The organism is Flavobacterium tructae (assembly GCF_002217475.1).
Classification (GTDB): domain Bacteria; phylum Bacteroidota; class Bacteroidia; order Flavobacteriales; family Flavobacteriaceae; genus Flavobacterium; species Flavobacterium tructae.
The window spans coordinates 36131-87352 of record NZ_MUHH01000015.1; the positions used below are offsets into that span (position 1 = coordinate 36131).

Annotated in this window: 47 protein-coding genes; 37 read left to right on the plus strand and 10 right to left on the minus strand. The window is 35.9% G+C overall.

The genetic code is table 11. The features are described from left to right. Positions 1-45: 45 nt before the first annotated feature. Positions 46-1299: an ornithine--oxo-acid transaminase gene (gene rocD / locus B0A80_RS04075; RefSeq protein WP_017496011.1), complete on the minus strand. Its 1254-nt coding sequence runs from the start codon at positions 1297-1299 to the stop codon at positions 46-48. A 284-nt stretch (positions 1300-1583) separates the two neighbouring features. On the opposite strand from rocD, the gene B0A80_RS04080 reads away from it, so the two are divergent. The 7 genes from B0A80_RS04080 (at position 1584) to B0A80_RS04110 (ending at position 9698) form a co-directional block, all read left to right on the plus strand. Then, a complete protein-coding gene (locus B0A80_RS04080; protein WP_017496012.1) occupies positions 1584-2036 on the plus strand; it encodes an Lrp/AsnC family transcriptional regulator in 453 nt (150 codons plus the stop codon). A 20-nt stretch (positions 2037-2056) separates the two neighbouring features. Next, on the plus strand, positions 2057-3550 hold the full coding sequence (locus B0A80_RS04085) for a M20/M25/M40 family metallo-hydrolase (protein ID WP_089076513.1): 1494 nt from the start codon (positions 2057-2059) through the stop codon (positions 3548-3550). Positions 3551-3564: 14 nt separating this feature from the next. Beyond that, on the plus strand, positions 3565-4428 hold the full coding sequence (locus B0A80_RS04090) for a cyanophycinase (protein ID WP_089076514.1): 864 nt from the start codon (positions 3565-3567) through the stop codon (positions 4426-4428). Between the two features lie 2 nt (positions 4429-4430). Then, positions 4431-6617, plus strand: a complete 2187-nt coding sequence (locus B0A80_RS04095) for a penicillin acylase family protein (protein ID WP_089076515.1) — start codon at positions 4431-4433, stop codon at positions 6615-6617. Positions 6618-6719: 102 nt separating this feature from the next. Beyond that, the gene (locus B0A80_RS04100) at positions 6720-7493 is read left to right on the plus strand and encodes a dienelactone hydrolase family protein (protein WP_089076516.1); all 774 of its coding nucleotides are present in this window, start codon (positions 6720-6722) and stop codon (positions 7491-7493) included. 197 nt (positions 7494-7690) lie between these two features. Beyond that, positions 7691-8668 carry a DUF3667 domain-containing protein gene (locus B0A80_RS04105; protein WP_089076545.1) on the plus strand — a complete coding sequence of 326 codons (978 nt, stop codon included), beginning with the start codon at positions 7691-7693 and terminating at the stop codon, positions 8666-8668. 7 nt (positions 8669-8675) lie between these two features. After that, complete coding sequence (locus B0A80_RS04110; RefSeq protein ID WP_070907197.1) at positions 8676-9698, plus strand: M28 family peptidase; 1023 nt, start codon at positions 8676-8678, stop codon at positions 9696-9698. Between the two features lie 261 nt (positions 9699-9959). On the opposite strand, the gene B0A80_RS04115 is transcribed toward B0A80_RS04110, so the two are convergent. The 3 genes from B0A80_RS04115 to rho form a co-directional block, all read right to left on the minus strand. After that, positions 9960-10451 carry an acyl-CoA thioesterase gene (locus tag B0A80_RS04115; RefSeq protein WP_089076517.1) on the minus strand — a complete coding sequence of 164 codons (492 nt, stop codon included), beginning with the start codon at positions 10449-10451 and terminating at the stop codon, positions 9960-9962. 53 nt (positions 10452-10504) lie between these two features. Then, positions 10505-11086, minus strand: a complete 582-nt coding sequence (locus tag B0A80_RS04120; protein WP_089076546.1) for a TetR/AcrR family transcriptional regulator — start codon at positions 11084-11086, stop codon at positions 10505-10507. Positions 11087-11309: 223 nt separating this feature from the next. After that, positions 11310-13214, minus strand: coding sequence for a transcription termination factor Rho (rho, locus tag B0A80_RS04125; RefSeq protein WP_089076518.1), 1905 nt, complete (start codon positions 13212-13214; stop codon positions 11310-11312). Between the two features lie 183 nt (positions 13215-13397). On the opposite strand from rho, the gene B0A80_RS04130 reads away from it, so the two are divergent. From B0A80_RS04130 to B0A80_RS04140, 3 genes are all read left to right on the plus strand, one after another. Continuing rightward, the gene (locus tag B0A80_RS04130; protein ID WP_070907200.1) at positions 13398-13814 is read left to right on the plus strand and encodes a DUF4293 domain-containing protein; all 417 of its coding nucleotides are present in this window, start codon (positions 13398-13400) and stop codon (positions 13812-13814) included. Positions 13815-13980: 166 nt separating this feature from the next. Beyond that, positions 13981-14643 (plus strand): response regulator transcription factor, encoded by a 663-nt coding sequence (locus B0A80_RS04135; RefSeq protein ID WP_089076519.1) that lies wholly within the window; start codon positions 13981-13983, stop codon positions 14641-14643. A 26-nt stretch (positions 14644-14669) separates the two neighbouring features. Continuing rightward, positions 14670-15581, plus strand: a complete 912-nt coding sequence (locus B0A80_RS04140) for a sensor histidine kinase (protein ID WP_089076520.1) — start codon at positions 14670-14672, stop codon at positions 15579-15581. 7 nt (positions 15582-15588) lie between these two features. Here the strand turns inward: B0A80_RS04140 and B0A80_RS04145 are convergent, their stop codons facing one another. Then, a complete protein-coding gene (locus B0A80_RS04145) occupies positions 15589-16083 on the minus strand; it encodes a metallophosphoesterase family protein (RefSeq protein WP_017496025.1) in 495 nt (164 codons plus the stop codon). 215 nt (positions 16084-16298) lie between these two features. Further along, the gene (locus B0A80_RS04150) at positions 16299-18215 is read right to left on the minus strand and encodes an SPFH domain-containing protein (RefSeq protein ID WP_089076521.1); all 1917 of its coding nucleotides are present in this window, start codon (positions 18213-18215) and stop codon (positions 16299-16301) included. Positions 18216-18721: 506 nt separating this feature from the next. Between B0A80_RS04150 and truA the strand changes: the two genes are divergently transcribed. The 15 genes from truA (at position 18722) to B0A80_RS04230 (ending at position 37806) form a co-directional block, all read left to right on the plus strand. After that, positions 18722-19456 (plus strand): tRNA pseudouridine(38-40) synthase TruA, encoded by a 735-nt coding sequence (gene truA / locus B0A80_RS04155; RefSeq protein ID WP_089076522.1) that lies wholly within the window; start codon positions 18722-18724, stop codon positions 19454-19456. A gap of 91 nt (positions 19457-19547) precedes the next feature. After that, entirely contained in the window at positions 19548-21302 is a 1755-nt protein-coding gene (locus B0A80_RS04160) for an ABC transporter ATP-binding protein (protein ID WP_089076523.1), read from the plus strand. Positions 21303-21445: 143 nt separating this feature from the next. After that, complete coding sequence (locus B0A80_RS04165; RefSeq protein ID WP_089076547.1) at positions 21446-22030, plus strand: NUMOD4 domain-containing protein; 585 nt, start codon at positions 21446-21448, stop codon at positions 22028-22030. A gap of 214 nt (positions 22031-22244) precedes the next feature. Then, the gene (locus B0A80_RS04170; protein ID WP_089076524.1) at positions 22245-28088 is read left to right on the plus strand and encodes a T9SS type A sorting domain-containing protein; all 5844 of its coding nucleotides are present in this window, start codon (positions 22245-22247) and stop codon (positions 28086-28088) included. Between the two features lie 312 nt (positions 28089-28400). Next, a complete protein-coding gene (gene lpdA / locus B0A80_RS04175) occupies positions 28401-29789 on the plus strand; it encodes a dihydrolipoyl dehydrogenase (protein ID WP_070907207.1) in 1389 nt (462 codons plus the stop codon). A gap of 357 nt (positions 29790-30146) precedes the next feature. Continuing rightward, positions 30147-31100: an SPFH domain-containing protein gene (locus tag B0A80_RS04180; RefSeq protein WP_089076525.1), complete on the plus strand. Its 954-nt coding sequence runs from the start codon at positions 30147-30149 to the stop codon at positions 31098-31100. Then, positions 31100-31342: an Rcat domain-containing protein gene (locus B0A80_RS04185; protein WP_089076526.1), complete on the plus strand. Its 243-nt coding sequence runs from the start codon at positions 31100-31102 to the stop codon at positions 31340-31342. Before B0A80_RS04180 ends, B0A80_RS04185 begins: the two co-directional genes overlap by 1 nt. Positions 31343-31354: 12 nt before the next feature. After that, positions 31355-32287: a hypothetical protein gene (locus B0A80_RS04190; RefSeq protein ID WP_070907210.1), complete on the plus strand. Its 933-nt coding sequence runs from the start codon at positions 31355-31357 to the stop codon at positions 32285-32287. 27 nt (positions 32288-32314) lie between these two features. Continuing rightward, positions 32315-33274, plus strand: coding sequence for a DUF6620 family protein (locus tag B0A80_RS04195; RefSeq protein ID WP_070907211.1), 960 nt, complete (start codon positions 32315-32317; stop codon positions 33272-33274). A 103-nt stretch (positions 33275-33377) separates the two neighbouring features. Beyond that, a complete protein-coding gene (locus B0A80_RS04200) occupies positions 33378-34124 on the plus strand; it encodes a DUF2314 domain-containing protein (RefSeq protein ID WP_089076527.1) in 747 nt (248 codons plus the stop codon). Between the two features lie 149 nt (positions 34125-34273). Continuing rightward, positions 34274-34765, plus strand: coding sequence for a TPM domain-containing protein (locus B0A80_RS04205; RefSeq protein ID WP_089076528.1), 492 nt, complete (start codon positions 34274-34276; stop codon positions 34763-34765). A 524-nt stretch (positions 34766-35289) separates the two neighbouring features. Continuing rightward, entirely contained in the window at positions 35290-36198 is a 909-nt protein-coding gene (locus B0A80_RS04215) for an arginase family protein (RefSeq protein WP_089076529.1), read from the plus strand. 65 nt (positions 36199-36263) lie between these two features. Beyond that, on the plus strand, positions 36264-36653 hold the full coding sequence (locus B0A80_RS04220) for a DUF1801 domain-containing protein (RefSeq protein WP_089076530.1): 390 nt from the start codon (positions 36264-36266) through the stop codon (positions 36651-36653). A gap of 65 nt (positions 36654-36718) precedes the next feature. Next, the gene (locus B0A80_RS04225; RefSeq protein ID WP_089076531.1) at positions 36719-37378 is read left to right on the plus strand and encodes a DUF2306 domain-containing protein; all 660 of its coding nucleotides are present in this window, start codon (positions 36719-36721) and stop codon (positions 37376-37378) included. Further along, positions 37375-37806 carry a GNAT family N-acetyltransferase gene (locus B0A80_RS04230; protein ID WP_089076532.1) on the plus strand — a complete coding sequence of 144 codons (432 nt, stop codon included), beginning with the start codon at positions 37375-37377 and terminating at the stop codon, positions 37804-37806. Before B0A80_RS04225 ends, B0A80_RS04230 begins: the two co-directional genes overlap by 4 nt. Positions 37807-37902: 96 nt before the next feature. On the opposite strand, the gene B0A80_RS04235 is transcribed toward B0A80_RS04230, so the two are convergent. Then, positions 37903-40410, minus strand: coding sequence for a M14 family zinc carboxypeptidase (locus B0A80_RS04235; protein WP_233430707.1), 2508 nt, complete (start codon positions 40408-40410; stop codon positions 37903-37905). A 240-nt stretch (positions 40411-40650) separates the two neighbouring features. Between B0A80_RS04235 and B0A80_RS04240 the strand changes: the two genes are divergently transcribed. From B0A80_RS04240 to B0A80_RS04295, 12 genes are all read left to right on the plus strand, one after another. Further along, a complete protein-coding gene (locus B0A80_RS04240; RefSeq protein WP_089076534.1) occupies positions 40651-41139 on the plus strand; it encodes an SRPBCC family protein in 489 nt (162 codons plus the stop codon). Between the two features lie 77 nt (positions 41140-41216). Beyond that, positions 41217-41639 (plus strand): hypothetical protein, encoded by a 423-nt coding sequence (locus B0A80_RS04245; protein WP_070907220.1) that lies wholly within the window; start codon positions 41217-41219, stop codon positions 41637-41639. Positions 41640-41658: 19 nt separating this feature from the next. Next, positions 41659-42339, plus strand: coding sequence for an aspartate/glutamate racemase family protein (locus tag B0A80_RS04250; protein ID WP_089076535.1), 681 nt, complete (start codon positions 41659-41661; stop codon positions 42337-42339). Between the two features lie 69 nt (positions 42340-42408). Next, positions 42409-42777 (plus strand): nuclear transport factor 2 family protein, encoded by a 369-nt coding sequence (locus B0A80_RS04255; protein ID WP_017496044.1) that lies wholly within the window; start codon positions 42409-42411, stop codon positions 42775-42777. A 70-nt stretch (positions 42778-42847) separates the two neighbouring features. Continuing rightward, the gene (locus B0A80_RS04260; protein WP_089076536.1) at positions 42848-43270 is read left to right on the plus strand and encodes a DUF1801 domain-containing protein; all 423 of its coding nucleotides are present in this window, start codon (positions 42848-42850) and stop codon (positions 43268-43270) included. A gap of 2 nt (positions 43271-43272) precedes the next feature. After that, positions 43273-44379 (plus strand): MBL fold metallo-hydrolase, encoded by a 1107-nt coding sequence (locus B0A80_RS04265; RefSeq protein WP_089076537.1) that lies wholly within the window; start codon positions 43273-43275, stop codon positions 44377-44379. A 28-nt stretch (positions 44380-44407) separates the two neighbouring features. Next, positions 44408-44938: a GNAT family N-acetyltransferase gene (locus B0A80_RS04270; RefSeq protein ID WP_089076538.1), complete on the plus strand. Its 531-nt coding sequence runs from the start codon at positions 44408-44410 to the stop codon at positions 44936-44938. A 30-nt stretch (positions 44939-44968) separates the two neighbouring features. After that, entirely contained in the window at positions 44969-45496 is a 528-nt protein-coding gene (locus B0A80_RS04275) for a GNAT family N-acetyltransferase (protein WP_089076539.1), read from the plus strand. Then, complete coding sequence (locus B0A80_RS04280) at positions 45496-46077, plus strand: LOG family protein (protein ID WP_089076540.1); 582 nt, start codon at positions 45496-45498, stop codon at positions 46075-46077. The genes B0A80_RS04275 and B0A80_RS04280 overlap by 1 nt, the downstream gene beginning before the upstream one ends. A 113-nt stretch (positions 46078-46190) precedes the next feature. Further along, positions 46191-46697, plus strand: a complete 507-nt coding sequence (locus B0A80_RS04285; protein WP_089076541.1) for an anthrone oxygenase family protein — start codon at positions 46191-46193, stop codon at positions 46695-46697. 92 nt (positions 46698-46789) lie between these two features. Further along, positions 46790-47257: an SRPBCC family protein gene (locus B0A80_RS04290; RefSeq protein WP_089076542.1), complete on the plus strand. Its 468-nt coding sequence runs from the start codon at positions 46790-46792 to the stop codon at positions 47255-47257. A 49-nt stretch (positions 47258-47306) separates the two neighbouring features. Then, a complete protein-coding gene (locus B0A80_RS04295) occupies positions 47307-47675 on the plus strand; it encodes an iron chaperone (protein ID WP_089076543.1) in 369 nt (122 codons plus the stop codon). A gap of 186 nt (positions 47676-47861) precedes the next feature. Here B0A80_RS04295 and B0A80_RS04300 read toward each other — a convergent pair whose 3' ends face one another. The 3 genes from B0A80_RS04300 to B0A80_RS04310 are packed head-to-tail and all read right to left on the minus strand — an operon-like array spanning position 47862 to position 51175. Then, entirely contained in the window at positions 47862-48224 is a 363-nt protein-coding gene (locus B0A80_RS04300; RefSeq protein ID WP_017496053.1) for a VOC family protein, read from the minus strand. Between the two features lie 34 nt (positions 48225-48258). Further along, positions 48259-49002, minus strand: coding sequence for a DUF2625 domain-containing protein (locus B0A80_RS04305; RefSeq protein WP_208861478.1), 744 nt, complete (start codon positions 49000-49002; stop codon positions 48259-48261). Positions 49003-49027: 25 nt separating this feature from the next. After that, entirely contained in the window at positions 49028-51175 is a 2148-nt protein-coding gene (locus B0A80_RS04310) for a cation:proton antiporter (protein ID WP_017496055.1), read from the minus strand. Between the last annotated feature and the right edge of the window lie 47 nt (positions 51176-51222).

Genomic DNA, 51222 nt, shown 5'->3' on the forward strand with positions numbered 1-51222 from the left:
AATCTTAGTATCTCAGCACCTTAGTACCTCAGAACTTAAAAAAAACTAATTCTTGAAAGCATCCAGTGATTTCTCGATAATTTCAAGACACTCCTGAATTTGAGATTCGGTCATCACTAAAGGCGGTGCCAGTCTAATTTTATTTCCATGAGTTGGCTTAGCCAATAATCCGTTATCTCTGAATTTCAAACAAATTTCCCACGCCAAATCTGAATCTTCACCACAATTAATCACAATTGCATTTAATAATCCTTTACCACGAACCAGTGTGATCAGGTTATTGCGTTCTGCAATTTCATTTAGTCCTTTTCTTAAAATAATTCCCAGACGTTCTGCATTTTCGGCAAGATTTTCTTCTTTGATTACTTCAAGAGCAGCTATCGCAACCGCAGCTGCAACCGGATTTCCTCCAAAAGTTGATCCATGTTGTCCCGGTTTGATTACATTCATAATTTCATCATTACACAAAACTGCTGATACCGGATACACCCCGCCAGAAATTGCTTTTCCTAAAATTAAAATATCAGGTTGTACATTTTCATGCTGTACGGCCAATAATTTTCCAGTACGTGCGATTCCTGTCTGAACCTCATCTGCGATGAACAAAACATTATGTTTTTCACACAATGCTTTGGCTTTCGCTAAATATCCTTCAGAAGGAACATAAACTCCTGCTTCTCCCTGAATTGGTTCTACTAAAAACCCTGCAATATTTTTTGACGACTCCAATGCTTTTTCAAGAGCAGCCAGATTATCGTATTCTATTTTTATAAATCCTTCTGTAAAAGGTCCGAAATTTTTGCGTGCTACTTCATCATTTGAAAACGAAATGATGGTAGTCGTTCTTCCGTGAAAGTTGTTCTCGCACACGATTACCTGTGCCTGATTTTCCGGAATTCCTTTTACTTCATAAGCCCATTTTCTACACACTTTAAGAGCCGTTTCAACTGCTTCGGCACCGGTATTCATAGGCAATACTTTATCGAAACCAAAATACTTTGTTACAAATTCCTCATAATTACCTAATTTATCATTGTAAAAAGCACGCGAAGTCAGCGTAAGTTTTTGAGCCTGATCGACCATAGCCTTCACAATCTTTGGATGACAGTGTCCTTGATTTACGGCAGAATAAGCAGATAAAAAATCAAAGTATTTTTTTCCGTCTACATCCCATACATAAACCCCTTCTCCTCTTTCTAAAACAACAGGAAGTGGATGGTAATTATGTGCTCCGTATTTATTTTCTTTTTCAATCAAAACCTCTGATTTTGACGACAGGGCATTTTCAGTATGAATCATGATCTTATTTATTTAAAAATTTCTAAAACCCAAAAGTATTAAAAATTTCTCATTAAACTCTCTAAAAACACCAATTTTGACTTTAAAAGTCTTTTTAAAAGTCAAAAATAAAGATTTAAAAGGTTAAAAAAATCAATTTTAGTTGCTTTATAATCCCTTTCAGCCCCTTGTTAATTAAAAAAAATAGTTACTTTTATGAATGCGAAATTATTGTCGCCTATTTAGAGTTTTTTTTAGAACAGCTGCAATAACAGAAGCATTAAGATTAAACACAATTTATAAGAATGGATATATTAGACGAATTTGATATTAGCATCATTAAAGAATTAGAAAAAGACGGAAGAATGGCTTTTTCTGCAATCGCTGCTAATTTGAAAATTTCAAACACCATGGTGCATCAGCGTATTAACCGAATGATCGAACAAGGTGTAATTGGTGGAATCAAACCTATCATCCAGGAAAAAAACATAGGTTATGACTGGGCGTCTTTTACAGGAATAACCTTGAATAAAGATTCTGATTCAGATCGGATTATTGAAGAATTAAAAAAAATTCCGGAAATTACAGAGTGCTATTACGTGACAGGATCCTTTACGCTTTACATTAAAATCATAGCCAAAAATCACGAACACATGCGCCGAATCCTTTATGAAAAAATCGATGGTATTCCGGGTATTGCCAAAACCGATTCGATTATTGAACTGGGCTGCGCGTTCAAACGAAATATCTCTTTATAATTACTTTTAAATTTTAAACCATGATGTTACGAAAACTGCTTTTACTTACTTTGTTTTGCTGTAAGTCCATGCTGTTTTCGCAAATCGTTGTTCCCAGTCCGTCAAAAAGTGATTTCTCCCCGACACTTTCTTTCTTAGCTTCCGATTGGATGGAGGGGCGCGGAACTACACAAAAAGGAGCTTTACTGGCCTCTGAATATATTGCTTCAATGATGGAGCTTTACCAACTAGTTCCTTACAACACAAAATCAGGATACTATCAGAATTTCAAAATTGAAGAACACACCATAAAAAAGGCTGCACTTGAAATAAAAAAAAACAGTAAAGAAACTTTTCCCCTTTCTCCACATACCGATTTTCAGGTTACCCCTATCGCACAATCATTACAAAAAGAAACCGAAGTCGTTTTTGCCGGTTACGGATTAAATCTACCGAAAGAAAACTATGATGACTATAAAAACCTGAATACAAAAGATAAAATTGTTGTCGTTCTAAAAGGCTTCCCGGGACATTTGGACAGCACCTCGGTATCGCATCAAAAATTCAAAAAGTACTATCCCGAAGAAAACAACCTGGAAGAAATCAAACTTCAAACCGCTATCAGTAAAGGAGCCATTGCATTGATTATTATTGATTGTAAAAAATGGGGCAAATTTAAAAAAGAAACCGCCTTCCATTCCCTCGAAAATTCAGCCATCACTTCGATTCCCGTTTTTGAACTAAGTAAATTCGCTGCCGAAAAACTTTTTGCCGGAAGTAACATATCGTTAGAACATTTTGAAGAAAAAGCGGCGCAAAAACCATCCTTTGCTTCTGCTCTCTTGAAAAAAACAAAGATTAGTTTCGCTATAGAATTGCAATCCCAAACCTTTCCGGTTCGCAATGTTTTAGGAATGATTCCTGGAAAAGACACTACTAAAACTATTATTGTTGGTGCTCATTACGACCATTTAGGCATCCTAAACGATTCTGTTTACAATGGAGCCGACGACAATGCATCTGGAGTTTCCGGAATGTTGGCATTGGCCAAAAAATGGTCCGAAGCCAAAACAAAACCTCCCTGCACTATTTTATTCGCTTCGTGGACTGCCGAAGAAATGGGACTTTTGGGAAGTGACTATTTTGTTCAGCATTTGGATTCCGAAAAGCAAAAAATACTGCTCGCTATTAATATGGACATGATTTCGAGAAGTGCTCCCGAGGACAAAACGCATCGAATGCTAAGCATTGGGACTCAAAAGGAAAACGATTATCTAAAAGAAATTGCGAATCTCAGCAATACAAAACTTTCAAAACCTTTTACACTCGATCTCTGGGAAACTAACGGTCATACCGGAAGTGATTATGCGTCTTTTACTGCTAAAGGGATTCCTATTATGACATTCTTCAGTGGTTTTCACGACGATTATCATTCGACGCGTGATATCGCTTCAAAAGTAGATTTAGATAAAGTAAAAGATGTTCTCTTTATCATCAATACCTCTCTTTTAAATTTTATAAACCAGCTGCATTAACTCCATTCAAAACGATGAAAAACCGACTTCCTTCCCATTTTTCGTATCAAAAAACCCTGATCGTTATACTGCTTTTTACAGTGAGTCTGCTTCAGGCACAAAGTCCCAAAGGCAAACTTTTCATCATAGGTGGTGGCGATCGGTCTGATGCTTTGATGAAACAAGTTTTAAATGTTTCTGAATTGACCAAAAAAGATTTCATCGTCGTTTTGCCCATGTCAAGTGAAGAACCGGACAGTTCCTTTATTTTTTTCAAAACACAAATGGCAAAATTAACTCCGAATCCAATTGTGATGCTTAATTTCAATAAAGAAACAGCTCAAAACAAAAAACTAACGGATTCACTTCAAAAAGCAAAACTGATTTTTATAAGCGGTGGAGACCAGACCCGTTTTATGAATGTAGTACAAAATACTCCAATTCAAACGGCGATTCAAAAAGCCTATCAAAACGGAAGCACCATTTCCGGAACTAGTGCCGGTGCCGCTGTAATGTCTGAAAAAATGATTACCGGAAATCAGAAACTGCAAAAAGAATACTCCGGAACCTTTGATAACATCCGTTATGACAATCTTGAAACTGCTGAAGGTCTTGGACTACTCAAAACCGCTATCATCGATCAGCATTTTTTAAAGAGAAATCGTTATAACCGATTGCTTTCCGCATTAGTCGAGTTCCCTACTTTAACCGGAATCGGAATTGACGAAAGCACTGCCATCATTGTACGAAACAATCAGATTGAAGTTGCGGGTGAAAGTGAAGTGATCGTAGTGAAAAACCCAAAAGGAATTCTGAAATCTAAAAAGAATAATCTCATTTCGATTGAAAATCTACGCATGAGCATTTATACTGCCGGACAAAAATTTAATATCCAATAAACATGTTTACCACCAAAACTATAAAATTAGCCTTTGTACTTTGTTGCGCAAGTCTTCCTCTTTCTGCACAAAAAATCAATTCAAAAGAAGCCGCTCGTCTCGAAAATTTAGCCCAACAGGTTAGTATTATCAGAGACAACTGGGGTATTCCGCATGTTTATGGAAAAACCGATGCTGATGCTGTTTTTGGACTATTATACGCCCAATGCGAAGATGATTTTAAACGCATTGAAATGAACTATATTGAAAAATTGGGACGCCTTTCAGAAATAAAAGGACAAGCCGTTTTATACAATGATTTAGAAATTAAATTATTAATTGACACCGAAGAAGCCAAAGCCGATTATAAAAAAGCTCCCTTATGGCTCAAAAAATTATTAAACAGTTATGCCGATGCTATTAACTTTTACCTCTACAAACATCCCGAAGTAAAACCGGCACTTTTAACACATTTTGAACCCTGGTTTCCTTTGCTTTGGACTGATGGAAGTATTGGAGCCATCAGTACCGCCGATTTAACAACGGGAGAATTAAAAGCTTTCTATTCCGGTAATGGTGATAAAGTGGCGTATGTTGAAAGAGAAAAAAATGTACAGACAGGTTCTAATGGTTTTGCATTTGCACCCTCAAAAACGGCTGCCGGCAATGCTATTTTGTACATCAATCCACATACCACCTTTTATTTCAGACCCGAAGTGCAAGTCACCAGCGAAGAAGGTTTAAATGTTTATGGAGCGGTAACCTGGGGGCAATTTTTCGTCTATCAGGGTTTCAATGAGCATTGCGGATGGATGCACACCTCTTCCAACGTTGATGTTGCCGATATGTATGCCGAAAAAATTGTCGATAAAAAAGGTAAATTATTTTATGAATTCGACAAAAAACTAATCCCGGTTATCGAAAAAGAAATTGTAATACATTACACGGAAAACGGGAAATTAATCCCTAAAAAATTCAAAACCTACTTCACCAATAATGGTCCGATTATGGCCAAACGTGACGGAAAATGGATCAGTTTAAAATCAAATAACCGCTCGATGACCAGTTTAATTCAGAGTTGGGTCAGAACCAAATCAACCAGTTTTGAAGATTACAAAAAAGCGATGGACTTAAAAGCCAATACTTCAAACAATACCGTTTACGCAGACAACCAAGGAAATATCGCTTATTGGCATGGAAATTTTATCCCAATCAGAGATAAAAACCTTAATTGGTCTAAAGTCATTGACGGATCGATCTCTTCTACGCAATGGAAAGGTCTGCATAATGTAAACGAAACCGTTCATCTGTATAATCCAACAAACGGATGGCTCCAAAACTGTAACTCAACACCTTACACTGTTGCGGGAGAAAACAGTCCGAAAAGAGAAAACTACCTGCCTTATATGGCGCCTGACGGAGAAAATTTTAGAGGAGTAAATGCCGTTCGAATTTTCAGCAAAGGCAATCAGTATACTTTAGACAAAGTAATTGCTGACGGATATGATACTAAATTATCGATTTTTGAAATTTTAATCCCAAGCCTGATTACGGTTTACGAAAAAAACAAAACAACATATCCCGAATTAAACGAAGTCATTTCGACACTCAAAAACTGGGATTATTATGCCAAAGAAAATTCAGTAGCGACCACTCTGGCAGTCGAATGGGCGTACAAATTAGATCCGATTATACTGAAAGCATACGTCGATGAAGGAGAACCGGATCAGGTAGAGAATACCCGAAAATTTGCAACGAATGCGACCGCGGTTCAAATGCTTCCGCAATTACAGTTCGTTTTAAAAGAACTGAACTCAAAATGGGGAACCTGGAAAGTAGCCTGGGGAGAAATAAATCGTTTTCAACGTTCAAACGGCGACATCGATTTAAAATATGACGATGCTCAGCCGAGTTTACCCATCGCTTTTGGACCGGGCTCCTGGGGAAGTTTACCTTCCTTTAAAAGCAGTTATCAGAAAGACTCCAAAAAACGATACGGTTACAATGGCAACAGCTTTGTATGTGCTGTAGAATTTGGTCCAAAAATAAAAGCAAAATCATTGTTAGCCGGAGGTAATAGCGGAAATCCTGACTCCAAACATTTTAACGATCAAAGTGAAATGTATCGAAAAGGAAGTTTTAAAGAAGCCTTGTTTTACAAAGATGATGTGATCAAAAATGCCGAGAAAACCTATCATCCCGGTGAATGATTTTCATTGTAAGAAAATAACGTTTAAAAACCTCGGAAGAAAAACAATCCGAGGTTTTTTTGTATCGTAATATTTCTGATATTTGTTAAAAATTGAACTCTTATGAAAAATTCGGCCTTTCTCTTATTTGCTACCATATTGTTTTCCAACGCTATAAATGCGCAACTAAAAGCTGTAAAATACACTGACGGTTCTCAGGCTCTAAGTGGATTATTTGCAAAATCTGCTAAAAAAAACACTCAAAATCCGGGAATTTTATTGATTCCGGCCTGGCTTGGCATCGACAAAGCTTCTAAAGATATTGCAGAAAACTTATCCAAATTAGGTTATAATGTTTTCATTGCTGATATCTATGGCGAAGGAAACAAACCTGCAAATACCGCCGAAGCGGCAAAGCAATCCAGTTACTACAAAAATAACTTTGAAATATATCAAAAACGCATCAATGCCGCATTACAGGAATTGATCAAATCAGGAGCCAACGCCGACAATATTGTAGCCATTGGGTACTGCTTTGGAGGAACCGGCGTTCTTGAAGCTGCACGCGGACATTTAAACCTAAAGGGAGTCGTTTCTTTTCACGGAAGTTTAGCCAGAGATGCCGCCCGCAAAATCGAACCCATTACAACTAAAGTATTAATTTGTCACGGAGCCGACGATCCCTATGAATCAAAAGAAGAAATCACAGCTTTCCAACAGGAAATGAGGGATTCAAAAGCCGATTGGCAAATGATTTATTACGCTAATGCTGTACATTCTTTCACCAATCCTGAAGCAGGAAACGACAACTCAAAAGGAGCAGCCTATAATGCCGTCGCAGCAAAAAGATCTTTTGAGCATTTACAACTTTTCCTGAACGAAGTATTGAAAAAATAAGTTTTAAAACTGCGATTTCCAAAGAATAAAACGGACTTCAACTATATGGTTTTAAAATTTGACTGATACATGAAATTCGCGGCAAAAAAAACACCTGTATTAACCCGAATAATTATTTTTAAAATTTACGGAAATTCGCGTTATTCGTGGCAAGAAAAAACAAACCAAAAAAACCAAACCAATACCATTTACAATCAATGTCACACAGTCCGATTAGAAAAGACAAAACCTGCTTAAACTGCAGACATGTTGTTGAACAAAAATACTGTCCCAATTGTGGACAGGAAAACACCGAATCCCGAAAAACATTTCATTATCTGTTCGTTCACTTTTTTGAAGATTTGACACATTATGAAAATACTTTCTGGCGTACTATCAGATACCTTTTGTTTAAACCCTCTGCATTAACCTCAGAATATTTAGCCGGAAAACGTTTATCCTATTTGGCACCTGTACGCTTATACATCTTTATCAGTTTTGTCACTTTTTTAATGATTGCTTTATTTCCCGGCCATTCAAAAGAAACCTCAACTGATTTTAATCTCGACGTGAGCCGCAAGAAAGAAGTTCCAAAAAATATTTTCACAGGAGATCTTAATGATTTAAAACCCGGAGATGGTTTTGACAAATTTACAAAAGAAGTCGATTCCGTTCAAAAATATGCTCCGGAGGAAAAAAAATTAGATTCGTTTAGTTACTGGATGATTCAAAAAGTAAAATATGTAAAAGAGCACAATACCAAAAAAGAACTCATTAGCAAGTTTACAGAGTCTTTTGTACACAACATTCCAAAAGTACTTTTCATTATAATGCCACTATTTGCCTTCATTTTATGGCTCTTTCACGGTAAAAAAAGATGGTATTATTTTGATCATGGAATATTCACCTTACATTATTTTTCTTTTTTACTTCTCGTAACCTCCATCTTATTTATTATCCGGAGATTGGTTGGGTTATTTGGAGAAGAAAGCCCACTATCTTTTATTTCAAGTATAACTGACTTTTTTGGAGGCCTCTGGATGTTTTACTATTTTTTTCCGGCACACCACCGTTTTTATGGCGAAACAAGATGGATTTCCTTCTTTAAAAGCATCATATTGATGTTTATAAACTTTACTGTCATCTTATTTTTATTAGTTTTCTACATTTTCTATACCTTTATCAATTTACACTAAACAACATATGAAAAAAATCATAATCCTGTTATTAATTGGTACTGCATTTTCGTGTAAAAACACACAATCAGTTACCTTAAAAGACAATTCAGATCCGTCTAAATACATCGACTTTATTTCTGAAAAAGACCTAAAAACAATGCTTTATGTTGTAGCCTCTGACGAAATGGAAGGTCGGGAAACCGGATCGAAAGGACAAAAGAAAGCAGGCCTTTACATGATCGGGCAATACAAAAAACATGGAATTTCGTTTCCTAAAGGCGCAACCGATTATTACCAGCATATTCCTGCCTCATTTTTAAATGCCAGACGAAATGAAAACTTACCCGATTCAGAAAACATCTGGGCCTATATTGAAGGATCTGAAAAACCGGATGAAGTTTTGGTTATTTCAGCACACTACGATCACGTAGGAGTAAAAAATGGAGACGTTTATAATGGTGCTGATGATGATGGTTCCGGAACTGTTGCTGTAATGGAAATGGCAAAAGCATTTGCAAAAGCCAAAAAAGACGGGCACGGTCCAAAACGTTCTATCCTGTTCCTGCACGTTACCGGAGAAGAACACGGTCTGCATGGTTCTCGCTATTATTCTGAAAATCCTTTATTCCCAATCGCTAATACCATTGCCGACATTAATATCGATATGATTGGCCGTCGTGATGTAGAACACGAAAAAACAAACAATTATGTGTATGTAATTGGAGCCGACAGACTCTCTACTGATTTACACAATATTGTTGTGGCACAAAACGAAAAATACACTAAAATTGATTTAGATTTTAAATTCAACGACCCGAAAGATCCAAATCATTTTTACGAGCGTTCTGATCATTATAACTTTGCAAAATTCGGAATTCCATCCGTTTTCTTCTTTAACGGAGTTCACGAAGACTACCACAGAAAAGGCGATGAACCTCAGAAAATCGAATACGATGCTTTGACTAAAAGAACAAAATTAGCTTTCTCCATTGCCTGGGAATTAGCGAATAGGTCTGATCGTCCGGTAGTTGATAAACCGATTAAATAAAGATACTAAGATGCTAAGATTCTAAGTTGCTAAGATTCTTAGGTTCTTAGGAGTACTTAATTATAAAGCTTTTTATTTGTCTAATGGACTGAAATAAAACATGAAACACATACAAAACCTAAATCGGTTTATTTTATAGCAGAAGGCTGTCTTTTTTTAGACAGCCTTCCTTATATTATGGCACTTCTTTTTTGTATTGCTTAAAGATTATTCTTGCATCTTAGACCAACTTTTACATAAGCCATCGCAATGATTTCTTATTTAAGCGGGTACTCCTGATTTTAATTTCTGCACAATTTCCAAACATCTATTTTCAAAAATTGACTGCTCAACTGGCACAACAACCGAGTCGAATAATTTCATCAAATCATCAGAATGTGAGGCACGTTTTATGCTCTGAATATTGTAATGAAAGAACTTAATCCACAAAATTGCTTTCAATTCTGTTTCATTCTCATTCCACATTTTCATTTCAACCAGCAGAAAATTATCGCTGTACTGAACCAATTGCGACTCAATCAGTACCGTTTCCATTGTAAAAGCAGGCCGCATATAACTAATCTGGTTAGTTGCTACTACCCAGCTAAGCCCTGTTTCCTTAAGATATTTAAAGATATCCAAATCGTAATGTTCTGCAATCTGATCTTCTCTTGTATTAATAAAATACTCCAGATACTTTGCGTTGTTTAAATGATTAAAAGGATCACAATCCTGAAATCTGATTTTCTTTTTTGTTTTTAATACTTTTTCCATTCTTTGAATCTATTTTATCAAATACCAATCGGTATCTGAAGGGTTAAAAAATTTTATTTCCTTATTTTATCAATTATTGTACTATCTATAAAGTCCATTACTGTAGTTATGTAACTCTCATCATTATGCGTAAAGGCCAAAAGAGAACTTCCTTCAATTAAAGACAATAACAGCTTTGCATACTGCAGCGGATCAATATTCTCCTGAATTTCTCCACTACTAATACCTTCACTAATAATATTGGAAAGTCCGGTAATAAACCTCTGAGACAAACTCTGTGCACTCTTAAACAACAGTGGATTGATATATTTAGTATCTACCCCTACACGCAGCATTGGACAACCACCTCTGTCTTTGACTACCTCATAATAGCTCCTTTGATATTTCGTTATCGTGTAAAGTTTCTCTAAACTTCCTGTAGTAGAAGCCAGTATTTTGAATAAAGGTGTTATAGCTACATCTACATTCAATTGAAAAGACTTTAAAGCTAACTCTTCTTTATTGGCAAAATTGCAGTAAATAGCCCCTTTGGTAAGCCCCGTAGCCTTGGTAATATCCGTAAGACTGGTCCCCACATATCCCTGTCTGTTAAAAACAGGTGCTACTTTATCCAATATAAATTCAGAAGTATTCATTATTTTCCAGTTTTCAACCATTATTTTCCAAACAAATATAACACAAATACCGATCGGTATTTCATATAAAAGTTTTTTTTCTTCTAAACATAAAAAGAAAGGGGTGAATTCTTTGAATTCACCCCTTTATATATTTTATCATCTTAAAAGATTAGTAACCAAGAAATTTAACGGTAGTAAAAAAAACTTAGCATCTCAGCTCCTCAGAATCTCATCACCTTTTCTAGTCATTCATAGAAATCAAAAACTCTTCGTTGTTTCTGGTTTTCTTGAAGCGGTCGTTTACAAAATCCATAGATTCTACCGGATTCATATCAGACAGGTACTTACGCATGATCCACATTCTTTGCAATGTTTTCTCATCCAGTAATAAATCATCACGACGTGTACTTGACGAAGTAAGATCGATAGCCGGGAAGATACGTTTGTTAGCGATTTTACGATCCAATTGAAGTTCCATGTTACCGGTTCCTTTAAATTCTTCAAAGATAACCTCATCCATTTTAGAACCTGTTTCGGTCAATGCGGTTGCAATAATACTTAATGAACCACCGTTTTCTACATTTCTGGCAGCTCCGAAGAAACGTTTTGGTTTTTGCAATGCATTAGCATCAACACCTCCACTTAAAACTTTACCTGAAGCAGGCTGAACAGTATTGTAAGCTCTCGCTAAACGAGTAATCGAATCAAGTAAAATAACCACATCGTGTCCGCATTCTACCAAACGCTTTGCTTTTTCAAGAACGATATTCGCAATCTTCACGTGTTCTTGCGGTTCTCTGTCGAAAGTTGAAGCAATAACTTCACCTCTTACACTACGCTGCATATCCGTAACCTCCTCAGGACGCTCATCAATCAAAAGAACGATAAGATAAACTTCGGGATGGTTGGCTGCGATTGCGTTTGCAATGTCTTTTAGCAACATTGTTTTTCCCGTTTTAGGCTGAGCGACAATCATACCACGCTGTCCTTTTCCTATTGGAGAAAACAAATCGATAATACGGGTTGAAACTGAACTGCCTTTTTCGGCTAATTTAAATTTTTCAGAAGGGAAAACCGGGGTAAGATGTTCGAAAGAAACTCTGTCGCGAACAACTTGAGGATCGTGACCATTAATTTTAAGTACACGAACAAGAGGGAAAAACTTTTCGCCTTCTTTTGGAGGACGAACTACTCCTTTTACAGTATCTCCGGTTTTAAGACCGAACAATCTGATTTGTGACGTTGATAAATAAATATCATCAGGAGAGGCTAAATAATTATAATCTGATGAACGTAAAAATCCGTAACCATCCGGCATCATTTCGAGAACACCTTCACTTTCGATAATTCCGTCAAACTCAAAGTCTGAATCTCTGAAATTACTCTTTTTATTTTTATGATTTGGATTTTGATTCCCGTTGTTTCCGTTCCCGTTTTGGTTAGAATTTGGATTCTGATTTGGGTTTTGGTTGGGATTCTGATTTTGATTTTTATTCTGGTTCGGATTAATCTTCTTGGTTTGAACCGGTGCTTCTGTTTTTTCAGCAACAGCAACTTCTGCTATAACTTCATTTTCCGGAGCTGTTTCTTTCGTAGCTTCCTTTTCTTTTTTCAAAGCAACCTTTTTCTCGTAAGCCGATTTACTAAACTTTACAATTTTTGGTCCTTTTTTCTCTATTGCTGCATCTTCATTATTCTCAGTACTTTCAGTATTCTCAATATTTTCCTGAACTTCCGGTGTTGTTTCAACGCTTTTTACTTCTGCTGTTTCTTTTGCTGCTGCATTTCCTTTTATCTTCGGATTTGTTTTAGGATTTGCTTTAATAGCCGGAGTTTTAGTTACTGCTATCGGAGCTTCCGCTTTTTCAGGAGCTTCCTCTGCTTTATCAAATTCCAGAACCGGTGCATTCTTATTTACTGCCGTTTTTTTTGCCGGAACAATTCTTGCTCTTTTGGGTTTTTCATCAACTATTTCCGCTTCTGCCACAGGACTAACCGGCGGCGCTACAGTCGCTTCCTGATGTGCTAAAATCTGACTTATTAAAGTCTCTTTTTTAACGCCATTAAACTTTATAGTTTTAGCTAACTTAGCTATTTCTTGAAGCTCAGAAAGCTTCATTTCTTTTAATGCAGAAATATCAAACATGAATGTTCTATGAATTTAATTATTTTAACGGAAATATTGTAAAAAGAATAGGTAGATATTTTTTTTCGATTGACCGCAGTATGAAGTGCTTACGGTATTATGATGCAATAATACGAATAAAATTTAATCATACAATAGTATTTTAAAAAAAGAAAATATATTTTTGTAAAACAATTTTAGACCATGATACAACGAATTCAGACTGTATATTTAATTCTTACCTTTTTAATTACGGGGGTATTACTGTTTTTCACTCCACTTTGGACCTTAAACAATGGTAAGCCTTTTTACTTTATGCAGGATAAGTTTTACACGATACTATTAGGTCTAAGTACAATGCTTACTATCATTAGTATTATTTCATACAAAAAAAGACAAAATCAGTTTGTAATGGGCAGACTGAACATAATATTAAATTTAATTTTATTGGGATTATTTGTATATCGTTCTCTAAATTTATCTGGAGATACTACTACCATTGTATCAGAGAAAGGTATTGGGATGTTTCTACCTATTGTTGCTATCGTATTATTAGTTTTAGCTAATAAGGCCATCAAAAAGGATGAAGATCTTGTAAAATCTGTAGACCGTTTGAGGTAAACCTATAAACTTAATTTTTTTGTGCGAAGAGAACCCGAATTTTAAATTCGGGTTTTTTTGTGCTCTAAATTCTCCGTAATTTGCTGCATAACAGTCAAAACAAACTTAAAAAGAAACTTTGTAAGATATTTTTTCATTTATTTGCATTTCAGTTCCCCGAATAATTATGAAAGATAAAATAAGAATACACCTGGCAGATGATCATCAGGTACTTATTGATGGCCTTAGTAACTTACTGCAGACGGTTGAAAATTTTGAAGTAGTAGGCAAATCATACGATGGTGATACTGTTTATGAAGATATTATTCTAAACAATCCCGATATCCTGATTCTGGACATTAGTATGCCTAAAAAAGACGGGATCGAAGTCGTTAAAGAACTTCAGCAAAAAAATGTACCCTGTAAAATCATCATCCTCTCCAGCTACGACGATCTCAAAATTATTAAAGAAGTAATGAAACTAGGAGTAAAAGGTTATCTCACTAAAAAATGTGCCGGAGAAAACATTATAGAAGCCGTAGAAGCCGTTTATCAGGAACAGGAATATTATTGCGATGCCGTTAGAGAAAAAATCTTTAATATTTTCTCTCATAACAATCCAAAACTCAATAAAAATATCAAAGTAGACAACCCAATTCTAAGCGCCCGCGAAATCGAAATTATCACTTTAATTGCATTAGAATACAGTGGGAAAGAAATTAGCGAACAGCTCTTTATCAGTACAAACACGGTCGAAACACACCGAAAAAACATCATGAAAAAACTACAGATAAAAGGTTCTATTGGCTTGGTAAAATATGCTCTGAAAAATAATCTGATAAATTCCTGATCATTCTAAGAAAAACACCTTTTGCTATGTCCTTTTTCAGATACTTTATATTTTTCATTCTTTTAGCCACTTTCACCAGCTATCCTACTGTTGCTCAAGAAAAAACAGTTTCAGAAAACAACACGAATGCAGTTGTCGAAAATACCAAAAAAAACAATACTTGTCTTCCTGAACAAATAAGAAACAAACAAATTATAAGCTTATCAATCGTGATGATAATCCTCTTGTTCTTTTTGTTTTATTTTTTCTACCAAAACAACAAACTAAGACAAAAGATTAAACGGAAAGATGCCAAGCAAAAAATATTATTAAATGTGATTAATGCGGGCATTGACAGCCAGGAAGTTGAACGTAAAAAAATTGCATCGTTTTTACATGACAACATTAATTCTTTATTATCTACTGTTGGACTGCATTTAAAAACTTTCACAACACTAAACGATATAAAATCAGACGAAATTCAGAAAGCAAAATCGATTCTACAGGAAGCACACGATCTTTTGCGAGATATGTCACACGACTTGGTTCCTACGCTTCTGGTTCGTTTTGGGTTAATTTATGCTTTAGAAGATCTATGCGAAAGAAACTCAAATTCTCATATAAATTTTAAATTTTCGAGCACCATTCCAACAGAAAAAAGATACATCGAAAAATTTGAAATGAAGCTTTACTTTATTGTTTCGGAGCTTTTCAATAACATTGTAAAACACAGTGATGCCCAAAAAGCCAAGATTTTCCTATCCGAAAAAAACAATCAGTTTATCATTGTAATTCAGGACAACGGAAAGGGTTTTGAAACCCAAAGACTAAACAATTTTGAAGGTTTTGGTATTAACCGAATCAGGGCGAGAATCAAAAAATACAAAGGAAGTATCTCAATCACTTCAAAGGCAAACGAAGGAACCACTGTCAAAATTAAGGTTCCGCTACCCTTTTAATTTAGCTTTACTTTTTACCAATTTCAACTATTTCCAGATCCTTTATTTTATCACCGTCAATTACAAATCGTAACATTGTTCTCACCTGATGAAATCCACTTTTCCCTGCCGCTCCGGGATTCATATGCAGCAGATTATTCTTTTTATCGAACATAACTTTCAGTATATGTGAATGTCCACAGATAAATAATTTAGGCGGATCCGACGCCATCTCTTCTCTTATATTGGGATTATACTTTCCCGGATATCCGCCAATATGTGTAATCCAAACGGAAACATCCTCACATAAAAAGCGATTGTGCAAAGGAAATTCTAATCTCGCCTGTGCATCGTCAATATTACCATATACACATCGCAGAGGCTTTAACTTTTTGATCGTATCCGTAACATTCAGATCACCAATATCTCCAGCATGCCAGACTTCATCGGCCTGAGCTACATATTTTAAAATAGTATCATCAATATGACTGTGGGTATCCGAAAGCAAGAGAATTTTTTTCATTCAAAGGTACAAAGGTTCAAAGGAGCAAAGATACAAAGGTTTTTTTTTAAAAGGTGCTAAGGTGCTGAGGAACTAAGATACTAAGGTGTTAAGGTTCTAAGTTTCTTTACATTTTACAATAAAAAAAAAATCCGACTCGTAAAAAAACGAATCGGATTTATTAGATATTATGTGTTCCAGTAAAAAACACACTCACCTTTCAGGACTATAACTTATTATCCTTTTTTGGGTGATTTTGTTTCTTTTAAATCTTTGGTATCCATCATTTCCATGAGTTTCAACCCAAGTAAACCACTAATAGAACCATCAGAGCCGCCATTTCCGGAGATTAGTACATCTGGAATTACTTTGATATTTCCTTTACCAATTTCTTCGGTGACTTTGTATCTGGTAAAATTATCCCCACCCATCGCACTAACTTGCAATTGGTATGATTCTGCTGTCGATTTACCAACAGCCATAATTTTCTCTGCTTCGGCCAAACCGGTTTTTGAGATACGCTCTGCCTCGGCACTTGCATTCAATTTGGTCGCTTCCGCCTGTGCACCTGCTCTTGCTTTCGTTGCTTCTGCCTCAGCATTTGCCCGCATTTTAGTTGCTTCGGCTTCAGCGTTCACATTCAGTTTTAAACTGGTAGCGTCACCTTCTGCTTTCTTAACGGTCGCGTCGGCAGTACGTTGTGCAATTTCAACACTTTGCGAAGCGCGCACAATCTCTTTCTGCATATCTGCAATTGCCGTTTCTTTTTCCATTCCCTGACGCTGTTCCTGAGCCATTCTTTGGGTTTGATATGTTTTTTGTTCTTCTTCAGCCAACTTCCTGTCCGTTAAGGTTTTCATCAGCGAATCCGGCGGAACAATATCTCCAATCAATGTATCAACAGCATTAACATTATACTCGTCAAGTACTAATTTTATGTGATTCTTAGCAGATTCCTGACGTTCTTTTCTGGTACTTAAGAAAGAAATTACATCACTGTCCTGAGCGGAGTTTCTGAAATAGTTACCAATTGTAGGCTCTAAAACCTGAGAAACCAGATTGTTCATGCTTCCAAAACGCGCAATTACTTTTGGGGCTTCATTTGCCGGTACGTGGATAATCTGCGCTACGTCAAGATTAAAAGGAAAACCGTCTTTCGAACGAACTGTAATAGTAGACAGGTTTTTATCTAAATCATGCGATTCACTACGAGCATTTGCCCAGTTTAAAACTAAATTAGTTGTTGGCACGGGCTCCAGTTTGGTCGTGTATTTGTTCAGGGCATATTTCCCCGGTCCAAAAGGCTCCATCCAAACACCTCGCTGTCCTTTTGAAACAATATTTCCATGTTTAAAAGTATCACCCGTAACATCCTGACCGTCTTCTCCAATATAAGAAATCACCACACCAACATATCCGATTGGTACATCCGTCATCGGGTTTTGTTCGATTAAGATTCCCCACGTGTTAATGTAGTACGATCCTGCCAACATTACCTGAGGCTGCAGACCACGATTTCCTCCTTTGTCTAAAAATTGATCGAAGTCCTGAAAGTTATTATGTCCTTCGACAAACTTCCCGGCGATTTGTCCCTGCGGAATAGGCTCTCCGTCAAGAGCGGTCACAATACCAATCATATTCTCATAAATCTTGATCTGATCTGCAATTATAATTTCAAACAAAAAGGTATTAATACGATACGATCCTGTTGTAATAAATGCGGTCTGACGTCCTTTTTGTCCGCCATTGTTCAAAAAAGAAGTAGCGTCCTGAAAATTATCACTGTCCACTCTTCTTGCCAGGATTCTTCCGGTTGGAATCTCCTGCCCGTCTTTACTTAAAACCAATCCAATTTTACCTTCCGGAATAACCGTAAATCCGGTCATATCAATTGAATATTGCCAGATCCACATTCCCCAGTACAAACCCGGAGCAAGTGTTTGCGCCTGATAACCGGCTTCACCTTTTGTAGCAATAATACGCCCGTCGGGAAGCGATTTATCAGCTCCGAACAAAACAAATTTCTTGGTTACCAAACCAATTTTATTTTCCGGAACCATAACCATTCCGAAAAATACACGCAAAATAAATTTGTAAAAAACAATGGCAAATAAGATTAAAATTATCCACCAATAAGAAGTAATTTCATTCATAGTTTTAATATTTTAGTATTACAAACATAGGAGAAATACTTCCTGTTAAAATGAAAAATTTTAAAATTTAACTCTTATTAATTTTTACTTAAAAAACTTAAAATTCGATTTCTTCTCCATCGTTAGAATTGTCAATTTCTGACACGATTTTTAAGTCTGTTAACTGCGGTTGGTATTTTGGGTTTTAACAATTTCTTCATAGGTCCAGAGGCGCATAGCTACAAAGGAGCGGAGGTTTTTTTTAAGGGAATAAGAAGCTAAGGTTCTGAGAGGCTAAGACACTTATGAGACTAAGTTATTCTAAGATTCTTTCAATTATTCTTATTTAACAAAGAAACTTCTCCCCATTGCTCCTTTGAACCTATCAAACAAAAAACTTAGTTCCTTAGAATCTTAGCATCTTAGTATCTCAGAACCTTAACATCTTTTTTTAAAAAACCTTTGTACCTTTGTACCTTTGTACCTTAGAGCCTTTGTCCTTTAAAAAAAACCTTTGCACCTTTACCTTGAGATATTTTATTCAATTTGCTTATAACGGAACTAATTATCATGGCTGGCAATTTCAGCCCAATGCCTCTTCTGTTCAGGAAACTTTAAACAAAGCACTTTCCATTTTATTGAACACTCCTATAAGCGTTATGGGTGCCGGAAGAACAGATACCGGAGTTCATGCGGAAGAGATGTACGGACATTTTGATATTCAAACTCCACTGGATATTTCAAATTTAATACACAAACTCAACTCCTATTTACCCAAAGACATTGCTATTTTTAATATTCTTCTGGTTCACGATGACGCTCATTGCCGATTTGATGCTACTAAAAGAACTTACGAATACCATATCAACACGGTTAAAAGCCCTTTTTTACAAGAATTGAGCTGGTATTTCAATCAAAAATTAGATGTAGATCTGATGAATGAAGCTGCAAAAATTCTACTGAACCATACCGACTTCCAATGCTTTTCCAAAGTAAATACAGATGTCAATACTTTTGATTGCACGGTTTTTGAGGCGTATTGGAAACAAGAAACCCATAAGCTTATTTTTACCATCTCGGCCAATCGTTTTCTTAGAAATATGGTTCGCTCAATTGTTGGAACACTAGTAAATATTGGCTTGCATAAAATTTCCCTAACTGATTTTGAAACGATCATCGCCAGCAAAAGCAGAGAAAAAGCCGGATTTTCGGTGCCGGCACACGGATTGTATTTAACCGAAATTGATTACGATTACTTATAGCTGTACGCTTTAAGCCGTAAGCAATAGGCTTTAACCACGAAGTGAAAGCCTATTGCCTAAAGCTTATAGCTTAAAGCATTAAAAAAAATAAATGAAAGCAAAAGCATTTGATACCGGATTATTCAAACGAATCTTAAAATATACCAAACCTTATAAATGGCGCTACTACGGCGTTATTATTTTTGCTGTATCTCTTTCTATTTTTGCAGCTCTTCGCCCCTATTTGCTAAAACAAACGGTCGACGGCTATATCAAGACTTACGACAAAGAAGGTTTACTACTTTATATCATGTTAATGGGAGCGGTTCTTTTAATGGAAGTTTTCTCTCAGTTCTATTTTGTCTATTGGGCCAACTGGCTTGGACAGGATATCGTAAAAGACATTCGTACCAAACTTTTTAAACACATACTAAGCTTCAGAATGAAGTACTTTGACCTGGTTCCGGTGGGACAATTGGTTACTAGATCTGTTTCAGATATTGAATCGATTGCCCGAATTTTTAGCCAGGGCCTTTTTATGATCATTAGTGATTTAATGAAAATGCTTGTAGTCCTTATTTTCATGTTTTACATGAACTGGAAATTAACATGGATCGTAGTCGTTGCCATGCCGATTTTGGTTTACATAACCCGAATATTCCAACGTAAAATGCAAGTCGCTTTCGAAGAAGTCCGCACGCAGATTGCCAATATGAACTCTTTCGTACAGGAACGTGTTACAGGAATGAAAATCGTACAGCTTTTCAATCGCGAACAAATTGAAGCTGATAATTTTAAAGAAATCAATAACAAACACAGAGTTGCCTGGATTAAAACTATTTTATACAACTCGATATTTTTCCCTATTGCCGATATTATCTCTTCTATTACCTTAGGGGTAGTGGTCGTTTATGGTGGATTCAAAATCCTGAACGGAGATCATTTTACAACTTTCGGAGATTTGTTTTCCTATACGATGTTTATCGGAATGCTGTTCAATCCCTTACGACAGATTGCAGATAAATTCAACGAGATGCAATTAGGGATGATTGCCGCCAATCGTGTTTTTGATATCATCGATACTCAGGATCATATTCAGGATACCGGAACAATTGAAGCTCCAATTTTTGAAGGAAGCATTGAATTTAAAGATGTGCGTTTCAGTTATATTCCGGAAGAAGAAGTCATAAAAGGAATTGATTTATCTGTCGCTTCAGGTCAAACTGTCGCTATTGTAGGTTCAACCGGAGCAGGAAAATCTACCATTATCAATTTACTGAATCGTTTTTACGAAATTAACAGCGGCACCATTTGCATTGACGGCCATAATATCGAAAATTATACTCTGGCCTCGCTTCGAAAACAAATTGCCGTGGTTTTGCAGGATGTTTTTTTGTTTGCCGATACGATTTATAACAATATCACTTTACACAATCCCGAAATTAGTCGTGATCAGGTTTTAGAGGCCGCTAAGAAAATTGGCGTGCACGATTTCATCATGAGTCTGCCGGATAATTATGATTTTGATGTAAAAGAACGAGGGGTTATGCTTTCATCCGGACAGCGTCAGTTAATTGCTTTTTTAAGATCATATGTCAGTAATCCGAGTATTTTAATTCTGGATGAAGCAACGTCTTCAATAGACACCTATTCGGAAGAACTCATTCAGCGCGCTACCGAAACGATTACCAAAGGAAGAACTTCGATCATCATCGCACACCGATTGGCTACGATTGTAAATGCCGACAAAATCGTTGTGATGGATAAAGGTCTGATCGTAGAACAAGGAACGCACCAGGAATTGCTCCTTAAAACCGACGGATATTATAAAAACCTGTACGACTCTCAATTTGCTGTAGCGAACTAGATTTCAAAATGCTAAAAAAGTTCTTAAAAAAGTTAAAATAGCGTTATAAGAATCATAAATCTACTGATTCACAGTCTTTAGGATAGCACTCTTTTTTTTTGAATTATTTATCTTTGAGAGACAAAATTCAAATGCAAAAGAAAATGCCACAAAACAGATTTTATCCAAACGAAGAATTCAAAGAAATAGAAATAAACGCCTCATTACAACTTAAATATGCTATTTCAAACAAAGGCCGACTCATTAGTTTTACAGATGAAATTCAAAACGGACGTATTCTAAAAGGCGGTTTAAGCGATGGTTATCCTACTTTTAGATTTAAGGTTAAAGATGGTGACAAAATTGTCAACAAATACCTCTTTCTGTACAAATTAGTCGCTCATTATTTCATTCCGAAAGAATCAGAAGAACAAACCTATGTACTCCATCTGGATTACAACCGCAGCAACGACGATGTAAAAAATTTATGCTGGGCAACAAAAGCCGAAATGATGGCGCACAGCCGCAAAAGTCCACATGTGATTCAGGCAAAAAAGAATCTGATCGAGCACAATTTAAAAGCCGACGGAAGAAAGTTAACGACTACCAAAGTCATGTTAATCAAAAAAATCCTCGCACGTCCGGAACAAAAAACACGTCTGAAAATGATTGCCAAACAATTTGGTGTTAGCGAAATGCAAATCAGACGTATCGCCACCGGTGAAAATTGGGGCCATGTAAAGGTCTAATACATACAAAATCATTCTATTATTATCATTATCCGGAGCTTCTTAAAAAGAGCTCCTTTTTTTTGCACCAACACCAACAAACAAACCTCTCATTTTTAAGTGTTTAAAATAATTTCACGCCAAAACATTAAAAAGCAGAGTCAAAAAAGGCAGAATAATAGGATTAATACTTTTATTAATTGTAAACTTGCATACCAAATTCAAAGATAATTTTATGAAGAAAAAACTACTTATCTTACTGTGTTTACTCAGTCTATCTGCTTTTGCACAAACCACTTTAATTCCTGACCAAAATTTTGAACAGAAATTAATCTCTCTCGGATTAGATACCGTTCTCGATGGAAAGGTACTAACTTCAAACATTTCATCTGTTACTTCTTTAGATGTGAGTTCCAGTTCTATTAAAAGTCTTAGAGGACTTCATGCTTTTATTAATCTTGAGACTTTGAATTGTTCCAACAATGAATTGACCGGATTAGACCTTTCTCTAAGTCGCAAACTTTCTACTTTGATTTGTCATTCCAATAAAATACAAAGTTTAGATTTTAAACAAAATCCTCTTTTGAGAAATTTGGACTGTCAATCCAATTTAATAAATTATTTGGATATATCTAAAAACGAATATTTAACTCAATTATATTGTTCTAAAAACAAGCTAACTTCTTTAAATATTACTAAAAATTTTAATCTTCAGGGGCTTTATTGCTCAGATAACGTATTATATACTTTAAACCTTACCAACAATAACGTTCTTGTTAATCTTGTTTGCAACAATAATAGACTCAAAAGTCTTGATCTTTCTAAAAATACACTCTTAGTCGATTTATATTGCGAAAACAATCGAATAACTTCTTTAGATGTTACTAGACAAAACAAACTCCGAAACGTTAATTTGAATTCAAATGAGCTTATAAATCTAAACCTAAAGAATGGCAACAATCAACTCTTAAATACTAATAATTTAAGTTTTCTACGTAATCCTCAATTAGCATGCATACAAGTCGACAATACTTTATTTTCTAATACAAACTGGCAAGATGTAAAAGATCTTGCAGCAAGTTACTCTGTCGACTGTCCTCTTTATACTTTCATACCTGATAGTAATTTTGAAAATACTCTTATTGCTTTAGGAATTGATTCGGGAACCCCTGATAGAAAAGTACTAACTTCAAACATTTCTTCAGTAACAACACTAGATTTAGGAGTTAATACAACTATTGAAGATTTAACCGGAATACAAGACTTTACAGCACTTCAAACTCTAATTTGTCATGGAAATACAGGTGAGGTAATCAACGGTGGGAACGGAAAATTAAAAATTCTTGATATTTCTAAAAACGTAAACCTGACTACTCTGGATTGCTCCTATAACCAGCTTATAAATTTAGATGTCACCAATAATCCCTTACTGGTTTCGTTAAATTGCAACGTCAATAAACTAACAAAAATTGACGTTTCCAAAAATGTAAAACTGAATAATCTTGACATAAGCAGTAATCAAATTATACAACTTGATCTTTCAAAAATCCCAACTTTACGCTACCTAAGTGCCGATGACACAAAACTTACCTATCTGGATATTTCATCTAATCCGAATATGGTTGGATTATTTTGTAACAATTCGGATTTAAGAAGTTTAAACTTAAAAAATGGAAATAACCAATTAATTGCAGCACAAGACATAAACTTCAAGGGAAACCCAAATTTAAACTGTATTCAGGTCGACAATGCCGTAAATGCTACTACAAACTGGTCTGCTGCCAAAGATGCCGCCACAAATTATTCAACCGAATGTGTAAATGATTCATTTACATTGATTCCCGACAGCAACTTTGAAAATGCACTTATAACTTTAGGAATCGATGCAGGAGTTCCGGATGGAAAAATCCTGACTTCAAAAGTTTCTTCTGTCACGAAATTAGATTTAGGAATCAATACAACTATTACAGATCTGACCGGAATACAAGATTTCAAAGCACTTGAGTGGCTGGTTTGCCAAGGAAATACAGGTCGTGCAGGCGATGGCGGAAACGGAAAACTAAAAACACTTGACGTCTCCAAGAATACAAATCTAACGATTCTTGAATGCTCTTTTAATCAACTTACCAATTTAGATGTAACGCATAACCCATTACTGCGTTCCTTAAGATGTAGTGTAAATAAATTAACAGCAATTGATGTTTCTCAAAACACAAAACTTGATGATCTTGATGTAGGCAGTAATCAAATTACTACGCTTGATGTCTCAAAAATTCCAACTTTACGTTTTCTGACTGCCGAATCTACTAAACTTACCACATTAGATCTTTCCTCTAATCCGGCATTGGTTGGATTATTTTGTAGAAGTTCGGATTTGACAAGTTTAAATCTAAGAAATGGTAAAAACCAATTAATTGTACCTCAGAGCATAACCTTTACAGGAAATCCAAATTTAACTTGTATACAGGTTGATGATGCAGCATTTTCTACTGCAAACTGGTCTGCTGCCAAAGATGCTTCTGCCATTTACTCGAACCAATGCCAGACAGGTCCATACACCCTTATTCCTGACAGCAATTTCGAAAGTGCTCTTATTTCCTTAGGAATTGATTCAGGTGTTCCGGACGGAAAAGTACTGACTTCAAACGTTTCTTCGGTGACAAAATTAGATTTAGGAACCAATGCAACCATTACTGATCTAACCGGAATTCAAGATTTTACAGCGCTTCAACGGTTAATTTGTCATGGAAATTTTGGGCATATGGACACAGGCGGAAATGGAAAACTGACTACTATTGACGTTACTAAAAATACAAAACTAATTGCTCTTGATATCTCATACAATAAAATTACAGCTTTAGATGTGTCCAAGAATCCCTTACTGATTTCACTAAAATGCAGCGTAAATAAACTAACAAAAATTGACGTTTCTCAAAATATAAAACTGGATAATCTTGACATCAGCAATAATTATATTACCCAGCTTGATATTTCGAAAATTCCAACTTTACGTTACCTAAGCGCTGATTACACAAAACTTACGGCACTGGATATTTCCTCTAATCCGGTAATGGTTGGGCTATTTTGTAACAATTCGACTTTAACAAGTTTAAATCTAAAAAATGGACAAAACCAATTGATTGCAGCGCAAAGCATAAACTTTAAAGAAAACCCTAACTTAACTTGTATTCAGGTTGATAATGCCGTAAATTCTACTGCAAATTGGTCTGCAGCTAAAGATGCTTCTGCCAATTACTCAAATGAATGTCAGACTGGTCCATATACTCTTATTCCTGACAGCAATTTCGAAAATGCTCTTATTTCCCTGGGAATTGATTCAGGTGTCCCGGACGGAAAAGTACTGACTTCAAACGTTTCTTCGGTAACAAAATTAGATTTAGGAACCAATGCAACCATTACTGATCTCACCGGAATACAAGATTTTACAGCACTACAATGGTTAATTTGTCATGGAAATTTTGGACACATGGATACAGGTGGAAATGGAAAATTGACCACTATTGATGTTTCTAAAAATACAAAACTGACTGTTCTCGATGTCTCATTCAACAAAATTACAAATCTGGATGTTACCAATAATCCATTGCTAATTTCTTTAAGCTGTAACGTTAATAAATTGACCGCAATTAATGTTTCTAAAAACACAAAATTGGATAATCTTAACATTAGCAATAATCACATTACACAGCTTGATATTTCCAAGATTCCAACTTTACGTTACCTAAGCGCTCATTATACAAAACTTACGGCACTGGATATTTCCTCTAATCCGGTAATGGTTGGGCTATTTTGTAACAATTCGACTTTAACAAGTTTAAATCTAAAAAACGGTCGCAACCAATTGATTGCAGCGCAAAGCATAGACTTTAAGGAAAACCCCTATTTAACTTGTATACAGGTTGATAATGCCGTAAATTCTACAGCAAACTGGTCTGCTGCTAAAGATGCTTCTGCCAATTACTCAAATGAATGTCAGACTGTCCTGTACACGCTTATTCCTGACAGTAATTTCGAAAAGAAACTGATTCAGCTGGGAATTGATTCAGGAACTCCAGACGGAAGAGTATTAACCTCCAGTGTTAAAACCGTAACGTCTTTAGATGTCTCTCTAAGCAACATTACAGATTTGACCGGTCTGGAAGACTTTACCTCTTTGACATCATTAAAATGTCAAGCAAATTATACTTTAAAAGCGCTGGATGTTACAAAAAATATCCATTTAACTACATTGGACTGTAGCAATAATTATCTTATAACAACTTTAGATGTATCGAAAAATACTGCTTTAGTTGATTTAAATTGTTATTACAATAAACTGAGCACTTTAGATGTAAGTGCTAATACAAACTTAACCACTTTACAATGTTCATCAAATAAATTAACAAACCTTAATGTTTCGAACAATAAAGCCTTAACTAAATTAGATCTTGGTTATAATTTAGTTTCTAATCTGGATGTGTCGCAAAACACCAAATTGACATCATTAACTTGTACCTCAAATCAAATTTCTAACTTAAACATCAGCTTAAATACAAAATTAACTGAACTATGGGCTGGAAACAATAAATATGATGTCCTAGATGTTTCAAACAATACCGCTTTGACATCTTTAATATGCAATACAAATCAGCTAACATCAATAGACGTTTCCAAAAATACCGCATTGACAAGATTGTTAGTCTACCAAAATAAGATAACAAGTATAGACATTTCAAACAATCCGTTACTAAGTTCATTTGACTGTAATTCGAACTTAATCACCAATCTTAATGTTTCAAAAAATATAGATTTAAACTTCCTTTACTGTGACAATAATAAATTAACAGTTTTAGATGTTTCTGCAAACACTAAGCTTGGCACATTCGATTGTGCTAACAACCTGCTCACGAACCTGGATGTTTCTAATAACAAAAATCTAAGGTCGCTTGAATGTGAATCCAACAAACTGGTAAATCTAAACCTAAAAAATGGTAATAATTATAGGTTTGATCCATTTCCAGGCTCTGATCCTAATTTTATTTTATATAGAATAGATTTTAGAAACAACCCTGATTTAACTTGTATTCAGGTTGATGATGCTTATTATTCAAACGAGAAATGGTCAACAAGAAAAGATCCAAAGGCAAAATTTAGCGAAGATTGCAACAATAGTACTTTGATAACAGATTCTAATTTTGAAGATTTTCTTATTGCTGCAGGTATTGACACTGACGGAAAAAATGGAAAAGTTGCCACCTCCAGTATTGCTAATATTAAAGTTCTGGACATTTCAAATTCAAACATCTCGGATTTAAAAGGAATTGAAAACTTCACCGCTTTAGAGAAATTTATCTGTAAAGGAAATTTAATTACTACAGTTGACATGTCGAATAACACTCAGTTAAACTATCTGGACGTCTCAAACAATCCACTGACTAGTGTTAATGTTTCTAAAAATAAATTACTAAAAGAATTTTATTGTAATGGAATACAAATTATTCTAAAAAAATCGACTTCAACCTCTAGCAGACTAACAACTTTAGATGTGTCGAACAATACTTTGCTAACAAATCTTAACTGTTCGAACAATCAGCTGTCAAGTCTTGATTTATCAAAAAACACTAATCTGACAGAAGTAAACTGTTCTAATAACCTTCTAACCGATTTGAATTTACAAAGTGGCAACAACGGTATTTTAGTCAACTTAAATTTAAAAAACAATACTCAATTAACTTGTATAAAAGTTGACAATCCTTCTTTCTCAACTGCTACCTGGACAGATGCAAAAGATGAAATCGCAAAATACTCAGCAACTTGCCGTACTTTAGAAACAAATGAGCAGGTTTTTAACAACATCAATATTTATCCAAATCCATCTCATGGCGAATTATACATTACAAATGTTTCAGTAACAAAAGCAACGATCTATGACAGTTTGGGTAAACTTGTAAAAGTAGTATCCTTAAAAGGAGATACTCAGGAAAATTACATCGATTTAAAAGGAATAGCCCAAGGAGTTTACTACATCTTCATCGAAAACCCTGAAGCACATACCGTTAAAAAAATCATCATTAAATAAGTATTCGCCTATTTCACTAAAAAACACATTTTAAAAAATAAAATGTGTTTTTTTTTATTACAAATTAATGATCCATCTTTCTCTACTTTGTTATTAAAAAAAAATAAAATACCAATTAAACTTTATTCTTTTCTATAACTTTTCTCAATATCTGTGTGAAAAGATCAAATTCGGCAAGGGTGAAAAGAAATTTTAAAGTATTTTTTAAAATAAATCCTTAAATTCGCAAGCACAAATAACAAAAGAATAAATCGATAAATGAGTTTCGGAATTAAACTTCATTTTCGGTAATAAATACTAAAAACCAAAAAAATGAAATACGACGTTATTGTTTTAGGAAGTGGTCCCGGTGGATATGTAACAGCAATCAGAGCCTCACAATTAGGCTTTAAAGTAGCTGTAGTTGAAAAGGAAAACTTAGGTGGTGTATGTTTAAACTGGGGATGTATCCCAACAAAAGCACTATTAAAATCAGCTCAGGTTTTTGATTATCTAAAACATGCTTCTGACTATGGATTGAAAGTTTCCGAGTTTGACAAAGATTTCCCTGCAGTGGTTCAACGTAGCCGTGGTGTTGCTGAAGGAATGAGCAAAGGAGTTCAATTCTTAATGAAAAAAAACAAAATTGACGTTATTGAAGGTTTTGGAAAGCTAAAACCAGGTAAAAAACTTGACGTTACAGACAAAGACAATAAAGTTACTGAATATAGCGCTGATCATATTATCATCGCAACCGGTGCTCGCTCTCGTGAGTTACCAAACTTACCACAAGACGGCGTAAAAGTAATTGGTTACCGTCAGGCAATGACCTTACCAACTCAGCCAAAATCTATGATTATTGTAGGTTCAGGAGCAATTGGAGTTGAGTTCGCTCACTTCTACAACTCAATGGGAACAGAAGTTACTATTGTAGAATTTATGCCAAATGTAGTTCCTGTAGAAGATGAAGACATCTCAAAACAGTTCGAAAGATCTTTGAAAAAAGCAGGAATTAAAGTAATGACTAACTCATCTGTTGAACGTATTGATACAACAGGTGCAGGAGTTAAAGCATTTGTTAAAACTGCAAAAGGTGAAGAAGTTCTTGAAGCTGACATCGTACTTTCGGCAGTTGGAATTAAAACTAACATTGAAAACATCGGTTTAGAAGAAGTTGGAATCGCTGTTGACAGAGATAAAATCTTAGTAAACGCTTACAACGCAACTAATATTCCTGGATATTATGCAATTGGAGACGTTACTCCGGGACAAGCTTTGGCTCACGTAGCTTCTGCTGAAGGAATTAACTGTGTAGAAAAAATTGCAGGTTTACACGTAGACCCAATTGATTACGGAAACGTTCCGGGTTGTACTTATGCAACTCCAGAAATCGCTTCTGTAGGTTTAACGGAGAAACAAGCAAAAGAAAAAGGATACGAGTTAAAAATTGGTAAATTCCCATTCTCAGCTTCAGGAAAAGCAAAAGCTGCCGGAACTCCAGACGGATTCGTAAAAGTAATTTTCGATGCTAAATACGGAGAATGGTTAGGATGCCACATGATTGGTGCAGGTGTTACCGATATGATTGCAGAAGCAGTTGTAGCCCGTAAACTTGAAACTACAGGTCATGAAATTCTTAAATCTATCCACCCTCACCCAACCATGAGCGAGGCTGTTATGGAAGCTGTTGCTGATGCTTACGGCGAAGTAATTCACTTGTAAAAATATACCGTTTTACGGTTGTCTATAATTTTCAATTTAAAAGAATCCGATTTGTGAAAGCAAGTCGGATTTTTTTATGGCGTGTCCCTCCGGGGTCAGGCTGTCCGCTGTATCTTTTATGGCGAACCCCGCCATAAAAGGATGCCGCTCCCATCCTTCACGCTAAATTGTTTTCAGTATAACCAAGTTCTCCTGCAAGGTTTTCAAAACTTTAAGAATCTACAAGAGGCTTATCTGTAAAGTATGTCATCCTATGTTTTAAAACTTTAACAAACGAAAAATTGTTAAAAACTTGACACAGAAAAACATTGTAGTCGTCTTATAATTCTTATTTTTATTCCTTATAAATAAGAATTCATGAAGCTACCTTTTATAGAAATAATTGAAGCCACAACAAGTGACCCAAATTTACTGATGTGGAAATTTTATGATGAAGACAAAGAAATCAAAAACGGCGCAAAACTAACCGTTCGGGAAAGTCAGCACGTTATGCTTTTAAATGAAGGGCATCTCGCTGATGTTTTCTCTCCTGGGCTTTACACCTTATCTACCGAAAACATCCCGGTTTTAAGCAAACTAAAAGGCTGGAAATACGGTTTCGAAAGTCCATTTAAAGTGGATGTTTATTTTTTCAATACGCATCAGTTTATCAATAATAAATGGGGAACTCCTGCCCCAATTCTTCTGAACGATCCTCAATTTGGACAAATCAGGATACGTGCTTTTGGTAGTTTTGATCTTAAAATCGCCGATGTTGCCAAATTCTTTCGTCAATATGCCGGAACTTACAGCCAGCTGACCATTTTTGAACTGCAAAATCAATTACGAGATTTTGTCGCTCCAAAATTTGGTGAAGTTTTAGCAAACGAAAACATAACTGTTACGGATATTGCCGGAAACATAACGCAACTGGGCAAAAAAATAGAGCCCTATCTTAAACCTTATTTCGAGCAATTCGGAATTGAGCTGACTCAGTTCGTTATTACCAGCGTAACCTTACCGGAAGAAGTAACAGCACATTACGACAAAATCACCAACATGAATATGGTAACCGATATGGATAAATTTACCAAATTCAATACTGCAACTGCCATCGGCGATAAGGGAACAGCACTTCACGAGGCAACTCAAAATGCCTTAAGCATGGGGATTCTTTTAAATCAACTACAGCAGAATAAAGAGACTTCAAAAGAAGAAATAAAAGACGATCTGACCTCAAAACTTCAAAAACTAAAATCTTTGTTTGATGCCGGTTTAATTGATGAAGAGGAATTTAAATCGAAGAAAACAGAATTATTAAGTCAGTTGTAATGGAAGAGAAAAAAGTAAATTCATTTTTGAGCAGGCTTAAAGAAAATGCACAAAAACAAACGAATTATGGCGGAGAAACAGAAATGACCGAAGCCAAAATGAATGCCAAAGACTGTCCAAATTGTGGCGCAGGAAGAGCCAAACAAGACGGATTAACGCATTGTGCCTACTGCGGATTTGAGTTTTTGAGTGTTAACCTCACAGATGGCGTTTACCTTAAAAAAGAAGACAATTCAATTTAAACCTATAAAGTAATGTTCGGATTATTTAATAAACAAAAAGACGAAGCTCTTCCGGAATGGTATTCGGAGCTTCAGCAGTCACAGGAAAGATGGTTTAACTTTTTAGAAAAACTGGAAGCCAAACTGGAAGAATTTGCAACTGCTGCAATTCCGGAATTGAAAGAGATTCTTCAAAGTGATGATGATTTATACAAACGAACTTTTCACAGAGTATATTCAGGTGTAAATGGTCAATTATCAAATATCAGAGAAAAAGCGAGACATACTTACGAAGAAAAAATTATCGACGTTTACAATCATTACAATTCTCAGATTTCCGTTTTAAGCAAACATTACAATTTAGTATCAAATTTCAGAAATGTCTGTTCAGATCGTCATAATGATTTTGAAGATCAATACGAATATTGGAGAAAACAAATCGAAAAAACACAGGAGCGTGATCTTGAAATTGAGTACCAAAAAATACTCGACGAATTTGAAGCAATCAAAAATAAATTCAACTGCACACAATGTGGAGGAAATATTGAGATCGAAAAAATCTTTTTAATCGAAACTTATATCCAGTGTCCGTATTGCAATACTCAAAATACGTTCGCTCCCAGCACACAGGCCAGAAATCTGCAAAATATCGCCAGAGGTCTGGCAGAGCAAAGAACAGCGCATCTGTACGAAGCTTTTGAAATCGAAAATAACAAAGAACGTGAATTGTACCATCAGCGTCATGAATTAAGTTTGAGTAAAATTCACGAATCTGATAAAAAAGTACTGAGTCAAATTCTGGCAAAAATGGAGGAACTTGAAGAACAAAGACAGTTTGTGATTAAAAATGCCCCAAAACTGCATCAGATCTATTTGCGTGCCATGTATGACGAATGGAATAAAATCACTCCCGATTTGAAAGAACACAATGAAAAAATGTATCAAAACCAATTACAATATTTATAGTTTATTAACCCTTAAACAAGCAGAAAAATGTTTAAAAAACTTTTTGGAGCCTTAACCGGAGACAACAAACAGGAAAATCAAAATTATGAAGCTCAAACTTCAAACAATAATTATGAAAATGATTATGAAGATAACTATCAGGAAACAGAATATGATCCCGAAACCTTACACGGCACACATTATTCTGTAGAGGATTTCGACAATGAAGTAGCTGCCAGATCTGAAGCATGGATCGCCGACGAACGCGCAAGTGGAGAAAATCTTGACGAAAAAGACGTTCAAAATATCTATTTTAATTACAGAAGAGAAGTATATACGGAATGGAACAACTGCGATTCAGACCAAATGATTCGTTTTGAGCACGCCAATTCTTTAAAATACAGTGGAGTTCAGGTTTCAGGATTTGTAAAAGTAGAGGACAATAATCCTTTTCTAGAGCCCGTACACGGAGTAGATTTAAGAACCTATACTGCAATGTGTCTTAAAATAAGCGCCGGAATAGATTATCTTGAAGTGTGCAAAGCGATGGGGTTTGAACCGGCAGTTTGGGAAGAGCTAAATACGATCTGGCCTCAGCGCATGGGCGAAGATACTTCGTTTACAGTTACTACTTTATTTGGCCAATATTATGCCGAAAATGTAACCGTACCACAATTAGAAAATCTGAAAGCCGAAACTTCGGAGGAAGGAGCCGCTAACCTTGAAAGAATCAGAACGGATCGTTACTTCTACGAAGAACTTGCCGGAGCCAGACAGGCCGCTTACGAGTACGGAATTGATGGTGCTCAGTGGATCCTGGAAAACTTCGGAATCAATCTGGCAGATTTCCAATCTGTTGCCATGCAATGGATGACGGAGCAAAATCAAAACTGGAACTCTGAAGACATTAACGAGTTCTTCAATTACCAACAGGAAAAACAAAAAGAGTATGCCGCTAAATTTGCCGCAGAACAAGGTGGAAACATTGCAGACGATGTAAATTTCTAAATTGACTTTTTTGATGATAAAAAAACCGATTTGCAAAACAAATCGGTTTTTTATTCGTTTTAAAATTTCTTAAAATTCTTTAAAAGCTATAAAATAATACCTAATGGAAAACACACCTACCTTCTTTGCTGACGGAGAAAATCCAAAAATGATCGAAGCCTATCAAAAAGCACAGGAAACCTTTAAATATTTTTGGAGAGAATTATCGTGGGAATACCGCCGAATTGTTCCGGGACTTGACGTTGCCTGCGTAAAACTAGCCTTTACTCAGGAAATTGATGGTGAAACTATCGTCGAACACATGTGGATTAACGATATCAATTTTGACGGTGATACCATTTATGGCATCTTAGTAAATCAGCCTAACGATTTAACCAATGTCAATAATGGCGACGAAGTACAAATTCCCGTAAATCAAATAAGCGATTGGCTATATGCGTCTCAGGGTAAAACCTACGGAGCCTTTACTATACATGCGATGCGTTCAGAAATGAGTGAAGAGGAAAGAGAAGATCATGACAATGCCTGGGGCTTAGAATTTGGAGATTACAACGATATTCTGGTTGTTTCGGATCAAAAAGAAAAACCGGAAAACCTCATAGAACACCCAATGAGCAAAAACATGAAAGAAAGCCTTATTGATTTTGTCAAAAATAATCCCGAAGAACTTAGCGCGACAGATGAGCTCGGTTATACTTTTTTACATCGCGAAACCATTGCAGGAAATAAAACCTCTGTGGAAGTTTTACTGGAATCGGGAGCAGACACAAAAGTTAAGACCAACAATGGCAAGACCGCCCTTGACTTTGCAAAACAACTCAACTGGGAACATTTAATTCCTTTGTTGTAGTTTTTAGTATCTAAAGTCCGATTTGCTGATACAAATCGGACTTTTTTTTTGAAATTTCTATGAAAATAAATATTAATTTATAGTAACCATTAAGAGACCTTTTTTTAATAATAAAGCATTAATTTTGCGGCACCCAAAACAAATCTGCCATGAAAAAAATAGTGCTCGTAGTAACATTCGCTCTTCTTTTACCTGCAATGGTTATTGCGCAAACCAAAACCGAAACGCCTGATGTTTTTGCAAAATCTACTAATTATGTAAATGATTTTGAAAAAATCCTTACTTCAAGCCAAACTAAAAATCTGAGCGACTTTTTGAAAGCCGGTGAAACTAAAACTAAAACTAAAATTACTATTGTAACCCTCTCTTCAATAGCACCATACACTAATCTTACCGATTATTCTTCAGACCTTGAACAGTATCTGGTTTCTAAACTAAAAATAGACTCCTCTATTTTAATCGTTTTAAGCAAGCAATTGAGACAAATTCAGATTCAGGGTGTTAACAAACTGCGTCCAAAAATGAGCGATCAGGAAATTAAAGACATCGTATCAGCTTATGTACTTCCGGAACTAAAAAAAGGCGATTATTATAAAGCCTTACAGGAAGGTTCTATTCAGCTTATTAAAAAACTGGAATAAAAAAAGTGCTCTTTATTGATTACTGCTTTCATCAGAAAAAAATAGTAAATCCGACTTGTGAAACCAAGCCGGATTTTTTTTTTGTACTCGTTTCTATAAAATTATGGATTGTCAATTTATAATATGACAACATTCTCCATAAATCAAAAGACATTTGTATTCTACTGGATATTCATTAAAAAAACATACAGATACAAGGAAAATGAAGAATTTAAGACGACTGAAAATTCATAGAAAGCATCAAGCACGGGCTTACAGAAAAACCATAACGATTCCACAAATAATACTTGAAGGCAAATGGCTTGATCGTCTTGGCATCATGGCAGGACTGATGGTAAATGTAGAACAAAGGAAAAACAAATTGATAATTACTGTTCACAAGGAATGATTTTGCGAATAAAACTCTTCAATCAAATACATTTCAAAGCACTATTTTCCTTCAAAAAAAGACGGTACAAACTTGGCACTTTCCAACTTTTACACGCGATTATTTTTCATAACTTTATCACTAAATAAAAAGGCTCATGAAAGAAATATGCATTGTTGAATTTCCATCGAATCTGGGTTTAAAAGAACCTCAACCCGGAAAAGAACCGGGCGTAAAAAACTTACCTGACTGGTTATGGAAACACCATCTTCATAAACTCATTCACCCTAAAAATAGTGTAAGACTTGATCCTCCAAAATATTCAAATAAGCGGGATCCTGAAACTCAAATTCTCAACAGCAATTCACTAATCGATTATGCCAGAGAGCAAGCTTATCTGTTAAACAATTTACTTTCTCAGAACAAATTTCCGTTTATCTTAGGCGGAGACTGCAGTATACTTTTAGGAACTGCTATAGCTTTAAAGCAAAAAGGGAATTACGGATTGTTTTATCTCGATGGACATACCGATTTTATGAATATTTCCTTGTCCGAAACCGGAGGCGTTGGCGGAATGGCAGCCTCGATAGCTACCGGAAACGGGGCAGACAAACTAACCAATATTCTAAATCTGCGTCCTTACATCAAAGAAGAAAATCTCTGGTGTGTGGGAAACCGTGAATATGATGATGCCTATGAAAATGAAATTCGCAACTCTTCTGCTACCTACCTTAGTTTGGGTCACTTGCGAAACCAAGGTATTTTGAAAAGCGTACAATTGTTTCTTTCGGAAATAGCAAATAAAAATCTCGATGGTTTCTGGCTGCATATTGATGTTGATGTTTTAAATGACACCATAATGCCTTGCGTCGACAGCAGAACACCTGACGGACTTACTTATGCCGAATTTAATGAACTAACTTCAATGCTTTTTCAGAGTAATTTATTAACCGGGCTTGAAATTACCATTTTAGATCCTGATCTCGATCCTACCGGACAATACACCAAAGAGTTTGTAAGTCACTTTTCGACTACTTTTAATCAACACATCCACTTAAACTCCTGACCCAAACTTAAAAAAAAACGTATTTTAGCTCATTACATCGATAAAACTTAAAACCTCTTATCATCATGAATACAGCCGTACAAGATTATAACAATGCACAAAGCAGCACTGATCGGGAAATCTGCAATCGGCTGGCTGCTTTAATCGACGAAAACCTTACGGATGCGGAGAATAAAATCTGGCACGCACATCCGGTTTGGTTTTTAGAGGGTAATCCTATTGTAGGCTACAGCAAACTAAAAAATGATGTTCGGTTATTGTTTTGGAGCGGTCAGTCTTTTGATGAAGAACAACTTGCCAATGAAGGTTCTTTCAAAGCGGCAGAATTTCGCTATACCTCAACCGATCAAATTAACCCATCAGATATAAAGCGCTGGCTTCAAAAAGCAAGAGAAATTCAGTGGGACTACAAAAACATTGTCAAACGTAAGGGAGTTTTAATACGTCTGAAATAATTTAAAAAAGTATTATATTCACTCTTTAAATTAAAAAGCAATCCTAAAAACTCTTTAAATTTTAAATGGAGAAAGAACAACTCATACAAATATTCATCTATTTTCATGCTCTGTTTGGCGGTATTGCACTACTTTCGGGATCTATTTCGTTAGCAACTAAAAAAGGAAAAAGCATCCATAAAAAATCCGGAAAACTCTTTTACTACACTATGCTTTTATCGGCTCTAACGGCTTTAATTATATCAAGCTTGCCTAAACATGAGAGTTCTTTTTTATTTTCAATTAGTCTGTTTAGCTCTTATTTCACTATAACAGGGTATCGGGCTTTGCAATTCAAAAACAAAAACATCAATTTAAAAACGGATAAAATTATCTCAGGAATAATGATCATCACGGGAATTTTAATGATTTTATACAATCCACTTATAAATCAAAAAATCAATATTGTCCTTACGGTGCTTGGTCTTGTCGGACTCCTTTTTTCAACCCGGGATTTTCTGCTATTCCAAAATAAAACTAATCTTCAAAAGGTCTGGCTGAAATTACATTTAGGAAAAATGATTGGCGGTTATATCTCCGCCACCACTGCTTTTATTGTAGTAAACCAGTTTATTCCCAACATTTATGGATGGTTTATTCCGGGAACAATTGGCGGATTCTATATTGTTTATTGGATCAGAAAGCTCAATAAAAAACAAAATCAGGCTAAAATAAATTTAGAATGAAAATAACTCCGGCCGAAAAAACAGATTATGGCATCTTAAGAACCTTATTCCTGCAAGAAAGGCGATCTACTTTTTATTGGCTTGATCCGTCAGTATTTCAACTCAAAGATTTTGACACCTTAACCAAAGGAGAAACAATTTTAGTAGCGCGAATTGGTGAAACTGTCGTTGGATTTATTTCGATCTGGATGAAAAGTCGTTTCATTCATCATTTGTATGTAGATCAAGACCATCAAAGCAAAGGTATTGGAAGCGCTTTATTAAAAGCTGCCATTCAGATAACCGATTTACCAATTACACTCAAATGCCTTGAAAACAATAGTAGAGCTGTTATTTTTTATCAGCAAAAAGGTTTCTCCATCAAAGAAAGAGGTTTATCAGAACACGGCCCCTATATTTTGTTTGAACTGACAGGGAGTATAAAATAAAACGTGAAAGAAAATATCAGCCGGGCATTTTTTGGACATCAAAAAAAATCCGCCCTTCAAAAAGATTTGAAGAGCGGAAATAAAGCTTTTAGTTTCTTAACGAACTAAGAAAAGAGCATTGCTGAACAGTAAAACTCCATTTTCCCAAAAACCTCTGAAAAGCGGGTTATCCATCATATAAATTACGGTTCCATCTCCTCTTTTGTCCACAGCAAAACTTACCGTTTCGTTCAGTTTTTTTCTAATATCATTACCTACAAATCCATAGCTTAAATAATCTTTTGGAATGTACGCCACATTGATGGCCTTTTTTAGCAATGAGAATGATCTTTCGTTACTTTTAAGACTGAAATACGTATTTCCTAACCCGAAAGCCATTGGATAGGTTTTGTCGAGTTTATTTTCGATGATGGCACCGGGAATCGAACCCGAAATTTCTCTTCGCTCAGAACCTTCAAAGTCCAGAAAACGTTTTTTAAGTTCGATCTCTTTCTCTTCTTTTTCTGATTTTTCTTTATCTTCTTTACTCGCAAACAAACTCAGAGCGTACCCGTCACGGTCCTGAAACAATGAAATTGCATTGGCCATGGCAATAACTTTCCCGCCATTTTTCACCCATTCATCGATTTGCTTTTTCTGATCTTCCGCCAGGTCATAGCTACCGTCTGAAAGAATCAAAGTATTATAGTTGTACAATTTAACTCTGTTTAAATTTGCTGTTTCTACAATACTCACCGGATAGGCAACGGTTTCGTCCAGATAAAACCATGTCGCTCCAAACTCGGTTGAAACTACTCCTTTTCCGGACAACATTAGTATTTTTGGCGCTTTAAGTAGCGTAAAATTCTCCCCTCCGATATCTTTAGAATTAGTCGAAAATCCTGTACTGATAAAACTAAAATCGGTTTTGACTTTGATAATATTACTGACTGTCTTTTCAAAATCTGTAATTTTTGGATTATCGGCTCTGCTGATAATTAATCCTCCCGGCTCGACCGTAACGGTTCCGAAAACTGCTTTTTTCATGGCCGAACGAACTTTAATTCCCGCCTGATGCAGCAAAGAAACAACCTGAGCCGACGTTCTGTTATTCCACGGAACATAAAAGGCGTAAACGGATTCCGGGATGTTTTTTTCTGCAGACTCGATTTTATTCTTTGTTTTAATCTGAACACTATTTTTAACCGCATAACCGTCAACACCATAAGCTAAAGGAAGTGCCCAGGCGGTAATGTCATACGATAAACTATCATTTAATTTCTGATTGGGTTCAAACAATACCTGTGTTAAAACTGATCTTGGCTGATCTGCTTTAATAATCAAATCATTAGGCTCAATTTTAAAACTCTCGTTCTTCTTAGTTTGATAATGAAATCCGGAGGCGCTTCCGGGCGCCTCTGCGTAACTAAATTCAACATCATTCTTTTGAAGCAGCTCCACCAGCTGTTCCAGTTTAGGATTATTTTTCAAAACATACGTATTGTAAACCCCTTTTGCTTTTTTACGGGCATTGATATGAAAATCTCTAAAACCTTTCAGCAATACTTCTTTCTGTGAAGCGGCACTTTCTACTACGGTCAAAACTGCTGCGGCATGCTGCGTCAAACGATCTTTTATGGTAACATTAGAGCCGTTTTCCATGGTTACTTCACGTCCTGCTCCTATTCCGCCTTTTTCAAGCGTAAGACCTACGGCGCCATTATAGGTTGGATAGGTATCTCCGTAACTCGGATAAAACAAATCAAATCGTTCTCTGGTATTGTACATCCAGTTTTCCTTGTCAAACTTCTGCGAGATATTTTTACCTAAAACCGTATAAAAATCCTTCTGATATTGTTCAATAAATTCATGCAGAGGTTCTGCCGCCGGTGGGAAAAAGTAAGGAGAATTGTAACTCATTTCATGCACATCGGTATGTACCTGTGGCATCCATTGGTTGTACAATTTAATGCGCTGCTGCGATTCAATTTGTGTCTGCCATGCCCAGTCGCGGTTCAAATCAAAAAGATAATGATTGTATCTTCCACCCGGCCAGACTTCCATATGCTCTCTGTCATACAAACCCGGATGTGTTTTTTTTCCGGAGATTTCTCTCAGCCAGTTTCCATATCGGGAATAACCATCGGGATTGATGCACGGATCCAGAATCACAATAGTATTTTTGAGCCATTGTTTTGTGGCTTCATTTGAGGGATTCAAAAGTTCATAGGCCACAGTTAAGGCGCTCTCGGTTCCGGCAAACTCATTTCCATGAACATTAAAACTCAGCCAGACAATAATTTTATTTTCAACTCCACTCGTTTTTTTATCTGATAGTCCAATGGCGGCTAAATTATTGTTTCTGATTTGTTCCAGATTTACCAAATTTTCGGGAGTCGAAATATAATAAACATTCAGATCCCGCTGTTCGTTAGTTGAGCCGTATTTTTGTTTTTTGATCGATTGCGATTGTTCCGTCAGGTATTTAAAATACTCTTCGACCTGATGGTAATAACTAATTTGTTTTCCGTAATTCGGAATAAACTCTGAAGGTGCTTTTAATTGTGCAAAGGCAGAAAAAGAAATGGTTAACAGCAGAACTGCTACAAAGAATATTTTCTTCATAAATAATTTGGTTTTAGATGGTTGGTTAAAAATAACAATTAACTTCATCTCTTTTAGAAAATTAGGAGGAAAAGTTATGAGTTGTGAGTTATGAAATGTAAAATGCAAGCCGAAAACTCAACAATCTAATTATCTAATTGCCTAATTGTCTGATTCGCCCCTCAATTTTGTCTCTTCACACCCCTAACACACTGATAATTAAAACCTAAATTTGTGTTGTAACTTTTAAACCTTTACCAAATGAGTGCAACAAATTTCACCACAGTTATAATCGTAGACGAGTCTCCACAGAAAGTTTTTGATGCCGTTACGAATGTACGCGGTTGGTGGTCAGAAGAAATCGAAGGCAATAGTGCGAAACTAAACGATGAATTTGACTATCATTACGAAGATATCCATCTTTGTAAAGTAAAAATCACAGAAGTAATTCCGAATCAGAAAATAGTCTGGTTAGTGGAAAAAAATTACTTCAAGTTTACAGAAGATAAAACGGAATGGACGGGAACTCATCCTACTTTTGAAATTTCGGAAAAAGACGGCAAAACAGAACTTCGTTTTACTCATGTGGGTTTGGTACCGGAATATGAATGTTTTGAAATTTGCAGAGGCGCCTGGACCAATTATATCGGAAATAGTTTGCTTAAACTAATTACAACCGGAAAAGGAGAACCAAACGCAACCGGAAAACCACAAACAGAAAACGAAAAAAAACTTTCTGAAAAAGAATAAAAAACAAACCCGAAAGCATCATTTAATTACAATACCAACTATAATTTTCATACATTCGTTTTACTAAAACGATGACTATGAACCCTATTTTAAGAAATACATTAGCAGTTATAACAGGTCTTTTTGTTGGAAGTATTGTCAATATGGCTATCATATTAATGAGCAGTTCTGTCATTCCGCCTCCCCATGGTGCTGATGTCACAACTATGGAAGGACTAAAAGCAACTATGCATTTGTTTGAACCCAAACATTTTCTTTTTCCCTTTCTGGCGCACGCAATAGGTACGTTTGCAGGTGCGGGAACAACTGTTTTAATTGCAATCAGTAATAAAACAAAACTAGGACTGGTTATTGGTGCTTTCTTTTTACTTGGGGGAATTGTAAATGTGTGCTCATTGCCTTCACCGGTTTGGTTTACGATCACAGACCTTTTCTTTGCCTATATACCAACTGCTTATCTGGCAATAAAATTATTTGCAAAAAAAGATTCTAAATCGTAAAACTCCGCTTTATAAAATAATGAAGAAAATTGGGCTTGTGGGCGGAATCAGCTGGGTTTCTACCATAGATTACTACAAATTTATTAACGAAGGAGTAAATAAAAAATTAGGCGGACTTCAATTTGCGGAATGCCTGATTTATTCACTAAACTTTGGTGATGTACAGGAAAAAACTTGGGCTCATTCCTATGAACTCTTATGGAATGCCTGCTTAAGTTTAAAAAACAGCGGTGTTGATGCTATCGTTTTGTGTGCAAACACGGCACATATGTTTGCCCGTGAAATCGAACATGAAATTGGACTGCCCCTAATTCATATCGGAACGGAGACCGCAAAAGTCATTCTAAAAGAAAAAATCACAACCGTTGGACTTATAGGCACTTCATTTTCGATGGAAATGGATTTTTACAAAGATCGTCTTAAAAGTTTTGGACTGAATGTCCTGATACCCGAAAAACAGGAAACGCGAGACTACATACAATATGTTTTAAAAGAAGAACTCGGAAGAGGAATTATCAATCCCGATTCGAGACAAAATTATATCCAAATTGCAAACGAACTTATTCAGCAAGGTGCCAAAGGTATCATTTTAGGATGTACCGAAATTCCGTTACTGTTAAATCAGTCTGATTTTTCTGTACCTGTTTTTGACACTACAAAAATACATTCTCAAGCTATCGTAGACTTTATACTATCTTAAAATTAAGCACTTAAGCCTGTTTAGTGCAATTAATTTCATAACTTAGTTAGCTCATTAAATTTAAATACCATGACTAAGAAGGAAATCGCCCGCGACTTTTTAAAACTCGCCGCAAACGGACATTCGCACGAAGCTTTTCGTCTTCATGCCGGCGAAAATTTCAAACATCACAATGCTTATTTTAAAGGAGATGCCGAAACGCTGATGTTGGCTATGGAAGAATCAACCCGAAAAAATCCCAATAAAACTTTAACTATTCATCATATTCTGGAAGATAAAGATCTGGTCGCCGTACATTCACACCTGAAACAGACTCCTGCTGACATTGGTTTTGCTGTCGTACATATCCTTCGTTTTGAATTGGATAAAATTGTAGAATTTTGGGATTTAGGGCAATCCATTCCTACCGAAATGATAAATGAAAATGGGATGTTCTAAAAAACTTTATTCTTCCGAATTCAGATTCAAAAATCTAAAGATCAAAAGTAATGTCTTAAATCTGTAAAAAATGGCACAAAATAAAACTATAGAAACAGAAAACAGTGTTGCCGATTTTATCAACGCTGTCGAAGATACAACCAAAAAAAATGATGCATTCGAACTGGTCAGGCTGATGCAGGAACAAACGGGTTTTGAAGCCAAAATGTGGGGACCAAGTATCATAGGTTTTGGTAGTTATCATTATAAATATGCCAGCGGCCGTGAAGGCGATGCCCCATTGGTGGCGTTTTCACCAAGAAAAGCCGCAATTTCACTTTATATGTACGCATCACCTGAAAAAAGAGAGGAGCTACTCTCCGAATTTGGAAAATACAAAGCCGAAAAAGGTTGTATTTATGTCAAGAAATTAAGCGATATTGACCTCGAAATTCTTAAAAAAATGATTTCCGTGTCAGTTGAGCACTTACAAGAACTATATCCCCCTCAATAAAAATGATTACACCTTTTCTAATTATAATTCTGATTTTAGGCATTACACTTTACTTCTTTCTACAGCATCCAAAGTTTGGTAAAGCACCTTCAGGAGAAAGATTGACATTGATTCAAAAATCACCTCAATTTAAAAATGGCAAATTCGAAAATCAAAACCATACACCGGAATTGGCTGAAGGTTATGGCTATCCACAAGTATTGTATGATTTTCTCCTTAAAAAAGTAGACAGAAAGACTCCATCTGACGTAATCCCATCCATCAAAACCAATTTACTGGAACTTTCTCCCGAAAAAGAGGTGCTGATCTGGTTTGGACATTCTTCGTATTTCATCCAGCTTGAAGGGAAACGCTTTTTGATTGACCCCGTTTTCAGCGGTAATGCCTCCCCCATTCCCGGTACCACAAAAGCATTCAAAGGAACGGATATTTACACAGTTGATGACCTTCCGGAAATTGATTATTTACTGATCACGCACGATCACTATGACCATCTCGATTATGAAACCATTTTACAATTGAAACCTAAAACCAAACATGTAATCTGTTCTCTTGGGGTAGGCTCTCACTTTGAATTTTGGGGATTTCCAACTGAAAATATCATTGAAAAGGACTGGTTTGAAAAAATAGAACTTGATCAGAATTTAACGCTTTACACTACTCCTTCAAGGCATTTTTCGGGTAGAAGTTTTAAACGATGCAACACGCTTTGGACGTCGTTTGTAGTAGAAACTAACGATTTTAAAATGTATTTGGGCGGCGATAGTGGTTATGACACCCATTTTAAAGAGATTGGTACTCAATTTGGCCCTTTTGATATTGCTCTTATCGACAACGGCCAATACAATCCCGCTTGGAAATACATTCATAATTTACCCGAAGATGTTATCAAAGCCATGAAAGATCTGAATGCCAAAAGAGTATTTCCGGTGCATTCTTCTAAGTTTTCATTGGCACCTCATTCCTGGGACGAACCTTTGAATAAAGTCACTGAATTAAATAATTTATCGGAAAACCCAGTTCCGTTGATTACTCCGATGATTGGAGAATTAGTGGAACTAAAAAATGAAAAACAGCAATTCCAACAGTGGTGGAAAGGCATAAAATAACCCGCATTCTTCAATTAATAAAATAAAAATGATTCCTTCAGCTTATACTCTGCGCAATGCCCTCCCTTCCGAATTTGAAGAAATTGGAAAATTACTCATTAGTGTTTATTCACAATTAGAAGGTTTTCCTAAAGAAAATGAGCAGCCCAACTATTATAAAATGCTGGCCAATATTGGCGATTTTACCCATCAGCCGCAAACCGACCTTTTAGTCGCTGCTGACGAAAACAATACAATTCTTGGTGCTGTAATCTATTTTAACGACATGAAAAACTACGGTTCGGGCGGAATTGCTACTCAGGAACAAAACTCAGCCGGATTTCGATTACTGGGAGTTGCGCCAACTGCCCGCGGAAAAGGGATTGGTAAGCTTCTAACGCAGGAATGCATCCAAAAAGCGGCTGAAAACAAACGTACTCAATTGATCATTCATTCGACTTTAGCCATGAAAACGGCCTGGGAAATGTATGAAAAATTGGGTTTCAAAAGATCCGAAGACTTAGACTTTATGCAAGGTGAACTCGCAGTATTTGGCTTTCGTTTACCACTTAATTCCTAAAACTAACGTGTTACTTAAAAAGTTCAAAAAATGAATACCTCTCTTTTAAATCTGCAGCCTGAAATTCTGGAAAATGATCTGGTTCAATTACTGCCGCTTCAGGAAAATGATTTTGAAAAATTATACAAAGTGGCTTCAGATCCTTTGATTTGGGAACAGCACCCGAATAAAAACCGTTATGAAAAAGAAGTTTTTCAAAATTTCTTTGAAGGTGCTATGGAAAGCAAAGGCGCTTTTCTGATCATCGATAAATCAACCGGAGAAATTGCCGGAAGCACCCGATTTTATGAATACGACCCTGAAAACAAAACTGTTTTTATTGGATATACCTTCTATGGAAGAAAATTTTGGGGCACCGGATTTAATACTCAGGTAAAAAAAATGATGCTGGATTATGCTTTTAGAGCAGTTGACAAAGTCCAGTTTCATATTGGAGCGGAAAATTACCGTTCGCAAAAAGCCATAGAAAAACTGGGTGCTGTTAAAGTAGAAGAAATAAACGTTGCCTACTACAATGAACCATCCCGTCATAATTTTGTATACGAATTAAAAAAATAATGAAAAGAATAACTGTTTTCTGTGGTTCCAGTTTTGGAACCGACAAAATTTACCAAGAACAGGCGGCACTGCTTGGAAAAACTTTAGCCCAACAAAATATAGAGTTGGTTTATGGCGGAGCAAATGTAGGCCTGATGGGCGCTGTCGCCGATGGTGTTTTGAACGAAGGCGGAAAAGCTATTGGTGTACTGCCAAACTTTTTAAGATCAAAAGAAATTGCCCATTTGGGTTTGACCGAGTTAATTGTCGTGGAAAGCATGCACGAAAGAAAGACCAAAATGAATGATTTATGCGATGGTGTTATTGCGTTACCGGGCGGTTTTGGAACTTTGGAAGAACTTTTTGAAATGCTGACCTGGGGACAATTAGGTCTGCATAAAAAACCTATAGGGATTCTGAACATCAATGGCTTTTATGATTCTCTGATTGAACTAACCAAAGTTATGGTAGAGAAAGGTTTATTAAAACCCGTCAATCAGGAAATGCTTCTGGTGAGTGATACTATTGAGGATTTATTACATCAAATGAGAAATTACGTTCCGCCAGCCACCGGAAAATGGATTGATACAACACAATCCTAGTATCGGAAAAATAGTTGCAGAGAAATTCTTTTCAGACAAATCATAGTGCTTCCGGAACAAGTATCGGCCAATCAATAGTTCTAATTTTACAGTATTAACAAAAAACTAAAATCATGGATACTTTTATTGTGGATACTAAAACAATTACATTATTGCTGGCTACCTTATTTACAGGGCTTTTAGCCGGAATATTTTTAACCTGGGACAACGCTGTAACTCCGGGAATTGGAAAACTGGATGACATCAATTATCTCAGAGCTTTTCAAAACATGAATCGCACCATACAGAATCCAGTGTTCTTTCTCGTCTTTTTTGGTTCTTTCCTGTTTTCTTTTGCAGCGGCTTATTTTAATAAATCAAATACGATTGTTTTAAGTCTGACGGTCGGTGCTGCGATTATCTATTTCACAGGTGTTATACTGGTTACTATTTTAGGAAATATTCCGCTTAACGAAATGCTTGATAAAACAGATCTGGTTCATACCTCAATTCAGGAGGCTGCCCTTTTACGAAGTAAATTTGAAGCAAAATGGAACAATCTCCACCTTTTCCGAATCGTGGCTTCTATAATTTCTTTTTTACTTTTGATCATTAGCTGTTTACTAAAAACTAAACCATAAATTTTATAAATTAGAAGTCGGGGAAAAATGAAACTGAAAGTTCTAAATTTCAGCTTTCACAAAATTCATTTTACATTTTACAATCAAAAAACATGAAAACAGAAAACAACCACTTCGCAAAAGCCGAAATGCTGATCAGAAAACCTGTCTCAGAAGTTTTTCAGGCGTTTACAGATCCGGAAATCACCAGTAAATTTTGGTTTACAAAAAGTTCAGGAAAACTAATCGCCGGAACAACAACCGAATGGACCTGGGAAATGTATGGATTCTCGTTAACGGTGACTACTCATAATTTAGAGGAAAATAAAAAAATCGTAATCGAATGGGGAAATCCTAATGAAACCACCATAGTCGAATGGATCTTTAGTCCGTTAAACGAAAATGAAACCTTTGTGAGCATCACCAATTCAGGTTTAAAAGGAGATCCCGACAAAATAATCGATCAGGTTCGAAATTCTACCGAAGGTTTTACTTTGGTACTGGCCGGAGCAAAAGCTTATTTAGAACACAACATTCAACTCAATTTAGTTTTGGATCGATTCCCTAAAGGATTGGAATAAACAACCAAGAACCTGAAACCTGAAACTTTAAACAATTTAAGACCATCGCATGGAAACAAAGAAACCGAAAAACATTGATGAATATATTGGCAGTTTTCCAAATGATGTTCAGGAAATCTTAGAGAGGATTCGAATGACCGTTCAGAATGCAGCTCCTGATGCCAAAGAAAAAATCAGTTATTCTATGCCGGCTTTTGAGCAAAACGGAATCGTAGTTTATTTTGCGGCTTTCAAAAATCATATTGGACTTTATGCTTTGCCCAGTGGGCATGATGCTTTTAAAGAAGAGCTGTCAAAATATAAATCAGGAAAAGGCTCTGTACAATTTCCTTTAAATCAGCCTATGCCCTATGATTTAATTACCGAAATTGTAAAATTCAGAGTAAAAGAAAATCTGGAAAAAGCAAAAACGAAATAATTCCGTCAAACGGCCGCCGGCTAATTTTACTTATTATAACTATCCGTGACTAATACTATGATCTTAAAGTTAGCCACAGATTAGATAGATTTCCACAAATTTCTTTAGTAATTGTGCATAAAATCAGTGCGAATCTGTAAAATCAGTGGCAAAAAATATTCTAGATAAACATTAAAGGCAGTCATATTACTTATTAAACTTCCCAAAATGCCACAAAACACCCGAAGGATCGTGTAAAAAACATTCACTTCCCCAATCCTGATGAACGATAGGTGTTAATTTTACTCCGTATTTTTCCGTTAAGTTAAGTGCTAAAAGCTGCTTGTAATAGTAATCGACATCTTCTACTTCTAAAAAAATCATGGTGTTTTCATTCCAGCTTTTATCGTAATAATCCTGAAGATAAAAGGACAAATCTCCCGCTTCAAAAACAGAAAATTTTGGATCTAAAACTCCTTCTTCAAAACCTAAATCCTGATAGAAACTTCTGGAAATCTCAAAATCTTTGGCTCCTATAAAAGGTCGGATCGATATTGCTTTGTGCTTCATAATTGCTCGTTTTAGAAGTTAAAAAAACAGTTTTCTATTTATCAAAACCCAATTGTTTTCGCAAATCTAAATTCAGTCCGTATTGTTCCTGGACCGAAATTATTTTTCGTGAATTTTTATTAATATCGTTTCCTTCCGCCGTCCACAAAAACGGATAAAAGTTAAAGACTTCATCGCCTTTCAATTTTGATACTTCGGCTCTCCATCCATTCCATCTGTTGCCTTGATAGAACTTATCCAGATCATTATCAAAACAGAATCCTAAAAATTCAGAATACGTAATATCCAGCTGTTCGTACTCCAGATTATCAGGAGAGAAATAATACATTTTTCCAACATCACTTCCCAATCCTCCTCCGTTTAAAAGATAGAAACCTCCAATAGCATCGTCGGCAACTAATAAAAAAGGCGCTGTTTCGCCAAAATCATTAAACGATTTCCCTTTGTTCCAATCCGGAAGCGTACGATTGAATTTTGCATTTCCTGAACCCAGAATTCTAATCCAGCCATCGTCGATCAAAAGACCTCCTGTATGGTACACAATAGCTCCCATTGGCGAGCGGGTGGTAACCTGAATTTTGTACAAAACCTCTTTTGCTTTTAAGGCGTCAACCGGTAAAATTTCTACTTTATTTTTTGCTGTCTTAATCCATTCTTCGACCTGAATCCATCCTGGGTCGACTTTGTCTATAAGTTCTTCGGCTTTTTTCATTTTATTTTGCGCGGTTGCTGTAAGAGTTAAAAAGGTCAATACAATTAAAGGAAATTTTAGTACCATCTTAGAAAATTACAAATTATTTATTCTAGCCTTTTTTCAAAATATTACCCAAACCTCGACCAATTTGTTCTATTGCTTCCAGACCTTTTGTCAATGGTGTTGCAGTGAAATCATCGTAGGCATCCATTGCAGTCTCTTTACGGTCTTCTTGTCCATAAACCAAAATCAGATTGTTATCACTAAATGATTTTTCAAATTTCTGCGGCAATCTGTCAAAAATCGATTGGTACGAAACGGATCCTTTTCTGGAGAAGTTAAAAACAATCAGATCTGTAGCTTTAATTTCATCAGATATCGATTCAAAATCATCCCAGTTCAAAATACTTTTAAAAGCTAGTTTGGCATTTAATTTCAATTTAGTTGCAATCTGCACAATTGCCTCATGTGTTTTGTATTCAGCATAAACGACGATCGGAATACTTAATTCCTGAGATAATCGAGAGATCTTTTGCAATAGCAGGTGAAATCCGACACCTCTTTCAGAAAAAGGAGGACAGATAAAAACCAGTCTTTTTTCCTCAATAAATGTTTTTTGAAACCTGCAGATGAACAAACATTTGTCTACATTATTGATGATCGAATCTACATTTTCACCGAAAATTTTATCCAAAAAACCGGTTTTTCTAGGCCATCCCACGATCACAATATCCGACATGATCTCTTTGGACGTTCTCGCAATTCCACTTGCCGGATTATGGTCGATTCTGGCAATCGTATTGATTTTTACTTCTGAAGCAGACCCCTGAATAACAAATTTATCAACAGCTTTTCGGTATTTTAAAATATTAATTTCCGCCTGATCGTTATTCGGTACAATCGTTAATAGCGTCACCGGATTAGATGATTTTTTATCTTTTATCAAAAGTGCGAAATCCAGCAAACTTTCCGTAGCCGACGTTTTGGCTAACGGAATCAGGATATGTTCGTCCAGAATCTGATCGCCATTGGCATCTTCATTTGAAACTTCTTCTTCGCAAATCGCAATCTTTTTAGCTGCTTTTTCTGTCGCGAAAGAAGCCACAATACAAGTAATCAGAATTAAAATAATGGTTCCGTTCAGGATATTTTCGTCTAAAATTTTTGCTTTAAATCCAACCAAAATAACGGCTAAAGTCGCAGCAGCATGTGCACTGCTCAATCCAAAAATAAGCTGTCTTTCGGTTTTGGTATATCTAAATACAATCTGCGTAAAAAAGGCCGCGATCCATTTTCCAAAAATAGCCACCACACTCAAAGTTCCTGCTACAATTAAAGCGGTTGGTCCACTCAGGATCACGCTGATGTCTACCAGCATTCCCACCGAAATCAGGAAAAAAGGAATGAATAGTGAATTCCCGATAAACTCAATTCTGTTCATCAAAGCCGATGAATGCGGAATTAAAGGGTTTAATGCTAAACCGGCAACGAATGCTCCAATAATAGGCTCTACTCCCGCTACCTCTGCTAAAAATGCAGCAAAAAATACCACTGAAAGTACAAATATATAGTGGGCGTGTTTCTCGCTTTCCAATTTTTTAAAGAACCACTTCGCTATCCTTGGAATAACCAAAAACATGATGGCCGAAAAAATGGCCAGTGAAACCGTCAATTTAATCCAGAAAGCCTGATTCAAACTTCCCTGACTGCTTCCCATAATCACCGCCAAAATAATCAAAACGGCAGTATCTGTTAAAATAGTTCCTCCAACTGTAATAGCCACTGCCTGATTTTTTGCGATTCCGAGTTTACTCACAATCGGGTACGCGACCAATGTGTGGGTGGCAAACATACTGGCTGTTAAAAAACTAGCATTAAAATCATATTTCAGCAGATAAAAACAAACCGGAAAACCAATCGTTAACGGAAAAATAAAGGTAAAAAAACCGAACAATAAACTCTTGTTTCTATTGGCTTTAAACTCATTCATATCCAATTCCAGACCCGCAATAAACATGATATACAAAAGTCCGATTGTCGAAAACAAATCAACAGCAGAGTTCTTGGCCAGAATATTCAATCCGTGAGGTCCAATAATGACTCCTGAAATTATAAGCCCGATAATTCCCGGGATATTAATTTTTTTTAGTAAAATCGGTGACAAGAGGATGATGAAAAGGATCAAAGAAAAAATCAATACCGGATTACTGAGTGGTAATTCGAATTCTTGTAAAAAATGCCTGAAAAATTCTATCATAATGTAATTTTATCTTCTTAACAATATTTTAGTTTTCCGCAGAAAAA

Bases quoted from the DNA above. Each gene is read 5' to 3' on its own strand.
- rocD (WP_017496011.1), bottom strand. From the start codon at position 1,299: ATGATTCATACTGAAAATGCCCTGTCGTCAAAATCAGAGGTTTTGATT.
- B0A80_RS04080 (WP_017496012.1), top strand. From the start codon at position 1,584: ATGGATATATTAGACGAATTTGATATTAGCATCATTAAAGAATTAGAA.
- B0A80_RS04085 (WP_089076513.1), top strand. From the start codon at position 2,057: ATGATGTTACGAAAACTGCTTTTACTTACTTTGTTTTGCTGTAAGTCC.
- B0A80_RS04090 (WP_089076514.1), top strand. From the start codon at position 3,565: ATGAAAAACCGACTTCCTTCCCATTTTTCGTATCAAAAAACCCTGATC.
- B0A80_RS04095 (WP_089076515.1), top strand. From the start codon at position 4,431: ATGTTTACCACCAAAACTATAAAATTAGCCTTTGTACTTTGTTGCGCA.
- B0A80_RS04100 (WP_089076516.1), top strand. From the start codon at position 6,720: ATGAAAAATTCGGCCTTTCTCTTATTTGCTACCATATTGTTTTCCAAC.
- B0A80_RS04105 (WP_089076545.1), top strand. From the start codon at position 7,691: ATGTCACACAGTCCGATTAGAAAAGACAAAACCTGCTTAAACTGCAGA.
- B0A80_RS04110 (WP_070907197.1), top strand. From the start codon at position 8,676: ATGAAAAAAATCATAATCCTGTTATTAATTGGTACTGCATTTTCGTGT.
- B0A80_RS04115 (WP_089076517.1), bottom strand. From the start codon at position 10,451: ATGGAAAAAGTATTAAAAACAAAAAAGAAAATCAGATTTCAGGATTGT.
- B0A80_RS04120 (WP_089076546.1), bottom strand. From the start codon at position 11,086: ATGAATACTTCTGAATTTATATTGGATAAAGTAGCACCTGTTTTTAAC.
- rho (WP_089076518.1), bottom strand. From the start codon at position 13,214: ATGTTTGATATTTCTGCATTAAAAGAAATGAAGCTTTCTGAGCTTCAA.
- B0A80_RS04130 (WP_070907200.1), top strand. From the start codon at position 13,398: ATGATACAACGAATTCAGACTGTATATTTAATTCTTACCTTTTTAATT.
- B0A80_RS04135 (WP_089076519.1), top strand. From the start codon at position 13,981: ATGAAAGATAAAATAAGAATACACCTGGCAGATGATCATCAGGTACTT.
- B0A80_RS04140 (WP_089076520.1), top strand. From the start codon at position 14,670: ATGTCCTTTTTCAGATACTTTATATTTTTCATTCTTTTAGCCACTTTC.
- B0A80_RS04145 (WP_017496025.1), bottom strand. From the start codon at position 16,083: ATGAAAAAAATTCTCTTGCTTTCGGATACCCACAGTCATATTGATGAT.
- B0A80_RS04150 (WP_089076521.1), bottom strand. From the start codon at position 18,215: ATGAATGAAATTACTTCTTATTGGTGGATAATTTTAATCTTATTTGCC.
- B0A80_RS04160 (WP_089076523.1), top strand. From the start codon at position 19,548: ATGAAAGCAAAAGCATTTGATACCGGATTATTCAAACGAATCTTAAAA.
- B0A80_RS04165 (WP_089076547.1), top strand. From the start codon at position 21,446: ATGCCACAAAACAGATTTTATCCAAACGAAGAATTCAAAGAAATAGAA.
- B0A80_RS04170 (WP_089076524.1), top strand. From the start codon at position 22,245: ATGAAGAAAAAACTACTTATCTTACTGTGTTTACTCAGTCTATCTGCT.
- lpdA (WP_070907207.1), top strand. From the start codon at position 28,401: ATGAAATACGACGTTATTGTTTTAGGAAGTGGTCCCGGTGGATATGTA.
- B0A80_RS04180 (WP_089076525.1), top strand. From the start codon at position 30,147: ATGAAGCTACCTTTTATAGAAATAATTGAAGCCACAACAAGTGACCCA.
- B0A80_RS04185 (WP_089076526.1), top strand. From the start codon at position 31,100: ATGGAAGAGAAAAAAGTAAATTCATTTTTGAGCAGGCTTAAAGAAAAT.
- B0A80_RS04190 (WP_070907210.1), top strand. From the start codon at position 31,355: ATGTTCGGATTATTTAATAAACAAAAAGACGAAGCTCTTCCGGAATGG.
- B0A80_RS04195 (WP_070907211.1), top strand. From the start codon at position 32,315: ATGTTTAAAAAACTTTTTGGAGCCTTAACCGGAGACAACAAACAGGAA.
- B0A80_RS04200 (WP_089076527.1), top strand. From the start codon at position 33,378: ATGGAAAACACACCTACCTTCTTTGCTGACGGAGAAAATCCAAAAATG.
- B0A80_RS04205 (WP_089076528.1), top strand. From the start codon at position 34,274: ATGAAAAAAATAGTGCTCGTAGTAACATTCGCTCTTCTTTTACCTGCA.
- B0A80_RS04215 (WP_089076529.1), top strand. From the start codon at position 35,290: ATGAAAGAAATATGCATTGTTGAATTTCCATCGAATCTGGGTTTAAAA.
- B0A80_RS04220 (WP_089076530.1), top strand. From the start codon at position 36,264: ATGAATACAGCCGTACAAGATTATAACAATGCACAAAGCAGCACTGAT.
- B0A80_RS04225 (WP_089076531.1), top strand. From the start codon at position 36,719: ATGGAGAAAGAACAACTCATACAAATATTCATCTATTTTCATGCTCTG.
- B0A80_RS04230 (WP_089076532.1), top strand. From the start codon at position 37,375: ATGAAAATAACTCCGGCCGAAAAAACAGATTATGGCATCTTAAGAACC.
- B0A80_RS04235 (WP_233430707.1), bottom strand. From the start codon at position 40,410: ATGAAGAAAATATTCTTTGTAGCAGTTCTGCTGTTAACCATTTCTTTT.
- B0A80_RS04240 (WP_089076534.1), top strand. From the start codon at position 40,651: ATGAGTGCAACAAATTTCACCACAGTTATAATCGTAGACGAGTCTCCA.
- B0A80_RS04245 (WP_070907220.1), top strand. From the start codon at position 41,217: ATGAACCCTATTTTAAGAAATACATTAGCAGTTATAACAGGTCTTTTT.
- B0A80_RS04250 (WP_089076535.1), top strand. From the start codon at position 41,659: ATGAAGAAAATTGGGCTTGTGGGCGGAATCAGCTGGGTTTCTACCATA.
- B0A80_RS04255 (WP_017496044.1), top strand. From the start codon at position 42,409: ATGACTAAGAAGGAAATCGCCCGCGACTTTTTAAAACTCGCCGCAAAC.
- B0A80_RS04260 (WP_089076536.1), top strand. From the start codon at position 42,848: ATGGCACAAAATAAAACTATAGAAACAGAAAACAGTGTTGCCGATTTT.
- B0A80_RS04265 (WP_089076537.1), top strand. From the start codon at position 43,273: ATGATTACACCTTTTCTAATTATAATTCTGATTTTAGGCATTACACTT.
- B0A80_RS04270 (WP_089076538.1), top strand. From the start codon at position 44,408: ATGATTCCTTCAGCTTATACTCTGCGCAATGCCCTCCCTTCCGAATTT.
- B0A80_RS04275 (WP_089076539.1), top strand. From the start codon at position 44,969: ATGAATACCTCTCTTTTAAATCTGCAGCCTGAAATTCTGGAAAATGAT.
- B0A80_RS04280 (WP_089076540.1), top strand. From the start codon at position 45,496: ATGAAAAGAATAACTGTTTTCTGTGGTTCCAGTTTTGGAACCGACAAA.
- B0A80_RS04285 (WP_089076541.1), top strand. From the start codon at position 46,191: ATGGATACTTTTATTGTGGATACTAAAACAATTACATTATTGCTGGCT.
- B0A80_RS04290 (WP_089076542.1), top strand. From the start codon at position 46,790: ATGAAAACAGAAAACAACCACTTCGCAAAAGCCGAAATGCTGATCAGA.
- B0A80_RS04295 (WP_089076543.1), top strand. From the start codon at position 47,307: ATGGAAACAAAGAAACCGAAAAACATTGATGAATATATTGGCAGTTTT.
- B0A80_RS04300 (WP_017496053.1), bottom strand. From the start codon at position 48,224: ATGAAGCACAAAGCAATATCGATCCGACCTTTTATAGGAGCCAAAGAT.
- B0A80_RS04305 (WP_208861478.1), bottom strand. From the start codon at position 49,002: ATGGTACTAAAATTTCCTTTAATTGTATTGACCTTTTTAACTCTTACA.
- B0A80_RS04310 (WP_017496055.1), bottom strand. From the start codon at position 51,175: ATGATAGAATTTTTCAGGCATTTTTTACAAGAATTCGAATTACCACTC.